Annotated in this window: 52 protein-coding genes, 1 pseudogene and 2 riboswitches (1 of these 55 only partly in view); of the genes and pseudogenes, 23 read left to right on the forward strand and 30 right to left on the reverse strand. The window is 73.4% G+C overall.

What is annotated here, in order from left to right; all coding sequences use genetic code 11:
- On the forward strand, positions 1 to 299 hold the final stretch of the coding sequence (locus ACIQI7_RS10015; protein WP_401107106.1) for a chorismate-binding protein. Its footprint begins 1,639 nt before the window's first position; only the last 299 of its 1,938 coding nucleotides appear in the window; its start codon lies off the left edge, out of view; its stop codon occupies positions 297 to 299.
- A 79-nt stretch (positions 300 to 378) separates the two neighbouring features.
- On the opposite strand, the gene ACIQI7_RS10020 is transcribed toward ACIQI7_RS10015, so the two are convergent.
- The 3 genes from ACIQI7_RS10020 to ACIQI7_RS10030 form a co-directional block, all read right to left on the reverse strand.
- The gene (locus tag ACIQI7_RS10020; RefSeq protein ID WP_401107110.1) at positions 379 to 1,074 is read right to left on the reverse strand and encodes a response regulator; all 696 of its coding nucleotides are present in this window, start codon (positions 1,072 to 1,074) and stop codon (positions 379 to 381) included.
- The gene (gene macS / locus ACIQI7_RS10025) at positions 1,071 to 2,297 is read right to left on the reverse strand and encodes a MacS family sensor histidine kinase (protein ID WP_401107113.1); all 1,227 of its coding nucleotides are present in this window, start codon (positions 2,295 to 2,297) and stop codon (positions 1,071 to 1,073) included. The genes ACIQI7_RS10020 and macS overlap by 4 nt, the downstream gene beginning before the upstream one ends.
- A gap of 62 nt (positions 2,298 to 2,359) precedes the next feature.
- The gene (locus tag ACIQI7_RS10030) at positions 2,360 to 3,175 is read right to left on the reverse strand and encodes a lysophospholipid acyltransferase family protein (RefSeq protein WP_401107115.1); all 816 of its coding nucleotides are present in this window, start codon (positions 3,173 to 3,175) and stop codon (positions 2,360 to 2,362) included.
- 200 nt (positions 3,176 to 3,375) lie between these two features.
- Here ACIQI7_RS10030 and ACIQI7_RS10035 point away from each other — a divergent pair, with 200 nt between their 5' ends.
- On the forward strand, positions 3,376 to 4,170 hold the full coding sequence (locus ACIQI7_RS10035; RefSeq protein WP_401107118.1) for an alpha/beta hydrolase: 795 nt from the start codon (positions 3,376 to 3,378) through the stop codon (positions 4,168 to 4,170).
- A complete protein-coding gene (locus ACIQI7_RS10040; RefSeq protein ID WP_401107120.1) occupies positions 4,163 to 4,930 on the forward strand; it encodes a hypothetical protein in 768 nt (255 codons plus the stop codon). Before ACIQI7_RS10035 ends, ACIQI7_RS10040 begins: the two co-directional genes overlap by 8 nt.
- Positions 4,931 to 4,934: 4 nt before the next feature.
- Here ACIQI7_RS10040 and ACIQI7_RS10045 read toward each other — a convergent pair whose 3' ends face one another.
- The 5 genes from ACIQI7_RS10045 to ACIQI7_RS10065 form a co-directional block, all read right to left on the reverse strand.
- Entirely contained in the window at positions 4,935 to 5,717 is a 783-nt protein-coding gene (locus ACIQI7_RS10045; RefSeq protein ID WP_401107121.1) for an endonuclease/exonuclease/phosphatase family protein, read from the reverse strand.
- Positions 5,718 to 5,851: 134 nt separating this feature from the next.
- Entirely contained in the window at positions 5,852 to 6,796 is a 945-nt protein-coding gene (locus ACIQI7_RS10050; protein ID WP_387748871.1) for an ROK family glucokinase, read from the reverse strand.
- 192 nt (positions 6,797 to 6,988) lie between these two features.
- On the reverse strand, positions 6,989 to 7,381 hold the full coding sequence (locus ACIQI7_RS10055; protein WP_401107124.1) for a DUF5304 family protein: 393 nt from the start codon (positions 7,379 to 7,381) through the stop codon (positions 6,989 to 6,991).
- A gap of 183 nt (positions 7,382 to 7,564) precedes the next feature.
- Positions 7,565 to 8,737 carry an ArsA family ATPase gene (locus ACIQI7_RS10060; RefSeq protein WP_387748868.1) on the reverse strand — a complete coding sequence of 391 codons (1,173 nt, stop codon included), beginning with the start codon at positions 8,735 to 8,737 and terminating at the stop codon, positions 7,565 to 7,567.
- A gap of 40 nt (positions 8,738 to 8,777) precedes the next feature.
- Complete coding sequence (locus ACIQI7_RS10065) at positions 8,778 to 9,212, reverse strand: SRPBCC family protein (RefSeq protein WP_387748866.1); 435 nt, start codon at positions 9,210 to 9,212, stop codon at positions 8,778 to 8,780.
- 756 nt (positions 9,213 to 9,968) lie between these two features.
- Here ACIQI7_RS10065 and ACIQI7_RS10070 point away from each other — a divergent pair.
- The gene (locus ACIQI7_RS10070) at positions 9,969 to 11,762 is read left to right on the forward strand and encodes an AMP-dependent synthetase/ligase (RefSeq protein WP_401107128.1); all 1,794 of its coding nucleotides are present in this window, start codon (positions 9,969 to 9,971) and stop codon (positions 11,760 to 11,762) included.
- Positions 11,763 to 11,859: 97 nt separating this feature from the next.
- Here ACIQI7_RS10070 and ACIQI7_RS10075 read toward each other — a convergent pair whose 3' ends face one another.
- On the reverse strand, positions 11,860 to 12,996 hold the full coding sequence (locus tag ACIQI7_RS10075; protein WP_387748862.1) for a glycosyltransferase family 4 protein: 1,137 nt from the start codon (positions 12,994 to 12,996) through the stop codon (positions 11,860 to 11,862).
- Between the two features lie 216 nt (positions 12,997 to 13,212).
- Between ACIQI7_RS10075 and ACIQI7_RS10080 the strand changes: the two genes are divergently transcribed.
- Entirely contained in the window at positions 13,213 to 14,583 is a 1,371-nt protein-coding gene (locus ACIQI7_RS10080; RefSeq protein ID WP_401107133.1) for a glycosyltransferase 87 family protein, read from the forward strand.
- 112 nt (positions 14,584 to 14,695) lie between these two features.
- On the opposite strand, the gene ACIQI7_RS10085 is transcribed toward ACIQI7_RS10080, so the two are convergent.
- The 6 genes from ACIQI7_RS10085 to ACIQI7_RS10110 all read right to left on the reverse strand — a co-directional run bounded on the left by ACIQI7_RS10085 (position 14,696) and on the right by ACIQI7_RS10110 (position 21,869).
- Positions 14,696 to 15,727, reverse strand: coding sequence for a hypothetical protein (locus ACIQI7_RS10085; protein WP_401107136.1), 1,032 nt, complete (start codon positions 15,725 to 15,727; stop codon positions 14,696 to 14,698).
- Between the two features lie 179 nt (positions 15,728 to 15,906).
- Positions 15,907 to 16,953 (reverse strand): NlpC/P60 family protein, encoded by a 1,047-nt coding sequence (locus ACIQI7_RS10090; protein WP_401107137.1) that lies wholly within the window; start codon positions 16,951 to 16,953, stop codon positions 15,907 to 15,909.
- A gap of 227 nt (positions 16,954 to 17,180) precedes the next feature.
- Positions 17,181 to 18,314 (reverse strand): NlpC/P60 family protein, encoded by a 1,134-nt coding sequence (locus ACIQI7_RS10095; RefSeq protein ID WP_387748854.1) that lies wholly within the window; start codon positions 18,312 to 18,314, stop codon positions 17,181 to 17,183.
- A 10-nt stretch (positions 18,315 to 18,324) separates the two neighbouring features.
- Positions 18,325 to 18,474, reverse strand: a riboswitch (cyclic di-AMP (ydaO/yuaA leader).
- A 337-nt stretch (positions 18,475 to 18,811) separates the two neighbouring features.
- Positions 18,812 to 19,849, reverse strand: a complete 1,038-nt coding sequence (locus tag ACIQI7_RS10100; RefSeq protein ID WP_387748852.1) for an NlpC/P60 family protein — start codon at positions 19,847 to 19,849, stop codon at positions 18,812 to 18,814.
- 200 nt (positions 19,850 to 20,049) lie between these two features.
- Positions 20,050 to 21,402, reverse strand: a complete 1,353-nt coding sequence (locus ACIQI7_RS10105) for an NYN domain-containing protein (RefSeq protein ID WP_401108002.1) — start codon at positions 21,400 to 21,402, stop codon at positions 20,050 to 20,052.
- A gap of 203 nt (positions 21,403 to 21,605) precedes the next feature.
- Positions 21,606 to 21,869, reverse strand: a complete 264-nt coding sequence (locus ACIQI7_RS10110) for a hypothetical protein (RefSeq protein ID WP_387748850.1) — start codon at positions 21,867 to 21,869, stop codon at positions 21,606 to 21,608.
- Positions 21,870 to 22,070: 201 nt separating this feature from the next.
- Here ACIQI7_RS10110 and ACIQI7_RS10115 point away from each other — a divergent pair, with 201 nt between their 5' ends.
- Positions 22,071 to 22,898, forward strand: a complete 828-nt coding sequence (locus ACIQI7_RS10115) for a rhomboid family intramembrane serine protease (protein WP_401107141.1) — start codon at positions 22,071 to 22,073, stop codon at positions 22,896 to 22,898.
- On the forward strand, positions 22,895 to 23,176 hold the full coding sequence (locus ACIQI7_RS10120; RefSeq protein ID WP_049651832.1) for an Lrp/AsnC family transcriptional regulator: 282 nt from the start codon (positions 22,895 to 22,897) through the stop codon (positions 23,174 to 23,176). The genes ACIQI7_RS10115 and ACIQI7_RS10120 overlap by 4 nt, the downstream gene beginning before the upstream one ends.
- 3 nt (positions 23,177 to 23,179) lie before the next feature.
- Here the strand turns inward: ACIQI7_RS10120 and ACIQI7_RS10125 are convergent, their stop codons facing one another.
- The 3 genes from ACIQI7_RS10125 to ACIQI7_RS10135 form a co-directional block, all read right to left on the reverse strand.
- Positions 23,180 to 24,544 carry an aminotransferase class V-fold PLP-dependent enzyme gene (locus ACIQI7_RS10125; protein ID WP_401107144.1) on the reverse strand — a complete coding sequence of 455 codons (1,365 nt, stop codon included), beginning with the start codon at positions 24,542 to 24,544 and terminating at the stop codon, positions 23,180 to 23,182.
- 51 nt (positions 24,545 to 24,595) lie between these two features.
- Positions 24,596 to 24,714: riboswitch (SAM riboswitch) on the reverse strand.
- Between the two features lie 110 nt (positions 24,715 to 24,824).
- Positions 24,825 to 25,901, reverse strand: a complete 1,077-nt coding sequence (trpD, locus tag ACIQI7_RS10130; RefSeq protein WP_401107146.1) for an anthranilate phosphoribosyltransferase — start codon at positions 25,899 to 25,901, stop codon at positions 24,825 to 24,827.
- Positions 25,902 to 26,018: 117 nt separating this feature from the next.
- On the reverse strand, positions 26,019 to 26,444 hold the full coding sequence (locus ACIQI7_RS10135; RefSeq protein WP_387748842.1) for a hypothetical protein: 426 nt from the start codon (positions 26,442 to 26,444) through the stop codon (positions 26,019 to 26,021).
- Positions 26,445 to 26,840: 396 nt separating this feature from the next.
- On the opposite strand from ACIQI7_RS10135, the gene ACIQI7_RS10140 reads away from it, so the two are divergent.
- The 5 genes from ACIQI7_RS10140 to ACIQI7_RS10160 all read left to right on the forward strand — a co-directional run bounded on the left by ACIQI7_RS10140 (position 26,841) and on the right by ACIQI7_RS10160 (position 31,672).
- A complete protein-coding gene (locus ACIQI7_RS10140) occupies positions 26,841 to 27,461 on the forward strand; it encodes a heme-copper oxidase subunit III (protein ID WP_049651835.1) in 621 nt (206 codons plus the stop codon).
- A gap of 187 nt (positions 27,462 to 27,648) precedes the next feature.
- Positions 27,649 to 28,458: a c-type cytochrome gene (locus tag ACIQI7_RS10145; RefSeq protein WP_387748840.1), complete on the forward strand. Its 810-nt coding sequence runs from the start codon at positions 27,649 to 27,651 to the stop codon at positions 28,456 to 28,458.
- Positions 28,459 to 28,466: 8 nt separating this feature from the next.
- Positions 28,467 to 29,519 (forward strand): Rieske 2Fe-2S domain-containing protein, encoded by a 1,053-nt coding sequence (locus tag ACIQI7_RS10150; RefSeq protein ID WP_387748838.1) that lies wholly within the window; start codon positions 28,467 to 28,469, stop codon positions 29,517 to 29,519.
- Positions 29,516 to 31,180 (forward strand): cytochrome bc complex cytochrome b subunit, encoded by a 1,665-nt coding sequence (locus ACIQI7_RS10155; protein WP_387748836.1) that lies wholly within the window; start codon positions 29,516 to 29,518, stop codon positions 31,178 to 31,180. Before ACIQI7_RS10150 ends, ACIQI7_RS10155 begins: the two co-directional genes overlap by 4 nt.
- A 120-nt stretch (positions 31,181 to 31,300) precedes the next feature.
- Positions 31,301 to 31,672 carry a GntR family transcriptional regulator gene (locus ACIQI7_RS10160; RefSeq protein ID WP_401107151.1) on the forward strand — a complete coding sequence of 124 codons (372 nt, stop codon included), beginning with the start codon at positions 31,301 to 31,303 and terminating at the stop codon, positions 31,670 to 31,672.
- A 29-nt stretch (positions 31,673 to 31,701) separates the two neighbouring features.
- On the opposite strand, the gene ACIQI7_RS10165 is transcribed toward ACIQI7_RS10160, so the two are convergent.
- The 4 genes from ACIQI7_RS10165 to coxB all read right to left on the reverse strand — a co-directional run bounded on the left by ACIQI7_RS10165 (position 31,702) and on the right by coxB (position 36,190).
- Complete coding sequence (locus ACIQI7_RS10165) at positions 31,702 to 32,958, reverse strand: Ig-like domain-containing protein (protein ID WP_401107154.1); 1,257 nt, start codon at positions 32,956 to 32,958, stop codon at positions 31,702 to 31,704.
- Between the two features lie 189 nt (positions 32,959 to 33,147).
- Positions 33,148 to 33,564, reverse strand: a complete 417-nt coding sequence (locus ACIQI7_RS10170) for a cytochrome c oxidase subunit 4 (RefSeq protein ID WP_188297376.1) — start codon at positions 33,562 to 33,564, stop codon at positions 33,148 to 33,150.
- Entirely contained in the window at positions 33,564 to 35,339 is a 1,776-nt protein-coding gene (gene ctaD, locus ACIQI7_RS10175; protein WP_401107155.1) for a cytochrome c oxidase subunit I, read from the reverse strand. Before ctaD ends, ACIQI7_RS10170 begins: the two co-directional genes overlap by 1 nt.
- Positions 35,336 to 36,190, reverse strand: a complete 855-nt coding sequence (coxB, locus tag ACIQI7_RS10180) for a cytochrome c oxidase subunit II (RefSeq protein ID WP_387748827.1) — start codon at positions 36,188 to 36,190, stop codon at positions 35,336 to 35,338. Before coxB ends, ctaD begins: the two co-directional genes overlap by 4 nt.
- A 369-nt stretch (positions 36,191 to 36,559) precedes the next feature.
- Between coxB and ACIQI7_RS10185 the strand changes: the two genes are divergently transcribed.
- On the forward strand, positions 36,560 to 38,230 hold the full coding sequence (locus ACIQI7_RS10185; RefSeq protein WP_401107158.1) for a cysteine desulfurase/sulfurtransferase TusA family protein: 1,671 nt from the start codon (positions 36,560 to 36,562) through the stop codon (positions 38,228 to 38,230).
- Here ACIQI7_RS10185 and ACIQI7_RS10190 read toward each other — a convergent pair.
- Positions 38,223 to 39,200, reverse strand: a complete 978-nt coding sequence (locus ACIQI7_RS10190) for a carbohydrate kinase family protein (RefSeq protein ID WP_401107160.1) — start codon at positions 39,198 to 39,200, stop codon at positions 38,223 to 38,225. The genes ACIQI7_RS10185 and ACIQI7_RS10190 overlap by 8 nt on opposite strands.
- A 273-nt stretch (positions 39,201 to 39,473) precedes the next feature.
- Between ACIQI7_RS10190 and ACIQI7_RS10195 the strand changes: the two genes are divergently transcribed.
- Entirely contained in the window at positions 39,474 to 39,683 is a 210-nt protein-coding gene (locus ACIQI7_RS10195; protein WP_401107161.1) for a hypothetical protein, read from the forward strand.
- 126 nt (positions 39,684 to 39,809) lie between these two features.
- On the forward strand, positions 39,810 to 40,499 hold the full coding sequence (locus ACIQI7_RS10200; RefSeq protein WP_401107163.1) for a hypothetical protein: 690 nt from the start codon (positions 39,810 to 39,812) through the stop codon (positions 40,497 to 40,499).
- Between the two features lie 67 nt (positions 40,500 to 40,566).
- Here the strand turns inward: ACIQI7_RS10200 and erpA are convergent, their stop codons facing one another.
- Positions 40,567 to 40,920: an iron-sulfur cluster insertion protein ErpA gene (erpA, locus tag ACIQI7_RS10205; RefSeq protein WP_049651846.1), complete on the reverse strand. Its 354-nt coding sequence runs from the start codon at positions 40,918 to 40,920 to the stop codon at positions 40,567 to 40,569.
- A 243-nt stretch (positions 40,921 to 41,163) separates the two neighbouring features.
- Here erpA and ACIQI7_RS10210 point away from each other — a divergent pair, with 243 nt between their 5' ends.
- The gene (locus ACIQI7_RS10210) at positions 41,164 to 42,027 is read left to right on the forward strand and encodes a GNAT family N-acetyltransferase (RefSeq protein ID WP_401107165.1); all 864 of its coding nucleotides are present in this window, start codon (positions 41,164 to 41,166) and stop codon (positions 42,025 to 42,027) included.
- A gap of 62 nt (positions 42,028 to 42,089) precedes the next feature.
- Here ACIQI7_RS10210 and ACIQI7_RS10215 read toward each other — a convergent pair whose 3' ends face one another.
- The 3 genes from ACIQI7_RS10215 to ACIQI7_RS10225 all read right to left on the reverse strand — a co-directional run bounded on the left by ACIQI7_RS10215 (position 42,090) and on the right by ACIQI7_RS10225 (position 45,198).
- Positions 42,090 to 43,472, reverse strand: coding sequence for a pyridoxal phosphate-dependent decarboxylase family protein (locus ACIQI7_RS10215; RefSeq protein ID WP_401107167.1), 1,383 nt, complete (start codon positions 43,470 to 43,472; stop codon positions 42,090 to 42,092).
- 186 nt (positions 43,473 to 43,658) lie between these two features.
- Complete coding sequence (locus tag ACIQI7_RS10220; protein ID WP_049651848.1) at positions 43,659 to 44,123, reverse strand: Lrp/AsnC family transcriptional regulator; 465 nt, start codon at positions 44,121 to 44,123, stop codon at positions 43,659 to 43,661.
- A gap of 151 nt (positions 44,124 to 44,274) precedes the next feature.
- Positions 44,275 to 45,198, reverse strand: coding sequence for an NADP-dependent oxidoreductase (locus ACIQI7_RS10225; RefSeq protein WP_401107170.1), 924 nt, complete (start codon positions 45,196 to 45,198; stop codon positions 44,275 to 44,277).
- Positions 45,199 to 45,419: 221 nt separating this feature from the next.
- Between ACIQI7_RS10225 and nadA the strand changes: the two genes are divergently transcribed.
- The gene (gene nadA, locus ACIQI7_RS10230; protein ID WP_387748812.1) at positions 45,420 to 46,604 is read left to right on the forward strand and encodes a quinolinate synthase NadA; all 1,185 of its coding nucleotides are present in this window, start codon (positions 45,420 to 45,422) and stop codon (positions 46,602 to 46,604) included.
- A gap of 360 nt (positions 46,605 to 46,964) precedes the next feature.
- On the opposite strand, the gene ACIQI7_RS10235 is transcribed toward nadA, so the two are convergent.
- Positions 46,965 to 47,258 (reverse strand): hypothetical protein, encoded by a 294-nt coding sequence (locus ACIQI7_RS10235; RefSeq protein ID WP_387748810.1) that lies wholly within the window; start codon positions 47,256 to 47,258, stop codon positions 46,965 to 46,967.
- 37 nt (positions 47,259 to 47,295) lie between these two features.
- Positions 47,296 to 48,102, reverse strand: a complete 807-nt coding sequence (locus ACIQI7_RS10240; protein WP_387748808.1) for a PspA/IM30 family protein — start codon at positions 48,100 to 48,102, stop codon at positions 47,296 to 47,298.
- A 301-nt stretch (positions 48,103 to 48,403) separates the two neighbouring features.
- Between ACIQI7_RS10240 and ACIQI7_RS10245 the strand changes: the two genes are divergently transcribed.
- Complete coding sequence (locus ACIQI7_RS10245; protein WP_401107174.1) at positions 48,404 to 49,003, forward strand: DUF3043 domain-containing protein; 600 nt, start codon at positions 48,404 to 48,406, stop codon at positions 49,001 to 49,003.
- Positions 49,004 to 49,182: 179 nt separating this feature from the next.
- Positions 49,183 to 49,923 (forward strand): class I SAM-dependent methyltransferase, encoded by a 741-nt coding sequence (locus tag ACIQI7_RS10250; protein ID WP_387749287.1) that lies wholly within the window; start codon positions 49,183 to 49,185, stop codon positions 49,921 to 49,923.
- A gap of 10 nt (positions 49,924 to 49,933) precedes the next feature.
- Here ACIQI7_RS10250 and ACIQI7_RS10255 read toward each other — a convergent pair whose 3' ends face one another.
- Positions 49,934 to 50,134 (reverse strand): hypothetical protein, encoded by a 201-nt coding sequence (locus ACIQI7_RS10255; RefSeq protein ID WP_401107177.1) that lies wholly within the window; start codon positions 50,132 to 50,134, stop codon positions 49,934 to 49,936.
- A gap of 119 nt (positions 50,135 to 50,253) precedes the next feature.
- Between ACIQI7_RS10255 and cobU the strand changes: the two are divergent.
- From cobU to ACIQI7_RS10275, 4 genes and pseudogenes are all read left to right on the forward strand, one after another.
- A pseudogene (gene cobU / locus ACIQI7_RS10260) lies at positions 50,254 to 50,814 on the forward strand (bifunctional adenosylcobinamide kinase/adenosylcobinamide-phosphate guanylyltransferase); the annotation flags it as partial.
- A gap of 28 nt (positions 50,815 to 50,842) precedes the next feature.
- Positions 50,843 to 51,967, forward strand: coding sequence for a nicotinate-nucleotide--dimethylbenzimidazole phosphoribosyltransferase (locus ACIQI7_RS10265; RefSeq protein WP_401107180.1), 1,125 nt, complete (start codon positions 50,843 to 50,845; stop codon positions 51,965 to 51,967).
- 72 nt (positions 51,968 to 52,039) lie between these two features.
- Positions 52,040 to 52,831, forward strand: a complete 792-nt coding sequence (locus ACIQI7_RS10270) for an adenosylcobinamide-GDP ribazoletransferase (protein ID WP_387748798.1) — start codon at positions 52,040 to 52,042, stop codon at positions 52,829 to 52,831.
- Positions 52,832 to 53,088: 257 nt separating this feature from the next.
- Positions 53,089 to 54,591, forward strand: coding sequence for a leucyl aminopeptidase (locus ACIQI7_RS10275; RefSeq protein WP_401107182.1), 1,503 nt, complete (start codon positions 53,089 to 53,091; stop codon positions 54,589 to 54,591).
- The last annotated feature ends 243 nt before the right edge of the window (positions 54,592 to 54,834 follow it).

The following is a 54,834-nucleotide window of genomic DNA, read 5'->3' on the forward strand; positions in this document are numbered from 1 at the left end:
TCGCGCTGGGCCGCAAGGCCGTCCCGTACCAGGGGGCGCAGGAGCGGATCGACCTGTTCGGCAGCAAGCGCACGGTCGGCTTCTACAACACCTTCACCGCGCGCTGCTCGGAGCAGGACGCGGCGCGGCTCGCCGCCGAGGGCGTCGAGGTCTCCCGGGACGCCGTCACCGGCGACGTGCACGCGCTGCGCGGGCACGGTTTCGCGGGGCTCCAGTTCCACCCGGAGTCGGTGCTCACCCGCGACGGCGTCGGCATCGTGGCGGGCCTGCTGCGCGAGGCGACGGCCGCGCTGCGCTGAGCCGGCGGCGCGGCCCCGGGCGGATGTGCCCCGCCCGGGGCCGCGCGTCGCGCGGGGCGCCCGGCAACCGGAGCGGCGCTCAGAACCCGTCGTCCAGGCCCTGCTCGATCGCGTACCGGACCAGCTCGACCCGGTTGTGCAGCTGCAACTTCCCGAGCGTGTTCTGCACGTGGTTCTGCACCGTCCGGTGCGACAGCACCAGCCGGTCGGCGATCTGCCGGTACGACAGCCCCTTGGCCACCAGCCGCAGCACCTCGGTCTCCCGGGCGGTCAGCTGCGGGGCGGCCGGCGCCGAGGCCGCGGCCGGCTCGGCGGCCAGCCGACGGAACTCGCCGAGCACCAGGCCGGCCAGCCCGGGGGTGAACACCGCGTCGCCGACGGCCGTACGGCGCACCGCGTCCAGCAGTTCCTCCCGGCCGGCCGACTTCAGCAGGTAGCCGGTCGCGCCGGACTTCACCGCCTCCAGCACGTCCTGGTGCTCGCCGCTGGCCGACAGCACCAGCACCCGTACCGCCGGGTCGTGCGCGACCACCTGGCGGCACACCTCGGCGCCGGACAGGCCGGGCAGGTTGAGGTCCAGCACGACCACCTGCGGCGTGCAGGCGCGGGCCCGGCGGACGGCCTCCTCGCCGTCGCCCGCGGTGGCCACCACGTCCAGCCCGGCCTCGGCGAGGTCGCGCGAGACGGCGTCCCGCCACATCGGGTGGTCGTCCACCACCATCACCCGCACCGGCCGGTCGGCGGTCGGCTGGTCGGTCGTCAGCTGCTCGGTCATGCGGTGGCCTTCCTCGGGACGCGCAGTTCGACCTCGACGCCCTCCCCGGGCGCCGAGTACAGCTCGGCCGTGCCGCCGAGGTCCAGCAGCCGGCCGCGGATCGACTGGGAGACGCCGAGCCGGCCGGCCTGCTCCGCCTCGCCGAGCCGGCCCGGGGCGAAGCCGGGGCCGTCGTCGCGGATGCTGACCGTGACGGCCTCCGGCTCGTCCTCCACCAGGATCCAGGCCCGGGCCCGCTCCCCCGCGTGCTTGCGCACGTTGTCCACGGCGGCGCCGACCGCCGCCGCGAGTTCGCCCGCCGCCGGGCCGGGCAGCAGCACCGGGGTGCCGGGCGCGGAGAACGTGATCCGCTCGTCCGCGTACGGGCGCAGCAGGGCGGTGAGGTCGCGCGGGGCGTCCGGGTCCGGCGGCTCGGCGGCGTCGGACCGCGACGCGCGCTGGGCCGGCAGCGGACCGCCCGTCATCAGGGTGCGCAGCGCGCGCTCCTGTTCACCGGCCAGCCGGCCCAGCTCGGCGAAGCCCGCTCCGGAGCCCGTCCCCTCGCCGAGTTCCGCGCCGCGCCGCTGGACCAGGGCGAGCACCTGGAGCACGCCGTCGTGGATGTCCCGGGAGAGCCGCTCGCGCTCCCGGGTGGCCGCCTCCACCTGGAGCGCCCGGGTGAGGGTGGCCTCGCTGGCCCGGGCCAGCTCGATCACGTAGCCGATCGCGCAGCCGGCCACCATCAGCAGCACGATGTTGTGGATGTTGTCGCCGGTCGGCCCGCCGTGGCCGAGGATGTTGGCGACGCCGATCACCGAGCCCGAGGCCGCCGCCGGGCGCCAGCCGCCCTTCGCGGCGAAGCCGAGGACCGTGCCGGCCGCCCAGATGGTCGGCAGGGTGGGCGCGCCGTGGCTGATCCGGGCCGGGGAGTCGGTCAGCCCGCTCATCACGATGCCGGTGACGGCGAGGGTGAGGTCGGTGCCCAGGACGTACCAGGTGCAGCGCCGCGGGTCGGCGAAGGCCCGGGTGCTGGCCAGGGTCCACAGGGTCAGCGCGCCGAGGAAGATCCAGCCGGCCACCGGGTGCAGGAAGTGCAGGTACGAGTTGAAGTAGCGCAGCAGGGCGTAGCACAGGGCCAGCACCCGGAAGTAGGAGATCGCCCGCCACAGCGGGAGCTCGACGGACATGCCGCCGGCCGCCACCGTGCCGCCGACCGCCCCGGCTCTGCCGCCGTCGTCCGTCATCCGCCCCGCCCCTCCCCTGGGCCCGTCCGGTCGGCCGGGCGGCCGGACGGCCGCCCGGACGACTACTCCGGCTTCTCCGAGCTGCCCGGCTCGGCGGACTTCGCGGCCTCGGCCGCGGCCTTCTCCGCCTCGGCGGCCTCCGCCTTCTCCGCCTTGGCCGCGGCCCGGCGCTCGGCGTCGGCCTTCTTCTTCTCGTCGGCGATCTGCCGCTTGGCGGCGGTCGCGTAGATGTCCACGTACTCCTGGCCGGAGAGCCGCATGATCTCGTACATCACCTCGTCCGTCACCGAACGGAGGATGAAGCGGTCGTTCTCCATGCCGTGGTAGCGGGAGAAGTCCAGCGGGCGGCCGATCCGGATGCCGGGGCGGATGCCGAAGTTGGGGACCACCTGGCCGGGCGGCTGCACCTTCTCGGTGTCGATCATGGCGACCGGGATCACCGGGGCGCCGGTGGCCAGCGCGACGCGGGCCAGGCCGCCGACCTTGCCGCGGTACAGCTTGCCGTCGGGCGAGCGGGTGCCCTCCGGGTAGACCCCGAACAGCTCGCCGCGGTCCAGCACCGCGATGGCGCTGCGGATCGCGGCCTCGCCGGCGCCGCGCACGCCCGAGCGGTCCACCGGCAGCTGGCCGACGCCCTTGAAGAACGCGGCGGTCAGCCGGCCCTTGAGGCCCGGGGTGTTGAAGTACTCGGCCTTCGCGATGAAGGTGACCCGGCGCTTGATCAGCGCGGGGAAGAAGAACGAGTCCGAGAAGGACAGGTGGTTGCTCGCGATGATCGCGGCACCCTCGGCGGGGATGTTCTCCTCGCCCTCGATCCACGGCCGGAAGAAGAGCCGAAGCAGTGGCGCGACGATCATCTTCATCAGTCGGTAGAACAACCCGGGCCTCCTGTTATGCGGACCGGTCGATCCTAATGCCCCGCGGCCGCCCGCCGTGCCCGGCCCCGCCGTAGGGGCCGGGCCGAGCACGCTCGAAGGGGGTGTACGACCCGGCGCGGAGCGTGGGACGATGCGGTTTCGCAGCACCTCCCCACCAGCGTCCCCTCCCCCAGCGCCACCCGCCCGCGAAGGAGTCCGCCATGCCGTTGCTGCCCGGTGCCGAGCCGTACCGCCACCGCGGCGGACCGGTGGGGGTGCTGCTCTGCCACGGCTTCACCGGGTCGCCGCAGTCGCTGCGGCCGTGGGCCGACGAGCTGGCGGCGGCCGGCTTCACCGTCTCGCTGCCGCTGCTGCCCGGGCACGGCACCCGCTGGCAGGACATGCAGCTCACCCGCTGGGAGGACTGGTACGCCGAGGTCGAGCGCGAGCTGCTGACGCTCGCCGAGGAGTGCGAGCAGGTCTTCGTCTGCGCGCTGTCGATGGGCGGCGCGCTGGCGCTGCGGCTCGCGGCCCTGCACGGGCCGACGGTCTCCGGCCTGGTGCTGGTCAACCCGTCGGTGCGTTCGGACACCCCCGCGAGTGTGCTGCTGCCGGTGCTGCGTCACCTGGTCCCCAGCCGTCCCGGGATCGCCAACGACATCGCCCGGGCCGGCTCGGCCGAGGTCGGTTACGACCGCACCCCGCTGCATGCCGCCTGGTCGCTGACCCGGCTGTGGCGGGAGGTCCAGCGGCTGCTGCCGGAGGTGACCCAGCCGGTGCTGCTGTTCCGCAGCCCGCAGGACCACGTCGTCTCGCCGGCCAACTCGGAACTGGTGCTGGCCCGGATATCCTCGACGGACGTGACGGAGCGGCTGTGCCAGCGCAGTTTCCACGTCGCCACGCTGGACCACGACGCGGCGGAAATATTCGGGGCCAGCCGGGACTTCATCCGACGGCTGGCTCCCGCGAACGCGGCGGGCGTCACCCGGGTCGAATCCGACGATCACCATGGCTGAAGGGCCGGAAGTGCACGAGAGCAGCACGGCGGGCGGCGGGGACGAGACTCCCCGCGAGGACGGCGCGACCAAGGACGGCGGGGCGAACGCCGCCGTCCCGAGCGGTACGCCGGCGGATCGCGGCGGCCCGGACGGCACCGCGACGCCCCCGCCCGTCAAGGACACCGCCGGCTCCGCCGGGGACGCCGCCGGGCCCCAGGCCCCCGCCGAGCGCCGTCCGCGCCGCGCCCCCGAGCGCAGCCAGGCCGAGCAGGACGAGATCTTCGCCGCCCTGGTGGCCCAGTTCGACGACCCGGTCGACCTCAACAACCCGAACTGGCCGGAGGTCGAGAACCTCCGGGCGCAGAACGAGCTCAAGGGCGGCCCCAAGGAGGCCGGCACCGGCGCCCGCGGCGACCAGGACGACCTCTCCGACCTCGCCCCGCGGCCCCGCCCCCGCTCCGGCCGTCCGGTGATGCCGGCCGGCGGCGCGGGCCCGCGCGACTTCGAGCTGGCCGAGGAGACCGACGAGGGCCACTTCGTCCCGCCGGAGCCCCCGCCGCTGCCCGCCGCCGACGTGACCGCCAAGTTCGCCTGGCTGGCGGTGCTCGGCGGCCCGGCCCTGCTGCTGGTCGACGCGGTGGTCTGGCGGGAGATCTCCGGCTGGCCCGCCTGGGTCGGGATCACCGCCTTCCTCGGCGGCTTCGTCACCCTGGTCGCGCGGATGAAGGACCGCGACGAGGACGAGCCGGAGGACCCGGACCACGGCGCGGTCGTCTGACGGGCTAGCCGCCCGGCAGTTCGAGGACGGCGAGCACCGGCAGGTGGTCGGTGGCGGCCCGCAGGTCGGCCTCGGTGACGCCGGGCAGCCCGTGCGGCACCCCGCAGCCGAGGACGGTGATCCCTGGCGTGGCGAAGACGGCGTCGATCCGCTGGTAGGGGCGCTCCGGGACGGAGGTGAACTCGCCTCCCCAGGGCGCGGTCGGGTACCCGTCCTGGAGCCTGGAGGCCAGCAGCCGCCAGCCCGGCCCGTCCGGGTGCTCGTTGAAGTCCCCCGCCACGACGCCGAGTTCGGCGATCCCCAGCTGGTCGAGCAGCAGCTCGAACTGTCCGTACCGCTCCTCCGGGTCCAGGCTGAGGTGGCAGCTGGTGACGGTGAACGGCGCCGTGCCGGGCAGCCGCAGCAGCGCGCCGGCGAAGCCCCGGGCGTGCAGGCCGCGGGTCTTCGGCAGCAGCCGGTCGTGCACCTCCAGCAGTTCCACCGCGCCGGGCCGGCCGAGCAGCAGCGGACCGGCGGCGGTGCGGCCGCCGCCGGCCAGCACGACCGTCCCGGTGCTCCGGGCCAGCCAGGCGGCCTGCCCCTCGGGCCGCCAGTAGCGCGGGGACTCCTGGACGCAGACCAGGTCCGGCTCGCAGGCCCGGACCACCCGGGCCAGCGCCCGCCGGTCGTCGCGCAGCGAGCGGATGTTGTAACTGAGCAGGCGCAGCCGGCCCGGGCCGGGCGGCGGCAGCGGTGCGGGCGCCGCGGCGGTCGTGGTCGCGGCGGCGGTCGTGGTCGCGGCGCTCATGGTCCTCCCCTGGGCGGTCACCTGATCGGTCCGACGGTACGCGGCCGGGCCGGGACGTGCGACGGCGGCGGTGCGTCCGGGATCGGTCGGGGCCCGGTCGCACCGCCGCCGGCGGGCTCTGAGGGGTGGGGCGGTTACGGGACGCGGGCGAGGTCCGCCGCGCCGACGATGCCGGCGGCGGAGCCCATCGAGGCCAGCACGACCTCGGCGCGCGGGCGGTGCACCCCGCCGGTCAGGTAGTGCTCGAAGGCCTTGGCGACCGGGTCGAGCAGCAGCCGGCCGGAGTCGGAGACGCCGCCGCCGAGCACGAAGACGCCCGGGTCGAACAGCGCGGCGAGGTCGGCCATGCCGCGGCCCAGCCAGTCGGCCAGCTCGGCGTAGCACTCCAGGGCGAGCGGGTCGCCCTCCTCGGCGGCCTGGGTGATGTGGATGCCGCGGATGGTCTCGGCCACGCCGTCGTTGAGCTCCAGCATCCGGCGGCCGCGCTGCGGGTCGGCGGCGGCCTTCTCCCGGCCGTAGCGGCGCAGCGCGCGCCCGGAGCCGTACTGCTCCCAGCAGCCCTTGCCGCCGCAGCCGCAGGTGAGGCCGTCGGGGACCATGTTGAGGTGGCCGATCTCGCCGGCCACGCCGAAGCGGCCGCGGTGCAGCCGGCCGTCCAGGACGATGCCGCCGCCGATGCCGGTGCCGACGGTGATCAGCACCATGTCCTGGTGCTCCTCGGCCGCGCCGAAGCGGAACTCGGCCCAGGCTGCGCAGTTGGCGTCGTTCTCCACGACGGTGGACAGGCCGGTGAGCTCCTCGACCCGCCCGCGCAGCGGCTCGTTCTCCCAGTCGATGTTGGGGGCGAAGATCACCGTGGAGCGGTTGCTGTCGACGAAGCCGGGGGCGCCGACGCCCACCGCGGTGACGCCGGGGTGCTGCTCCTTGAGCTCGCGCACGGCCTGCGCGATGGCGTCGACCGCCCACTGCGGGTCGGCCGGGGTGGGCACCCTGGTCCGGGCCAGGATCGCGCCCGCCTCGTCGACCACACCTGCCGCGATCTTGGTCCCGCCGACATCGACGCCGATGGTCAGAGCCATGTGTCCCTCAGCTATTCACTCGTTCCGCTGGACGGAAACGCTACCGCCCAACCCGGCCCCCGTACACAGCCTCGCATACATTATCCGAAGACAATCCTGGGGCAGGCGGGCCGGGATGCTTCAAAAGTCTTATCTAATCTCCTTCTTCGTGACGTACGAGAGCAACGCGATCACCCTCCGAAAGTCACGGTTTCACTGCTTGGCGGACGGCCCGTCAGCCTCGTCGAGGTCGATCTTCTCGGTCGGCGCGCCCTGGCCGGCGGTCCAGCGGCCCTCGTGCCCGGCCACGGCGGCGCGGTAGGCGGCCAGCAGCTCCGTCCCCGCGGCGGCGAGCCCGGTGCCGGCGGCGGCGAGGTGGGAGTAGACCTCGGGCTGCTGGGTGCGCAGCCGGTCGGCCAGCCCGGACAGGGTGATCAGGGTGGTGGCGCTCGCCTCCTGGGCCTTCTCGCCGAGCGCACCGGCGAACCGGCGCACCTCGTCCACCAGCGGGCCCAGCTCCGGTCCGAAGGGGTTCCCCTGGCCGCCCGGCCCGCCGCCCTGCCGGGCGCCGGGCTCGGTGCGGTCGCGGTCGTCGGTGCTGGTCATCGCGGGCGCCTCCTCAGCCGTGGCCGCACCCCGCGGCCCTCCGGCCCGACGCTACCCGACCGGCCGGGCCGCCCGAAAAGGCGCCGGACCCCCGCCGGACTCCCGCCGAAGCCCCGCCGGACCGGCGCCGAGCCGCAACCGGACTGCCGCCGGGCCGGCGCCAGGCCCCCCGCCGAGCCCCCGTCAGCCCCGCGGCCAGAGCGCCGGGTCGGGCGCGAACCGCACCGAGAGCACCCCGTCGTGCAGCCCGGCCCCGGCCACCGTGCAGCGGCGCAGCGCGGACGGCAGGGTGAGCACCCGGCGGTGGGTGCCGAGCCCGACCACCAGCTCGTCGCCCCGGCGGACCAGGTCCAGCTCGGCGCGGTCGGCGCCGGGCAGGTCGAGGTGCCAGACCAGCAGGCCCTCGTCGGCGAGCCGGTCCTCGACCGGCCAGGGCTCGGGGGCCAGCCGCTCGGGCCCCTCCCCGTCCCCGTAGAGCCGGTCCGCGACGGCCTCCAGCGTCACCTCGGCCAGACCGGTGACCAGCACCGGGGCGTCGGTCTCGGCGGCGAGCCCGGTCAGCTCCTCCTGCCGGCGGCGGGCCAGGTCGGCCAGCCAGGGGTCGGGCGAGGAGGCGGCCTCCTCGGGCAGCGCGCCGTGCACCACCACGGCGTCCGGCCGGTGCCCGTGCAGCGCCAGCCCGGCCCGGATCCGGCGCAGCTCCCGGTACGGGTGGCCGTCGGCCGGGACGACCAGCCGGACGCTGGTGCCGGGCGCGGTGACGGCGGCGCGGGACTCCGCGAGCGCCGCGGCGGCCTTGGTGCGCCCCTCGTACAGCCAGTCGGCGGGCATCGGGACGCCGGCCAGTCCGGCCAGCAGCGGGCGCAGCGCCCGGGCGGCCTGCCGCTGCTCGGGGACTAGCCGGTCCAGGTAGCGGGCGAGCTGCTCGGGCAGGGCGAGGGTGGCGATCAGCTCGGCGGGCGGCGGGGCGAGCACGACCAGGACGTCGTGGTCGGCGGCGGGCAGGGCGCGCAGCAGGGCGAGCCGGGCGATGCCGGGGAGGGCGGTGAGCTCCTCGGCGTCGAGCTGCTCGGCGCCGAGCAGGTCGAGGGCCGGCTTGAGCCGGCCGGTGAGCTCGCCGACGGCGTAGCGGAAGGCCGCCTGCTCGTCGATCCGGGAGACGGTCAGGCCCGGTGCGTACCGCAGCGGTTCGGGCTCCAGCCGGGTGCCGAGGGCGGAGTCCAGGGCGCGGTGCGGGTCGTCGGCGGCCAGCAGCCAGGTGCGGTGGCCGCGCCGGGCGGCGTGCAGGGCGGTGGCGGCGGCCACCGTGGGTGCGCCCGCGTCGCCGCTGACCAGGATGGTGCGTGTCGCCGTCATGCCGTCCGGCCCCCGTTCGGTCGTGTCGGTCTTCGACGCGTCAGCCTTCGACGCGCTTCTTCAGACCGGCCAGGGCGCGGTCGATGATGACCTTCTCGGCCTTGCGCTTGATCATGCCGAGCATCGGGATCTTGACGTCCACGGCGAGCTGGTAGGTCACCTCGGTGCGGCCGCCGGCCAGCGGGGCGAGGGTGTAGGAGCCGTCCAGCGAGCGGAGCATCTGGCTGCGGACGAGGGTCCAGGAGACCTCGCGGTCGCCGTCCCAGGTGTAGGCGAGGACGTGCTCGTCACGGATCGCGCCGGCGTCGAGCAGCAGCCGGACCTCGGCGGCGCGGCCGTCCGCGCCGGTCTCCAGGACCTCGACCTCCTTGACCTCGCCGGTCCAGGCCGGGTAGGCGGCGAAGTCGGCGATCACGGCCATGACCGTGGCCGGGGTCGCGTCGATGGTGATGCTCGACCTGGTGTGCTCCGCCATGGAATGGCCCTCCGCCTCGTCCCTCTGCCTGCCGGTCCGGCCGGTGCGCGCTCGGCCCGGTCCGCCCGGAGCAGGCTATCGCGACGGCGATCGGCTCGGCGGCGCGGGCCGCGCACGGCGGGCGGCCGCGAGCGGGCGGAGCCACAGCCCCGAGCGGGCGAGTCACCGTCCCGAGCCGAAGGGGCGCGCCGGTGCCGAAAGGGAGAAGCGAGGGAGCGAGGCACGAGCAAGGGAGCGCCGACCGTCGGCACCGGGCCCGAGCGCCCCGGAGGCGAGCGGGCGAGTCCCCCGCCCCGAGCTGCGACCAGGCGAGCGGGCGAGTCCCCGCCCCGAGCCGAAGGGGCGCGCCGGTGCCGAAAGCAAGAAGCGAGGGAGCGAGGCACGAGCGACGGAGCGCCGACCGTCGGCACCGGGCCCGAGCGCTCCGGAGGAGAGCGGGCGAATCACCGCCCCGAGCCGAAGGGGCGCGCCGGTGCCGAAAGGGAGAAGCGAGGGAGCGAGGCACGAGCGAGGGAGCGCCGACCGTCGGCACCGGGCCCGAGCGCCCCGGAGGCGAGCGGGCGAGTCACAGCCGGGGCATGTTACCGGCCGGTCGCACTCCGCTGTCGTAGGGTGCCATTCGAACGACCCGGTCACGGCCAGGTCGGACCCGGCCGGGTGTGACACTTCGAACACCGGAGCCGACCCCCCTGGTCGAAGCCGCCTACCGGGCAGTAACGTCCTGCCGTCCCGCAGCGTCGCGAACGAGGAGCAGTCTTGCTCGACTTCAGCCTTCCGGCCCTCTATCAGGTACCGAGCGGCGGCAACCTCGCCGACCCGGTGCACCGGAACGCCGAGGAGCACCCGGACGTCGCCGTGCTCAGCCGGAAGGTGGACGGCCAGTGGCAGGAGCTGACCTCGGTCCAGTTCCTGGCCGAGGTGCACGCCGCCGCCAAGGGCCTGATCGCCGCGGGCATCGAGCCGGGCGACCGGGTGGGCGTCATGTCCCGAACCCGGTACGAATGGACGCTGCTGGACTTCGCGATCTGGACGGCCGGCGCGGTCACCGTGCCGGTGTACGAGACCTCCTCCGCCGAGCAGGTGGAGTGGATCCTCGGTGACTCGGGCGCGGTCGCGGTGATCACCGAGACCGACCAGCACGTCCGGGTGGTCGGCGAGGTCCGCGACCGCCTGCCGGAGCTGAAGCACACCTGGCAGATCGAGGGCGGGGCGCTCGCCGCGCTGGCCACGGCCGGCCAGGACGTCCCGGACGCCACGGTCCACGAGCGCCGCCGGATCGCCGGCCCGGACTCGGTCGCCACCATCGTCTACACCTCGGGCACCACCGGCCGCCCGAAGGGCTGTCAGCTGACGCACGGCAACTTCCTGGCCGAGTGCGGCAACGTCGTCGAGCGCCTGGCCCCGCTGTTCCGCACCGGCGAGAGCTCCGTCCTGCTCTTCCTGCCGCTGGCCCACGTGCTGGCCCGGATCGCCGAGATCGCCCCGGCGATGGCCCCGATCAAGCTCGGACACGTCTCCGACATCCGGGACGTCACCGCCGAGCTGGCCGCCTTCAAGCCGACCCTGATCCTGGGCGTGCCCAGAGTGTTCGAGAAGGTCTACAACACCGCCCGCGCGAAGGCCCAGGCCGACGGCAAGGGCAAGATCTTCGACAAGGCCGCCGACACCGCGATCGCCTACAGCCGGGCGCTGGACGCCGGCGGCGCCGGCCTGGTCCTGCGGCTCAAGCACGCGGTCTTCGACAAGCTGGTCTACAGCAAGCTGCGCGCCGCCCTCGGCGGCCGGGCCACCCACGCCATCTCCGGCGGCGCCCCGCTCGGCGAGCGCCTGGGCCACTTCTACCGGGGCATCGGCTTCACCGTCCTGGAGGGCTACGGCCTGACGGAGACCTGTGCGGCCACCGCCTTCAACCCGTGGGACAACCCGAAGATCGGTACGGTCGGCCAGCCGGTGCCCGGCGCCTCCGTCCGGATCGCCGAGGACGGCGAGGTCTTCTTCAAGGGCCCGCACGTCTTCACCGGCTACTGGAACAACCCGCAGGCCACCGCCGACACCCTCAAGGACGGCTGGATCGCCACCGGCGACCTCGGCTCGCTGGACTCCGACGGCTACCTGACCATCACCGGCCGCAAGAAGGAGATCATCGTCACCGCCGGCGGCAAGAACGTCGCCCCGGCCGTGATCGAGGACCGGATCCGGGCCCACGCCCTGGTCGGCGAGGTCATGGTGGTCGGCGACCGCAAGCCGTTCATCGCCTGCCTGGTCACCGTCGACCCGGACTTCTTCCCGAAGTGGAAGGAGCTCAACGGCAAGCCCGCCGACGCCACCGTCGCCGAACTCGCCGCCGACCCGGACCTGCTGGCCGCGCTCCAGGCCGCGGTGGACGACGGCAACGCGGCCGTCTCGCACGCCGAGGCGGTCAAGAAGTTCCGGCTGCTGGACACCGAGTTCTCCGAGGAGAGCGGCCACCTGACGCCCTCGCTGAAGCTCAAGCGCAACGTCGTGCTGAAGGACTTCGCGGCCGACATCGAGGCGCTCTACACGAAGTAGCCGGCGCCGGACGGGCCCCGCCTCTCCAGGAAGGAGGCGGGGCCTCAGGGCCCGCGCCCCGGACCCTCGCCGGGTCCGGGGCGCGGGCCCGTCCGCGTCACCCGGCCAGCAGCGAGGTCAGCCGCCCGGCCAGCAGGTCCCAGCGCCAGGAGCGCTCCACCCAGCGCCGTCCGGCCTCGCCCATCCGCCGGCGCAGCTCCTCGTCGCGCAGCAGCCGGACGATCCGCTCGGCCGCCGCCGTGGCCGAGCCGCCGGGCACCACGTACCCGGTCTCGCCCTCCAGCACGGCGTCCGGCGCGCCGCCGGAGTCCCCCGCGACCACCGGCAGGCCGGTCGCCGAGGCCTCCAGGTAGACGATCCCCAGGCCCTCGACGTCCAGGCCCCCGCGCCGGGTGCGGCACGGCATCGCGAAGACGTCCCCGGCCCCGTAGTGGGCGGGCAGCTCCTCCCACGGCACCGAGCCGGTGAACCGCACCGAGTCCCGTACGCCCGTGGCGTCCGCGAGCTTCTCCAGGTCCGCCCGGTACGGGCCGCCGCCGACGATCAGCAGCACCGCGTCCGGCACGTCGGCGAGGATCTGCGGCATCGCCTCGATCAGGGTGTCCTGACCCTTGCGGGGCACCAGCCGGGAGACGCAGACCACCACCGGCCGGTCCGCCAGCCCGAGCCGGCGGCGCACCTCGGCGCCCCCGGAGCCCGGGTGGAACGTCGTCTCGTCCACGCCCGGCGGCAGCTGGACCATCCGGGCCGCGGCCTGCGGGCCGACCGCGGCGGCGATCCGGGAGCGGGTGTACTCGCCCAGGTAGGTCAGCACGTCCGTGCCCGCCCCGATCCGGCGCAGCAGCTGCCGGGAGACCGGCAGCTGGGCCCAGGCGGCCTCGTGCCCGTGCGTCATGCCGAGCAGCCGCCCGGCCCCGGCCCGGCGCAGCGCGGGCGCCATCAGCCCGAGCGGGGCGGCGGCGCCGAACCAGACCGAGTCGCACTTCTCCGCCCGCAGGATCTCGGCGGCCCGCCGGGTGACCCGGGGTGTGGGAACCATCACCTTCGTCCGGTCCCGGACCACCGGGAACGGCTGCTCGGCGTCGAAGCGCGCCACCTCGGCGCCGTCCCGCCAGGTGGAGGCGTACACCACCACGCTGCCTGCGGGCTGACGGACGGCCATGTTGTGCACGAAGGCCTGGATGCCACCGGGGCGGGGCGGGAAGTCATTGGTGACGATCAAGGTTCTGTGCATCAGGCCACGGCTCGCTCGGTCGGGGGGTGCGCGGTGTACCGCTGGGTGATCCGTACGATAGGTCAACACCATGACCCGCCGGGAACGGAAGCGCGTACGGCAACCGTTTGACCCCCGGGTCAGTCCTAGTACCTAGGCCGTCGTCCAGGACGCGGCCCGGGCGTCCGTCGGTACGACGCCTCCGGTGGGGACGTCCGAGACGAACGAGGGAGCGCAGTGGAATTGGCCCCGGCCACCGAGCCCGGTTCTTCGCGCGGCCGCCTCGGCCGCCCGCTCGGGGCGCTCGCCGCGCTCGGCGCCACCTGGCTGGCCACCCGCGCCCTGCTGGTGCTGCTGGCCACGGGCGTGCTGAAGGCGCCCGGCGGCGACGTCACCGCGGACGTCTGGATGATCTACCACGCCTGGTACGGCGTGCTCCAGACCGGCACCTTCCCGTTCGACGACGTGACCTGGCAGTACCCGCCGGGCGCCGCCCTGGTGATCCTGCTGCCGGGCCTGCTGCCCTGGTCGTACCTGGTCTCGTTCTGGGTGATCTGCGGGATCGCCGACGCCGCCGCGGCCGCGCTGCTGGTGCGCACCGGCCTGCGCCGGGGCCGGGCGCTGACCGGCGCCTGGATGTGGGTGGTGGGCGTCCCGCTGCTCGGCCCGATGATCTACAACCGCTTCGACGTCATCGTCACCGCGGTCGCCCTGGCCGGCCTGCTGGCGCTGATCCGCCGCCCGGCGGTCGGCGGGCTGCTGCTGGGCCTGGGCGGCATCGTCAAGATCTGGCCGCTGCTCGGCCTGATCGGCACCCCCTCCGGCCGCCGCACCCGCCGCTCCTGGACGCTGGCCGGGGCCACCGCGGTCTCGATCGGCTTCCTGCTGGCGGCCGGGATGAACGGCGCCTTCGACTTCCTGGCCTTCCAGAAGGACCGCGGCATCGAGGTCGAGTCGCTCGGCGCGCTGCCGCTGCACTTCGCCCGGCTCGCCGACGGCTGGGACGGCAGGGTCACCATGAACTACGGCTCCCCCGAGATGCTCGGGCCGTGGGTCAGCGTGATCAGCAAGGTGATGATGGCCGGCACCCTGCTGGGCTTCGCCTGGCTGCTGCTGTGGCGCTACACCTCCAAGCGGCGCAGCGCGGCCACCATGTACGACGCGGCGCTGTGCGCGCTGCTGATCTTCGTGGTGACCAGCCGGGTGATCAGCCCGCAGTACCTGGTCTGGCTGGTCGGCGTCGCGGCGGTCTGCCTGACCGTGCGCAACAGCAGCCAGCGGCCGGTGGCGGTGCTGATCCTGCTCGCCTGCCCGCTGACCCTGGTCGAGTTCCCGACCATGTTCACCCAGGTCCTGGCCAGCGACCCGGTGGCGGTCGCCGTGCTGGCCGCCCGCAACCTGCTGCTGCTGGCCGCGGCCCTGCTCTCCTGCGTGCGGCTCTGGCGCTCCACCCGCGGCGAGGCGCCGCTGCCGCCGACCGTGGTGCTGGACCGCGAGCCCGCCGCGCTGCCGGCCGCCGGCTACCCGGTGCGCCCGGGGATCGCCTACGAGCAGGACCTGCTGGACGGCATCGACCGGCCGGGCGCGACGGCCCGGCAACGGCACTGACCGGCTCCTCCGCCGATCAGCCGGTCAGGATTCCCGCTGTTCGACCCGTCAGCCGATCGGCCCGTCAGCCGATCCGTTGTTCGGCCCGTCAGCCGATCAGGTCCTGACCCGATCAGCCCTTGAGCGCCGCCACCCGCTCCAGCCAGAGCCGGGTGAACTCCTCCAGGCCGACGCCCAGCTCGCGGCGCATCAGCCGGTCGGTCCGGCGTTCGCGGTCCTCGCCCTGCCCGTCGGCCGCGCCGACCGCCCGGTAGAAGGCGACCAGCCGCTGCGGCCCGTGGGTACGGCCGATCAGCTCGCAGGCCAGCCAGGACTGCTCGTAGGCCTGGGCGATGCCGGCGGCCCCGGCGGCGAAGTCCCGGTCGGCGGGCAGCGCGCTGGGAAGCCGCCCGGCGGCGACGTCCCGGGCCAGCTCGGGGGCCGTCTGCCGCGCGCTGCGGCCGGAGTCGCGGTAGGCGGTCCAGTCGGCGACGCCCTCGGAGAGCCACAGCGGGGTCCACGCCCGGGTGTCGGCCCGGGTCGCGACGTGGGTGGCCTCGTGGGTGACCACCACCTGGCGGCCGAAGTCGCTGAGCCGCGCGTACGCCTCCGGGTTGACCAGCACCCGGTCCGCGGGGGTGTGCCAGGGCGCGCCGGGGGCGGCCACGGTGACCGCCGCCATGCCCGTCCAGCCGTCCGGGTCGCCCTCCAGCAGCCGGGCGAACTGCTCCGCGGTGGCGGGCCGCTCCAGCAGCAGCCGGCCCGGCCAGGCGCCGCCCCAGAGCTCGGTGACGGCGGGCACCGCCCGGTCCCCCACCGCGACCAGCTCGGCCGGGTCGGGGCCTGCGGCCGGCCCGAGCACCAGGCAGTGCGCCCCCGCCGCGGACCGGACCGGCCCGAAGTCCCACGGCGCGGGCGGCCCGCCCGCGCACTCCTCGCGCTCGACCCGCCAGCCGTCCCCGGCCCGGACCAGCTCGATCCGGCGCGGGTACACCACCGGGTACTCGTCGTACCCGGCGATCCGCACCGCCAGGTCGGCGGCGGCGGTCAGCCGCTCCGGCCCGCCGGAGGCGGCGAGCACCAGGTTGCGGTACCCCGCCTCGGCCACCGGCAGCCCGGCCCACGGCGGCGCCGAGCGGGCCCGCTCCGCCAGCGCGGCGGCCACCTCGGCGTGCCGGTCCGCCGGCCGCGCCGCGGGCGCCGGGGGGACGGCCGGCGGCAGCGACAGCTGGGCCAGCCCGCCGGCCGCGAGCAGCAGCGCGCCCCGCCGGGACAGCGCGCCGCGGGGGCGGGAGCCGGGGCGGGGTATCTCCGCGGGGTCGGCGGGGCCGGTCGGCGGGGCGCTCAGAGCCGGACCACCCCGGATACGGGCATGGCGGTGACGCTCTCGTAGCGGACCTTGGCGCCCGGGCGCGGGGCGTGCACGATCACACCGCCGCCGGCGTACATGCCGACGTGGTGCATGTCCCGGTAGAAGATCACCAGGTCTCCCGGTCGCGCTTCGGACAGGCTGATCCGCTGCCCGGCGTACGCCTGGGCCTGCGAGGTGCGCGGCAGGGTCACTCCGGCCTGCCGCCAGCTGTAGTACATCAGACCGGAGCAGTCGAACGCGTGCGGCCCGGTGGCCCCGTAGACGTACGGGGAGCCGATCATCCGCACCGCGGCGGCCAGCGCGGCGGCCCCGCGCTCGGAGGCGGGCGGGGCGGTGCCGAGGTCCAGCCGGTCGGTGCCCCGGGTGGCTCGCTGCTCGGCGTCCCGGGCGTCCTGGACCGTCAGCCGGGCCCGCTCGGCGGCGTCCAGGCCGTTCAGCAGCTTCTGCGCCCTGGCCAGCCGCTGCTGGATCTGCAGCTTGCTGTCGGCGAGCGAGCGGCGGGTCCGGTCCAGCTCGGCGAGCTTGTCGGCCGCCTCGGAGCGGCGCTGGTCGAGCCGGCGCTGCCGGGTGACCAGCTCGTGCAGGGTCTCCTGCTGGCGTGCGGCGGCCTGGCCCTGGGTGCGGGCGCGGGCCAGGTAGTCCTCCGGGTCGGGCGAGAGCATCAGCTGGGCGGTCTGGGACATCCCGCCGCCGCGGTACTCGGCCCCGGCCACCGTCGCCAGGTCGCCGCGCAGGTCGTTGAGCTGGTCCTGGGCGACGGCGATCTCGCCCTGGACGACCGTGGCCTCGCCCTGGAGCCGCCGCTGGGCCTCCTGCGCCGCGTTGAACCTCTCGGACGCCTGCTCGGCCTCGTCGTACAGCTGTTCCACCTGGGACTTGACGTCGTGACGGTCGGCCGGGTCCGGGCTGCCGGGGGCGGCCTGGGCGCGACCTCCGGCGGCGACGCCCAGCGCGGTGGCGGCGGCCGTGGTCAGCACCAGCGCCCGGGCGAGCAGTTGGGAACGGCGGTGCACGGACATGGCGGCGGGGGCTCCAATCCTGCGGCGCGGCCCCCGCCGCCGCACCGGGACGGGCGGCCGTCGAGCGGGAGTCCGGTGGCAGACGTTAGCGAGTCCGGGCAAGCGAGTCCAAACCCTTACGAACCCGAATATTCGACCCGTAATCGGACATCAGATCGACGCGCCGGAAAAGCCGCAGGCCCGGCCTCCCCTGGGGGAAGCCGGGCCCGGAAGCGGCCGAGCGGGGATCAGACCCGCACGATGCCGGTCAGCGGCATGTTGGTGACCGCCTCGTAGCGCACGTTGGTACCCGTCCGGGGGGCGTGCAGCACCTGGCCGTTGCCGGCGTAGATGCCGACGTGGTGGGCGTCGCTGTAGAAGATCAGCAGGTCGCCGGGCTGGGCCTGGGAGAGGTCCGTACCGATCCGGGTGCCGGCCGAGGCCTGCGCCTGCGAGGTGCGCGGCAGCGACACGTCGGCCTGGTTGAACGCCCAGACCATCAGGCCGGAGCAGTCGAAGGAGCTCGGGCCGGTGGCACCCCAGACGTACGGGCTGCCGACCTTGGAGGCGGCGGCCGCGAGGGCCGCGGCACCGCGCGAGCTACCCGGGGCCACCTTCACCGGAGCGGTGGTGGTCGGGGCGGTGCTCGTGGGGGCGGAGAGGTCGCCGCGGGTGTTGTCCCGCGAGGCGCGGTCGGCCTGCGCCTGCGCCTGGGCGGCCGCGTCGGCCTTGGCCTTGGCGTCGGCCGCGGCCTTCTCCTCGGCCTGGCGCAGCGCCTGGCGCTCCTGCTCGGTCAGGGTGTTGAGCAGGTCCTGGGCGGCCTTCAGCTTGCCCTGGACCTCCACCTTGGCGGTCTTCAGCTGCTGGGTGGTCGACTCCAGCTCGGCGAGCTTGCCCTGGGCCTCGTTGCGGTCCTGGTCGAGCTTGCGCTGCTGCTCCTGGAGCTCCTTCAGCTGGCCCTTCTGGGTGGCACCGGCCTGGTTCAGCGCGTCGGCCTGGCTGAGGAAGCTGTCCGGGCTGGAGGAGAACATCAGCTGGACGGTCGGGGATATCCCCCCGTTGCGGTACTGCTCGCCGGCGATCTCGGCCAGGCCGCCCTGGAGCTCGGTGACCTGCGCCTGCTGACGGGCCACCTGGTCCTGCAGGCCGGAGACCTGCTTCTCCAGCTCCTGCTGCTTGGCCTGGGCGGCGTTGTAGTTCTCGGTCGCGACCTCGGCCTGCTCGTTGAGCTGGTCGACCTGCTCCTTGACCTGGTCCTTGGTCGGCTGCGGGTCGGCGTGGGCGCCGGACTGCGCGGAGAGGGCGACGGCTGCGGCGGCGACTCCGGTCAGGATGGAGACGCGGGCGCGGCCGGCGGGCTTGGGACGACGATGGGACGCCACGAAGGCGGGCTCCTTCTTCCTACGTCCGCCTACCGGGTGAGCTGACGGGTTCGGGCCGGAAGCATGCCCTACGACGCCTCACGGCCGTTCGGCCGACCTGGCGCCGATTCACCCCGGAGGAACGTGGTTCCCCGGCTCCGCTCCGCAGCGCCCCCAGTCACTGGGCTCCCCTGTCGGGCAGTCGCTTCGACCTGCCCCGCTGCCTCGCGAACTCGGCGGTAACCACCGCCGCCACCCTGGCTGGGCGATCGACAGTGCGGTGGTTCGGAGCATGACCCTAGTAACTGAACCGTGATCCGTTCAAATCCTTGTCAGAAAAAAGACGGAAGATTGCCCAAGTTCCCTTGTGAAAATGACCGATGGTGACCAATGGTGCACGCAAGGCTGATCGGTTCTCAGCAGGCGGCCCCAAAAGGCGGAAAAGCCGAACGCCACCCCCGCGACGGAGGTGGCGCTCTTCACAGCTCCCGAACGGGCGTCCCGGGCGTGTCGGTCCGTCAGACCCGGCGGATGGTGTTGATCGGCATCGCGTCGGCCTTCATCACCTTCACCACGTCACCGGTGTGCGGCGCGTGGACCACCATGCCGTTCCCGATGTACATCCCGACGTGGTACATGCTCGGGCCGTAGATCACCAGGTCGCCCGGCTGGGCCTGGTCCAGCGACGGCACCCGGGTGCCGTAGTGCCCCTGCTCCTGCGAGGTGCGCGGCAGCGAGACGCCGGCCTGCCCGTACGCCCAGACCATCAGGCCCGAGCAGTCGAAGGTGGTCGATCCGGTGGCGCCCCACACGTACGGCGAGCCCTGCTTGCTCATCGCCTTGGCCACCGCCGCCCCCGCGTAGCCGCTGGCCGGCGGCAGGCTGCCGAGGTCCACCCGCGCGTTGCCGCGCGAGGCGCGGTCGTCCTGCGCCTGCTGGGCCCGCAGCGCGGCGCGGTCGGCGGCGCTCAGCGAGTTCAGCAGGTCCTGGGCGGCCTTCAGCTTGGTGTTGACGTCCGCCTTGGCCTGGTTGAGGTCCTTGGTGGTGCTGTCCAGCGAGGCGAGCACGGCGGCCGCCTCGGCCTTCTGCTGGTCCAGCCGGCGCTGCTGCTCCAGCAGCCCCTTGAGCGCCTCGGCCTGGCTGGTGCTGGCCTGCTGGACGGTCGAGGCCTTCTCCAGGTAGCCGGACGGGTCGGAGGAGAGCATCAGCTGGACGGACGGGTCGATGCCGCCGGCGCGGTACTGCTCGCCCGCCACCTCGGCGAGGCCGCCCTGGAGCTGGGTCATCTGCTCCTGGCCGCGGGCCACCTGGTCCTGCAGCTGGTCGGCCTGCTTGCGCAGCTGGTCCGCCCGCTCCTTGGCGCCGTTGTACTTCTCCGCCGCCTGCTCCTGCTCCTCCTGGAGCTGGTCGATCTGCGCCTTGACGTCCGTCTTGTCCGGCTGCGGCGCGGCGTGCGCGGCCACCTGGGCGGAGAGCGCGACCGCGGTCGCAGCGGCAGCGGTGAGCACGGAGACCCGTGCGCGGCTCGGCTGCTTGGGACGGCGGTGGGAGGCCAAAGGGACCGGCTCCTTCTTCCTACGGGCTCACCTGATGGGATGAGATTCCGGAAAATAGGTTTGACGCCAGACCCTAGTGAAGATCTACCCGTTTTGCTACTCCCCCGATGGCGTGAACCCCGGTCCCCACGCTGACTTCACGGGACCCGCACAACGCTCCGGACGAGCCGCTGACCAGCCGTCATGCGGTCCGGCCCAGGTCAGGGCCGGGCCAGCCGGTTCAGCAGCAGCACCGACGCCACCGGGCGCGCGCCCGCCTTCCGCACGCCCTCCGCGACCTCCCGGTCGGTGGACACCACCACCACCGGGCGGCCCTGCGGCTCGGCCCGCACCAGACGGCGGATCAGCTCGTCGGCCGTCTCCCCGGTCCGGCTGAACCGCACCCGGACCCCGCGCGGCGGCGCCATGATCACCGGGACGTCCAGGTCCTGCCCGTCGAACACGCAGGTGACCTCCGCCTGGGTGCGCTGGGCCAGCATCGCCAGACCGCCCAGCAGCCGGATCCGCTGCTGCTCCAGCGGCAGCGCCGGATAGCCGGTCTTGGTCACGTTGTAGCCGTCCACCACCAGGTGCACCTGGGGGATCGCCAGCAGCTGGTCCAGCAGCGCCGGATCGTCCTCGGCCAGCCCGCGCCGGGCCACGTCGTGCGGCGAGGCCGCCCCCGGCACCACCGCCTCCACCAGGTCCGCCGGGCGGATCTGGGAGACCGGCAGCGCCAGCTCCCGCTGGAGCCCCTGCGCCGACTGCAGCACGGTGTCCAGCAGCAGCCGCAGCCGCATGTCCTCGACACTGCGCCCCTCGCGGGCCGACCGGCGGCCCTGCTCGGCCGCGTTCTCCAGCTCGGAGACCCGGTGCCGCAGCCGGCGCGCCTCGGTCTCGGCCGCCCCGCGCTCGGCCGCGGCCTGCGCCCGCAGGGCCTCCAGCTCGCCGGCCACCCGACGGGTCTCGGCCTGCGCCCGGCGGGTGTCGCTCTCCAGCGACCGCACCTTCTTGCGCAGCGACTCGGCCTCCTTGCGGACGCCGTCGGACTCGGCCCGCTGCCGGTCCAGGTCCGCCCGCGCGGCGGCCCGCACCTCGGCCAGCTCGGCCTGCAGCTTCTCCACCAGCCGGGCCGCCTCCGCGGCCGCGTCCTCGGCACCGGCCCGCTCGGCCTCCTCGCCGGCCTCGGCCACCAGCCGGCTCCAGCCCGCCGAACGCACCAGGTAGGCGGCGGCCGCGACGTCCATCGGATCGGCGGCGCTCGGGACGCTGCCCGACTCCAGCGCCTTCACCAGGTCCGGCTGCCCCAGGCGCAGCCGCTCCGCTATCCGCACCCGGAAGGCCGGCTCCGCCTCCAGCGCCGCCGCCAGCGCGGTGGCCGCGTACTTGGCCCGTCGCGCCGGGGTGAACTTGACGTACTGACGCAGGCTCTGCGGGAGTTCGGCCGCCGGCAGCCCGCCGAGCGCGTCCGAGGCGAGCCCGACCACGCGTCGGCGCACGCCCTCGGGCAGCGGCCGGTCGAGCCGCTCGACGGCGTGCTCCGCCGCGGGCCCGGAGGAGTCGTTCGCCGCCACGGCCGCCTCGGCCGCAGCGGGCGGAAGCCCCTGGGCTTCCCCGGGCTCCTTCGCTGCGTCCACCACGTCCTCGGCTCCGATCCTGGTCCAGCGGGGCACGGCCGCGGCCGCCCCCTGTCGTCACGCGCCGTGCGTCTTGTTCTGTATTGTCCCGTGCGGCGCGGACGGGTGCGCCGTGCACCCGCCCGCCGCGGCGACGGGGATCAGCCCTGCTCGGCGGGGGCCTGCGCCCCCTCGGCGCCCGGACGGGCCACCAGCTCGACCTGGTCCACCGCGTTGCACCAGCGGCAGCGCACCGACTCGACGGTCTCGCTCAGCACCTCGGTCTCCTCGACCTTGGACTCGCCGGCCAGGTCGAAGTGCAGGAACTCGGTCACCCGCGCGGTGCGGGTCACGTCGAAGCGGGTGAGGTTGCCGCACAGGGTGCAGCGCCAGCGCGTCTCGGCGGTCAGGGCGGGGACGGTCATCGGGGGTCCTCTCGGGTGGTCCCTGCGTGGGCTAGGCGCTCCCCCCGGAGCCCCGGCATCGGCGGCGGGAGGCGGGAATGCCCGCCCCAAGCCTATTGCCTGGGGCAACCATCGCGACCACCGGTCGCCCGAACACCCGGGCTGGTCCACCTGCCGTAAACCGCCGTGTCACCCGCGGCGCCCGGAGGGATGCTTGGCCGCATGGCGCTCGCGGTCCCGGACCCCACCGCGGCCCGGGGCGGCCGCCCGGCGGCGACGATCCCGGTGGTCAGCTACGCCCTGATCGCGCTCAACACCCTGGTCTTCCTGCTCGGCCCGGCCGCGGGCCTCAACCCGCTGTACGGCACCGGCCAGGCCCGGGTCTGCGCCGAGCAGCGGTACGAGCAGCGCTGGGGCGCGATCCCGGCCGAGGTGCTGGCCGGACGGCCGCTGACCGCCGGACAGCTGGCCGAGGCCCCCGACCCGGTGCCCGGCTGCCCGGCCGCGCCGACCCCGGGCAAGCACCCGGCCCTGTCCGTCCTCAGCGGGCTCTTCCTGCACGCCGGCTGGCTGCACCTGCTGGGGAACCTGCTCTTCCTCCAGGTCTTCGGCCCCACCGTCGAACGGCGGCTGGGCCGGGCCCGGTTCGCCGTCTTCTACCTGGCCGCCGGCAGCCTGACCACGTACGGCTTCGCGCTCGCCGAGGCGCACTCGCCGAACTCCACCCAGGTGCTCATCGGAGCCTCCGGCGCGATCGCCGCCGCCCTCGGCGCCTACCTGCGCCTCCACCCCCGGGCCCGGGTGACCACCCTCGTCCCGCTGCTGCTCTTCCTGCCGCTGCGCTTCCCGGCCTGGCTGGTGCTCGGCCTCTGGTTCGCCCTGCAGTGGTGGTCGGTGCACTCGGCCGGGCCCGGGGTGGCGTACCTGGTCCACGTGATCGGCTTCTCGGCAGGGTTCCTCTACGCCTGCACCGTGGTCCGCCACCCCCCGCGACGACCCGGCGGACGCCCGATACGCTGGCGGCACCTCACAAAGGAGCCCGAACTGTGATCACCGCCATCGTCCTGATCAAGACCAGTGTCGACCGCATCCCGGAGATCGCCGAGTCCATCGCCGCCATCGACGGCGTGAGCGAGGTCTACTCGGTGACCGGGGGCTACAACCTGGTGGCGATGGTGCGGGTGCGCCGGCACGACGACCTGGCCGAGGTCATCCCGGGCCGGCTGAACAAGGTCCCGGGTGTGGCCCACACCGAGACCCAGATCGCCTTCCGCACCTACTCCCAGCACGACCTGGAGGCCGCCTTCGCCCTCGGCCTGGACGAGTAGCGCTCAGCCCTCGCGCTGCGTGTCCGCGACGCAGCGGCCGCCCTCGTTGCGGTAGTTCCAGGCCGCGCCGTCCGTGACCAGCTCCCGGACGGCGGTGAGGAAGCGGTCGACGTGCTCGTCCGGCGTCCCGGCACCGAAGCTCACCCGGATCGCGTTCAGGCTGCGCTCGCCCGGCAGCGAGGGATCGGGCGCCCCGCACTCGGACGGGGCTACGTCCTCGTCCCCGAGCAGCGTGCGCACCAGCGGGTGGGCGCAGAACAGGCCGTCGCGCACCCCGATGCCGTACTCGGCGGACAGCGCGGCCGAGAAGTGCGAGCTGTTCCAGCCCCGGACGACGAAGGACAGCACGCCGACCCGCGCCGAGCCCTCCCCGAACAGATTGAGCACCTTGACCTGAGGGATCGCGGCGAGGCCGGCGGTCAGGCGGGCGATCAGCTGCTGCTCGCGGGCCTCCAGCGCGTCGAACCCGGCCTCGGTCAGCGCCCGGCAGGCCGAGGCGATCGCGTAGGCGCCGATGACGTTCGGCGAGCCGGCCTCGTGCCGCGCGGGCCCGGTGTGCCACTGCACGGCCACCGAGCCGTCGGCCTCCCGGGCCACCGTCCTGGTCGCCCCGCCGCCGGCCAGGTACGGCTCGGCCTCGTCCAGCCAGTCCGCCCGGCCGGCCAGCACCCCGGCGCCGAACGGCGCGTAGATCTTGTGGCCGGAGAAGGCGACCCAGTCGACGTCCAGCTCGCGCACCGAGACCCGGTGGTGCGGCGCCAGCTGGGCGGCGTCCAGCACCACCCGGGCGCCGTGCCGGTGCGCCGTCTCCGTCAGCTCGGCGACCGGCCACAGCTCGCCGGTGACGTTGGAGGCGCCGGTGACGCAGAGCAGCTTGGGGCCCTCGGGCGCCCCGGCGAGCGCGGCGTCCAGCGCGGCCACGGCCTCGGCCCGCGAGCGCGGCGCCCGCAGGTAGCTGACGTCCAGTCCGGCGTGCGCCCAGGGCAGCAGCGAGGCGTGGTGCTCGGTCTCGAAGGCGAACACCCGGGTGCCGGCCGGGACGGCGGCGGCCAGCAGGTTGAGCGAGTCGGTGGTGGCCCGGGTGAAGACCACCTGGTCGCCCTCGCGCAGGTCGAGGAACTCGCCGACGGTGCGGCGGCTCTGTTCGAACAGGTCGGTGGACAGCTGGGAGAGGTACCCGGCCCCGCGGTGGACGCTGCCGTAGTACGGCGCGTACGCGGCGACGTCGTCCCACACCCGCTGGAGCGCCGGCGAGCTGGCCGCGTAGTCGAGCGCCGCGTAGCCGACCTTCTCACCGCCGGCGAGCGGGACCTGGACGTCGGCGCCGAGGACCGGGAGCGGGGAGAGGACTTCGGTGACGAGGGACATGGGGATGCACTCCTTCGGGGGTAAGGGACCCCGGGAGTGCCAGTCGTCGGGTGTCCGCGCTTGTCGCACGGACGATCTGCCGTGGCGACCCGGTCCTCACCCAGGGCACCCCGCCACGGACGGAGGGTTGCCGGACAGCAAGCTGGGGCTTGTCGCTGTCACTCATGACCTGGCGAAGACTCTAGGCCGCGTCCCAGCGGGCGGTCAAACGGGCATCCAGCATGCGGACAGCACCGGAGCCCGGGCCGGCGTACCCGGCCCGGGCTCCCCAACTGCCGTCTCAGATCCGGCTCGTGGCCTCCGACCAGCGCCGCAGCAGGTCCTGTGCGGCGCCCGAGTCGATCGCCTTCGCGGCCCGCTCCATGCCGGCCGCCAGCTGCTCGTCCAGCGGCGCGTCGCCGAGGTCCAGCGCGACCAGCGCGGCCGCCGTGTTCAGCAGGACGGCGTCCCGCACCGGCCCGTGCTCCCCCGCCAGCAGCCGCCGCGCGACCTCGGCGTTGTACGAGGCGTCCGCCCCGCGCAGCGCCTCGATGCCGACCAGCTCGATGCCGACGTCCCGCGGGTCGAAGACGGTCTCGGTGACCACCCCGTCGCGCACCAGCCACACCTGCGAGGTGGTGGTGATGGTCAGCTCGTCCAGCCCGTCGTCGCCGCGGAAGACCAGCGCCGTCGCGCCCCGCCGGGCCAGCACCCCGGCGATCAGCCCGGCCAGCCGGGTGTCGAAGCAGCCGATGGCGTGCGCGGTGACCTTGGCCGGGTTGGTCAGCGGACCGAGGATGTTGAAGGCGGTCGGCACCCCGAGGTCGCGCCGCGCGGTGGCGGCGTGCCGCATCGAGGGGTGGAACTTCGCCGCGAAGCAGAAGGTGAGTCCGACCTCCTCGGCCACCTCGGCGACCCTCCGGGAGGAGAGGTCCAGCGCCACGCCGAGCTTCTCCAGCACGTCCGAGGAGCCGCTGGTGGAGGAGGCCGACCGGTTGCCGTGCTTGACCACCTTGGCGCCGGCGGCCGCCGCGACGATCGCCGACATGGTGGAGATGTTGACGGTCTTCGCACGGTCCCCGCCGGTGCCGACGATGTCCACCGCCGGGCCGGGGATGTCCAGCGGCTCGGCGTGCTCGTACATCGCGTCGACCAGGCCGGCGATCTCCTCGACCGACTCGCCCTTGGCCCGCAGCGCGACCATGAACCCGGCCACCTGGACGGGGGACGCCTCGCCGCTCATGATCCGGTCCATCGCCCACGCGGTGGACGAGCGGTCGAGGTCCTCCCCCTGCAGCAGCGCCGACAGGATGTCCGGCCAGGTGCGGACCACCTGCGCGGGGTCGCTACCGCCGTTCGCAGGGTTCACGTTCACCATGGCTGACTCCAGCTGTTGTCGGTTCCCCGCTCCGGGGGGACGTCCGTACGGATGGAGCCAGCCTATCGAGCGAAGCGGTCGCTTCTAACCCCGTCTTTTCTAGTTGCCGGGCGGATTTCAGCGGACGGCCGGAGTCCGCTTCGCCACCCTCGCCCGCAGCAGGACGGCGGCCGCCTCGGCCAGCGCCACCGGGTCCACCGGGTGGGAGATGGCGGCGTCCGCCCGGCTCCAGGCGGCGAGCCAGGAGTCCTGCGGCCGGCCGATCAGCACCAGCACCGGCGGGCAGCCGTAGATCTCGTCCTTGAGCTGGCGCCCGAGGCCCAGCCCGCCGGCCGGGACGGCCTCGCCGTCCAGCACGCAGAGGTCCACTCCCCCCTTCTCCAGCGCCTTGAGCACCGCGGGGGTGGTCGCGCACTCCAGGTAGGACAGTTCCGGAAGATCCTCGGCGGGCCGGCGGCCGAGCGCCGTCAGCACCTGCTCACGGGTATTGCGGTCGTCGCTGTAGACGAGGACGGTGAGCGTCTCATCGGTCGTGTACGCCATGGGCCCTGCTCCCTCAAGTGTGATCCGGACCACGTTCGCCTGATCCGGATGCTACTCCGGATCACCCGCCGCCGAGCCCCCCTCGCGCACGTTCCTCCCCGAACCGCCGCGCCCGGGGCTCACCCGCCCGGAGGACGGCCCGTCACCCGACCCCGCCCGGTCCACCCGTACGGCCGACCCGGCGCCCGCTCCCCTACCTCCTACGGCTACTCCGACCGGGCAACGACGCGCCGGGCAACGGGGTCGCGGGCCCCTCCGAGGAACCGTCAGAAAAGGGACACGCCGCTGCTCAGCCCCCGTCCGGACACCCGGTCGCCCCCCAAGCGGGCATACCGCACGCACCGGACACTCCGAGGGACACCCCCCGACGTGAAGACGGAATAAGGGACCGACATAATGTCCGTCGTGGCGACAGCAACAGCAGTAGAAACCGGGCACGCGCACGGATCGGTCAACCGGCCGAACATGGTCAGCGTCGGAACGATCGTCTGGCTCAGTTCCGAGTTGATGTTCTTCGCGGCCCTCTTCGCGATGTACTTCACGCTCCGCTCCGTCAAGGGGCCGGAGTTCTGGACCGAGAAGGCCCACGCCCTCAACGTGCCCTTCTCCTCGGTCAACACCACGATCCTGGTGCTCTCCTCGCTCACCTGCCAGCTCGGCGTGTTCGCTGCCGAGCGCGGTGACGTGAAGAAGCTCCGGGCGTGGTTCATCCTCACGTTCGCCATGGGCGCGGTCTTCATCGGCGGCCAGGTCTTCGAGTACACCGAGCTGGTCAAGAAGGACGGCCTCTCGCTGTCCTCCGACCCGTACGGCACGGTGTTCTACCTGACCACCGGCTTCCACGGGCTGCACGTGACGGGTGGTCTGATCGCCTTCCTGCTGGTCCTGGGACGGACGTACGCAGCCAAGCGCTTCACGCACGAGCAGGCCACCGCCGCGATCGTCGTGTCGTACTACTGGCACTTCGTCGACGTCGTGTGGATCGGCCTGTTCGCGACCATCTACCTGATCAAGTAACCAGCTGATCAGGTCGCTGGCCACCGGCTGCGGCCCCCGCCCTCACCGGCGACGGGCCGCTTCTGCCGGTGCCGACGCTCCCACCGACCGACCGCGCGCGCAGCCCTAGACAGGCAGCCTCGTGCCGGCCAGACCGGCCGCCGGGTGCACCCACCAGTCGACCAGATCCTGACACCGGGGTTATTCCGTGAAAAAGCTCTCCGCACGACGGCGCCACCCATTGGCGGCGCTGGTCGTCCTACTTCTCGCCCTGGCGGCAACCGGGGGGCTGTACGCCGCGTTCGCGCCCGCCGACAAGGCGCAGGCCGACGTCGCCGCGCAGTCGCTCGCGATCGATGAGGGCAAGAAGCTCTTCGCCGTGGGCTGCTCCTCCTGCCACGGCCTGAACGGCCAGGGCAGCAGTGACGGTCCGAGCCTGGTCGGCGTCGGCTCCGCCGCTGTCGACTTCCAGGTCGGCACCGGCCGCATGCCCGCCCAGCAGCCCGGCGCCCAGGTCCCGCGCAAGAAGAACATCTACACGCAGGCCGAGATCGACCAGCTCGCCGCCTACGTCGCCTCCCTCGGCCCCGGCCCGGTGACCCCGAAGGAGGAGCAGTTCACCTCGACCAACCCCGAGGACATCTCCAAGGGTGGCGAGCTGTTCCGCACCAACTGCGCCCAGTGCCACAACTTCGCCGGCCAGGGCGGTGCCCTGACCAAGGGCAAGTACGCCCCGTCGCTGGAGGGCGTGGACGCCAAGCACATCTACGAGGCCATGCAGACCGGCCCGCAGAACATGCCGTCGTTCCCGGACACCACCATGCCCGAGGAGCAGAAGAAGCAGATCGTGGCCTTCGTCCGCCACACCACCAACGATGAGCCCAACCCCGGCGGTCTCACCCTGGGCAGCCTCGGTCCGGTGACCGAGGGTCTGTTCGGCTGGATCTTCGGCCTCGGCACGCTCATCGCGGTCGCGATCTGGGTCGCCGCCCACACCACCAAGGCCAAGAAGTCATGAGCCACGACATGTCAGAAGAGAAGCTCCCGGAGCCGCACGGCTCCGCCGGCGAGGTGGCCGACCACGGCAGCCCGTTCGCCGACCCGGGCCTGCCGGCCCACGAGCCCCGGCGCACCGACATCGACGAGCGGGCCGCCCAGCGCGCCGAGCGCCAGGTCTCGCTGATGTTCGTGGTCTCGATGCTCGCCACCGTCGGCTTCATCGCCTCGTACGTGGCCATCGACCCGGACAAGATCGTCTACATCTTCCCGCTCGGTCACGTCAGCGCGCTGAACTTCGCGCTCGGCCTGACCCTGGGCGTCGCGCTGTTCATGATCGGCGCGGGCGCGGTCCACTGGGCCCGCACCCTGATGTCGGACGTCGAGATCCCGGCCGAGCGCCACCCGATCGAGGCCTCCGAGGAGGTCCGCGCCGACGTCATCGAGCAGTTCAAGACCGGTGCCGCCGAGTCCGGCTTCGGTCGCCGCAAGATGATCCGCAACACCCTGATCGGCTCCATGGCGCTGGTCCCGCTCTCCGGCGTGGTCCTGCTCCGTGACCTCGGCCCGCTGCCCGAGAAGAAGCTCAAGGAGACCGGCTGGAAGGAGGCGACCGAGGCCAAGCCGCTGCCGCTGGTCAACATGAACACCATGCAGCCGATGAAGCCCGAGGACATCGTCGTCGGCTCGCTCACCTTCGCCATGCCGGAGGGCCTGTCCACGCACGACGAGGACTTCCAGCAGCGGATCGCCAAGGACGCCCTGATGCTGGTCCGCATCGCGCCCGAGGACATCAAGGACGAGAAGTCCAAGGAGCTGGGCTTCGAGGGCATCCTCGCCTACTCCAAGATCTGCACCCACGTCGGCTGCCCGATCAGCCTGTACGAGCAGCAGACCCACCACGCGCTCTGCCCCTGCCACCAGTCGACCTTCGACCTGGCGGACGGCGCCCGCGTCATCTTCGGCCCGGCCGGCCACCCGCTGCCGCAGCTGAAGATCACCACTGACGAGAAGGGCAACCTGGTCGCCACCGGCGACTTCGCGGAGCCCGTCGGCCCGAGCTACTGGGAGCGTGCTCGATGAGTAGCGCGAGCAGCACCACGACCGGTGCCGCCAAGCCCTCCAGCACGCGCGCCAAGCCCGCCAACAAGTGGGAGGCCGCGGCTGACTGGACTGACGGCCGGCTGGGGATCTACTCCCTCGCCAAGGCCAACCTGCGGAAGATCTTCCCGGACCACTGGTCCTTCATGCTGGGCGAGATCTGCCTCTACACGTTCATCATCATCATCCTGACCGGTGTCTACCTGACGCTGTTCTTCAAGCCCTCGATGGCCGAGGTCGTCTACGACGGCTCGTACGTGCCGCTCAAGGGCATCCCGATGTCGGAGGCCTACGCCTCGACGGTGGACATCAGCTTCGAGATCCGCGGCGGTCTGCTGATCCGCCAGATCCACCACTGGGCCGCCCTGGTCTTCGTGGCGGCGATGTTCGTGCACATGATGCGCGTCTTCTTCACCGGCGCGTTCCGCAAGCCGCGCGAGATCAACTGGGTCTTCGGCTTCCTGCTGCTGGTCCTCGGCATGTTCGACGGCTTCTTCGGCTACTCGCTGCCCGACGACCTGCTCTCCGGCACCGGCATCCGGTTCATGGAGGGCGCCGTCCTGGCGACGCCGCTGGTCGGCACGTACATCCAGATGTTCCTGTTCGGCGGCGAGTTCCCCGGCACCGAGATCGTGCCGCGGTTCTTCACCATCCACGTGCTGCTGATCCCCGGCATCATGCTCGGCCTGCTGGTCGCGCACCTGATCCTGGTCTTCTACCACAAGCACACCCAGTGGGCGGGCCCGGGCAAGACTGAGAAGAACGTCGTCGGCATGCCGCTGATGCCGGTCTACATGGCCAAGGCCGGTGGCTTCTTCTTCCTGGTCTTCGGCCTGATCGCGGTCGTCTCGGCGATCGCCACGATCAACCCGATCTGGGCGTACGGCCCGTACCGTCCGGACCAGGTCTCCACCGACGCCCAGCCCGACTGGTACATGGGCTTCTCCGAAGGCCTGATCCGCATCATGCCGGGCTGGGAGATCAGCGTCTGGGGCGGCCACACCCTCAACCTGGGCGTGATCGTCCCGCTGATGGTCGTCTTCCCGCTGGTGCTGGTCTCGATCGCCGCCTACCCCTTCATCGAGGGCTGGATCACCGGCGACAAGCGCGAGCACCACATCCTGGACCGTCCGCGCAACGCCCCGGTCCGCACCGCGCTGGGCGCCGCCTGGATCAGCCTCTACCTGATCCTGCTCGCGGCCGGTGGCAACGACCTGTTCGCCACCCACCTGCACCTGTCGATCAACTCGGTGACGTACTTCGTCCGCGTCGGCATGTTCGTCGTCCCGGTCCTCGTCTTCATCATCACCAAGCGCTGGTGCCTCGGCCTCCAGCGCCGTGACAAGGAGAAGGTGCTGCACGGCCGCGAGACGGGCGTCATCAAGCGCCTGCCGCACGGCGAGTTCGTCGAGGTGCACGCCCAGCTGCCGCAGCAGGACCTGTACAAGCTCACCGCGCACGAGCAGATCCAGCCGGTCGAGCTGCCGGCCCAGACGGACGAGAACGGCGTGGCCCGCAAGGCCGGCGTCCTCACCCGCACCCGGGCCAAGCTCTCCCGCGGCTTCTACGGCGAGGGCGGCCAGATCCCCAAGCCGACCGCCGAGGAGCACCACGAGATCACCAGCGGCCACGGCCACCACTGATCCCGTAGGCACCACCGCGTCACCCCGAGGGCCGCTGACCAGAGTTCTTCTGGTCGGCGGCCCTCGGCCTTTCCCGTACGTGCCAAGCCCCGCACCCGACCGCGCCACCAGGAGGCCACCGTGCAGCTCTCCGTCGACCCCGCCTCGGCCACTCCCCCGTACGAGCAGATCCGCGCCCAGATCGCCGAGCGGGCCCGCTCCGGCGAGCTGCCGACCGGGCTGCGGCTGCCCACCGTGCGGGCCCTGGCCGAGGAGCTGGGGCTGGCCGCCGGCACCGTCGCCCGGGCCTACCGCGAGCTGGAGGCGGACGGCGTGGTGGAGACCCACGGCCGGCGCGGGACGCTGATCGCCGCCACCGGGGACGCCGCCCACCGGCTGGCCGCCGAGGCCGCCGCCGAGTACGCCGCCCGGGTCAGCCGCCTGGGCGTCTCCCGCTCGGACGCCCTGGCCGCCGTGGAGACCGCGCTGCGGCTGGCGTACCCGCGGGACTGACGGGCCCTGGAGCGGCCCTCCGGGGGCCGTCAGAGCTCGGGACGGATCATCCCCGAGGCGGGGGCCTGGGAAGGCGGTGCGGTGGTGCTGACGGGCTGTCCGGAGGCGCTGTGCTTGACCCAGTCCGTCCAGTCGACGTTCCAGTCCCCGAAGCCGTTGCCGAAGGGCTCCATCACGGCGCCACGGCTGTTCACCACCGTCACCAGGTCCCCCACCCGGGTGTGCTGGTAGAACCACTGGGCGTTCTCGGTGCTCATGCCGGTACAGCCGTGGCTGACGTTGTCGACGCCCTGCGAGCCGACCGACCAGGGCGCCGCGTGGACGTACTCGCCGCTCCAGGTCACCCGGGTGGCCCACAGCACGTCGAGGTCGTACGCCTCCGTGCTGCCCGCGGCTATCCCGATGGTCTCGCCGTTCATCCGGACCGCCCGCTCCTGGCCGAGCACCACCTTGACGCCGTTGCGGGTGTCGAAGCCGGGCTTGCCGGTGGTGACCGGGATGGTCCGCAGCACCTCGCCGTCGCGCTTCAGGGTGAGCTCGTGGGCGGCCGCGTCGATCACCGACTCCACCCGTTCGCCTATCCGCAGCTTCAGCGCGCTGCGGTCGCCGCCGTAGAGGCCGTCCGCTATCCGGCTGCCGGTGCCGTCGAAGGCCAGCGAGACGGTCGTGCCGGCCGGCCAGTAGTCCTGCGGGCGGAAGTGCAGGTTCTTGTCGTCCACCCAGTACCAGGCGCCGGTGACGGAGGGCTGGGAGCCGACGGTCAGGACGCGCTCGACCTCCTGGCGGGCCTGCGGATCCTTCACCGCCTCGGAGAGCTGCACGGTGAGCGGCTGGCCCACCCCGTAGACGCCGCTGCCGGAGGAGTCCGGGCCCAGCTTGGCGGTGAGCAGGCGCTGGGCGGCGACGGTGCTGAAGCTCGCGGTGGTGTCACCGCGGCCGCCCTTGCCGTCGTCGGCGGAGATCCGCACCGTGTACGAGGTGGCGGCCTTCAGTCGGCCGGTGGTCTGCCAGCTGGACTGGTCCTCGGCGAGCTTCCCGGCGACCACCCGGCCGTCCGGGCCGACCACGGTGACGTCGGTGAGCCGGCTGCCCTGGACGGCGGTCACGGTGACCGGCTGGGAGGGGTCGGCCTTGCCCTCCGCCGAGAGGTGGACCAGCGGGGCCGCGTCGATCCGGTGCGGTCCGACGGGCTCGTCGTCCCCGGCCGTGCAGGCGGACAGCGGGGCCAGTACCGCGAGGGCCAGCGAGATGCCGCCGAGAGCTGCGATTCCACGCCTGTCGGCCATGACCGCCTCCGAGGGTTCGCACGATTGATCAGATCGTAGGAACGCCCTTGACGAAGCGACATCCGGGGGACTTCCGGTTCACCCGCCGGAGTGAAGCCGTCATCCCGGGGACGCAGTGGGAGGCCGGGCACGCAGCAGGGCCGGCCCTCCCGTGCGGGAGGACCGGCCCTGGTGCCGGAAGCGGGAACCCTACTGGTTCTGGTTCTCGCCCCGGTAGAACTCGAAGACCCATCCGAAGATGCCGATCAGGATGATCGGGGCGGCCCAGAACATCAGCCACCAGCCGAAGATCACGCCCAGGAAGGCGAGAGCGCCACCGAGCGCCAGCGAGAGCGGCTGCCAGCTGTGCGGGGCGAAGAAGCCCAGCTCGCCGGAGTCGTCCGCGACCTCGGCCTCGGGGTTGTCACCCGCGCCGCTGTCCACCCGGCGGGCGGTGAAGGCGAGGTAGTACCCGATGAACGCGCAGAGGCCGAAGGCCAGGAACAGCGCGGTGGTGCCGGCGGCCTCGATGCCGAGGTCCGAGTGGTTGGTCCACAGACCGTAGGTCAGGGCCATCGCCAGCACGAAGACCGACAGGCCCAGGAAGATCTTTCCCTGTTCCTTCATCAGGCGTCGCCCTCCTTCTTGCCCTTGCCCAGCTGCGGGGCGTCGTACTTCGCCGGGGTCACGCCGGCGAGGTGCTTGGCCGGCTCGCCGTGGTTCTCCAGGTAGTCCAGCGCGGCGATCTCCGGGTGGTGGAGGTCGAAGGCCGGGGATTCGGAGCGGATCCGCGGAAGGGTGAGGAAGTTGTGCCGCGGCGGCGGGCAGGAGGTGGCCCACTCCAGCGAGCGGCCGAAGCCCCACGGGTCGTCCACGGTGACCTTCTCGCCGTACTTGGCGGTCTTCCAGACGTTGTAGAGGAACGGCAGGATCGACAGGCCCAGCACGAAGGAGCCGACGGTCGAGACGGTGTTCAGGGTGGTGAAGCCGTCCGAGTTCAGGTAGTCGGCGTAGCGGCGGGGCATGCCCTCCGCGCCGAGCCAGTGCTGCACCAGGAAGGTGGTGTGGAAGCCGACGAACAGCGTCCAGAAGGTGATCTTGCCGAGGCGCTCGTCCAGCATCTTGCCGGTCATCTTCGGCCACCAGAAGTGGAAGCCGGCGAACATCGCGAAGACGACGGTGCCGAAGACCACGTAGTGGAAGTGGGCGACGACGAAGTACGAGTCCGAGACGTGGAAGTCGATCGGCGGGGAGGCCAGCAGGACACCGGTCAGACCACCGAAGAGGAAGGTGACCAGGAAGCCGACCGTCCAGAGCATCGGGGTCTCGAAGCTCAGCGAGCCCTTCCACATGGTGCCGACCCAGTTGAAGAACTTCACACCGGTCGGGACCGCGATCAGGAAGGTCATGAAGGAGAAGAACGGCAGCAGCACCTGTCCGGTGACGTACATGTGGTGCGCCCACACCGTCACGGACAGACCGGCGATCGCGATGGTGGCCGCGATCAGGCCGGAGTAGCCGAACATCGGCTTGCGGCTGAAGACCGGGATGATCTCCGACACGATGCCGAAGAACGGCAGCGCGATGATGTACACCTCGGGGTGGCCGAAGAACCAGAACAGGTGCTGCCAGAGCATCGCCCCGCCGTTGGCCGGGTCGAAGACGTGGGCACCGAACTTGCGGTCCGCCTCCAGGGCGAACAGCGCGGCGGCGAGCACCGGGAAGGCCAGCAGGACCAGCACCGAGGTCAGCAGGACGTTCCAGACGAAGATCGACATCCGGAACATCGTCATGCCGGGCGCGCGCATGCAGATGATCGTGGTGATGAAGTTGACCGCACCGAGGATCGTGCCGAAGCCGGAGAAGGCCAGACCCATGATCCACATGTCGCCGCCGATGCCGGGCGAGTGCACCGCGTCCGACAGCGGGGAGTAGGCGAACCAGCCGAAGTTGGCGGCGCCGTTCGGGGTCAGGAAGCCCGCGACCGCGATCGTCGAACCGAAGAGGTACAGCCAGTACGCGAACATGTTCAGACGCGGGAACGCCACGTCCGGGGCGCCGATCTGGAGCGGCATGATCCAGTTCGCGAAGCCGGCGAAGAGCGGCGTCGCGAACATCAGCAGCATGATCGTGCCGTGCATCGTGAACGCCTGGTTGAACTGCTCGTTCGACAGGATCTGGGTCCCAGGACGAGCCAGCTCGGCGCGCATGACCAGGGCGAGGATGCCGCCGATCAGGAAGAAGGCGAACGACGTGGCCAGGTACAGCGTGCCGATCGTCTTGTGGTCGGTGGTGGTCAGCCACTTGATGATGGTCGAACCCGGCTTCCGGGTCCGCTGCGCCCCGACCGTGACGGCCTCGGCGCCCCCGCCGGCCGCGGCGGGCTCGTTGAGGATTGTCACTTCTCTTCACTTCCCATGCTGATCAGGCCGGAGGGCACCGCACCGTTCTGGCCCTTGGCGCGAAGATCGGCCAGGTGCTTGTCGTAGTCGGCGCGGTCGACGACCTTGACGTTGAACAGCATGCGCGAGTGGTCGACGCCGCAGAGCTCGGCGCACTTGCCCATGTACTCGCCCTTGACGGTCGGCGTGACCTCGAACTTGTTCACCACGCCCGGCACGACGTCCATCTTCATCATGAAGTTGACGGGCCAGAAGTCGTGGATGACGTCACGCGAGGTGAGGCGGAACTGAACCGTCTCGTTGACCGGCAGCCAGAGCGTCGGAGCGTCCTTGGGAGTACCGACCTCGTAGGCGGCGTCCTTGTTGGCCGGGTCGGGGGTCTCGGTGTTCTCGTAGTTGAACGCCCAGCTCCACTGGAAGCCGACCACGTTGACGTAGTGCTGCGGCTTCTCGGAGGTGGCGATCAGCTTCGACTCGTCGCGGGCGACGAAGTAGAAGAGCACCGAGACGATGATGATGGGGACCGCGGTGTAGAGCGCCTCGATGGGCACGTTGTACCGGGTCTGCGGGGGGATCTCCACACCGGTGCGCTTGCGGCGGTGGAAGACCACGCTCCAGATGATCAGACCCCACATCAGTACGCCGACCACCAGCGCCGCGATCCAGGACCCCTGCCACATCTGGAGGACCATCGGCCCTTCCTTGGTGACGGGGCTCGGGAGGCCAAGCCTGGGGAGGTCGTTGGCCGAGCAGCCGGTGGCGGTCGCGATGACGAGGCCCAGTGCCAGCGCCTGAGGCAGCTTCCGCCGCATCGTGCGCCGCGGCGAGCGGTCGGAGCCGTTGGGACTCACGTAGCGCCTTCCCGAAGTCTCGCCCGCCTTCGCGTCGCCCCGGGGAGGAGTGTGAGCCTCCCCGGCGACCCGTCCACGGGCACGGTTTGAATGCTTATGCGGGCCAAACCCTACTCCAGCCTTATGCGCTCCTGACGGGCAGCCCCCGGTAACGCGCCGCCCGCTAGCCCGATCAGGCCCGGTGGGGGCTGCGTCGCAGGTCATCGTAGGCATTCGAGGTCCGTACGCCCGATCGGGGGATGACCTCGGACGACGCCCGTGACGGCCCGTCGGACGCGGACGAAGCGGACATTCGGGATGATCGACTGACGGTGGGTGAGCCGCGCGGACGGGCCGGACCACGGGCCGGGTGTGTCGTTAAATGTGACCGTGTACTTCGACGCGGCCTCGACGGCCCCTCTGCACCCCGTCGCGCGGCAGGCACTGACCGCCGCCCTGGACGAGGGCTGGGCCGATCCGGCCCGGCTGTACCGCTCCGGCCGGCAGGCCCGGATGCTGCTGGACGCCGCCCGCGAGACGGTCGCCGCGGTGCTGGGCGCCCGGGCGGACGAGATCGCCTTCACCGCGAGCGGCACCCAGGCCGTCCAGCTCGGCCTGCTGGGCGCGCTGACCGGCAACCGGCGGCGCGGCGGCCACTTCGTGCACTCCGCCGTGGAGCACTCCAGCGTGCTGCACGTCGCCGAGCGCCACCAGGGCGCCGGGGGCGAGGTGTCGGTGGCGCCGGTGGACCGGGGCGGCCGGGTCGACCCGGCGGCGTTCGGCGCGCTGCTGCGCCCGGACACCGCGCTGGCCGCGGTGCAGAGCGCCAACCACGAGGTCGGGACGGTGCAGCCGCTCGGCGAGGTCGCCGAGCTGTGCGCCGGGGCCGGTGTCCCGCTGCTGGTCGACGCGGCGCAGAGCGCCGGCCGGACGGACGTCCCGGCGGGCTGGTCGCTGCTGACCGCCAGCGCCCACAAGTGGGGCGGGCCGCCGGGGGTCGGGGTGCTGGCGGTGCGCAAGGGCGTCCGGTACGCCTCGCCGCTGCCGGCCGACGAGCGCGAGGGCGGCCGGGTGCCCGGCTACGTCAACGTCCCGGCGATCGTGGCCGCGGCCGCCTCGCTGCGCGCGGTACGGGCCGAGGCCGAGCAGGAGAACGCCCGGCTGCACGCGCTGGTGGAGCGGATCCGCACCCGGGTGCCGCGGCTGGTGCCCGAGGTCGAGGTGGTCGGCGACCCGGTGCGGCGGCTGCCGCACATCGTCACCTTCTCCTGCCTGTACGTGGACGGGGAGGTGCTGCTGACCGAGCTGGACCGGGCGGGCTTCGCGGTCTCCTCCGGCTCCTCCTGCACCTCGTCCACGCTGACGCCCAGCCACGTGCTGGCGGCGATGGGGGTGCTCACCGAGGGGAACGTCCGGGTGTCGCTGCCGTACGGGACGGCCGAGGCCGACGTGGAGCGCTTCCTCGCGGTGCTGCCCGACCTGGTGGCCGGCGTCCGGGCACCGCTCGGGCTGGACCTGCCCGCGCCGGAGGCGGCGGAACCGGCCCGGTCACACCCTCCCCGAGCCGAAGGACGCGCCGGTGCCGGAGCGAGGAACGTCGGCACCGGGTCCGAGCGCCCGGAGGCGAGCGAGCGAGTCGCCCACCCGCCCCGAGCCGAAGGGCGCGCCGGTGCCGAGAGCGAGGAGCGACAAGCGACCGACGAAGGAGGGAGTGCCGGAGCGAGGAACGTCGGCACCGGGTCCGAGCGCCCGGAGGCGAGCGGGCGAGTCACAGCGAGCGGGCGAGTCACAGCGAGCGGGCGAGTCACAGCGAGCGGGCGAGTCACAGTGATCGACGCGTTGGGCAAGCGGTGCCCGCTGCCGGTGATCGAGCTGGCGAAGCGGATCGGCGAGGTGCCGCCGGGGGGCACGGTCGCCGTGCTGGCGGACGACGAGGCGGCCCGCCTGGACATCCCGGCCTGGTGCGAGATGCGCGGGCAGGAGTACGCGGGCGAGGCCCCGGCCGCCGAGTACGGCGGCGACCGGGGCTCGGCCTACCTCGTCGTCCGGCGGACTACTTGACCAGGTGCGCGCCGATCTCGGCGGCCGCCTCGGCGCCGTAGGCCGCCTCGAAGCGCTTCAGGAAGGCGGTCGGGCGCAGCTCGTACTCCTGGGTGCCGACGGTCTCGATCACCAGGGTGGCGAGCATGCAGCCGAGCTGGGCGGAGCGCTCCAGGTCGAGGTCCCAGGACAGGCCGGCCAGGAAGCCGGCGCGGAAGGCGTCGCCGACGCCGGTCGGGTCGACCTTGGCCTCCTCCTTGGCGCAGCCGACCAGGATCGGCTCCTCGCCCTTGCGCTCGATCCGGACGCCCTTGCTGCCTAGGGTGGTGACCCGGGTGCCGACGCGGGTGAGCAGCTCCTCGGCGCCCCAGCCGGTCTTGCTCTCGATCAGCGCGGCCTCGTACTCGTTGGTGAAGAGGTACGCGGCGCCGTCGACGATCTCGCGGATGTCGTCGCCCTCCAGGCGGGCCAGCTGCTGGGAGGGGTCGGCGGCGAAGGCGTAGCCGCGGGTGCGGCACTCCTGGGTGTGGCGGACCATGCCCTGCGGGTCGTCGGCGCCGATCAGGACGAGGTCCAGGCCGCCGACGCGGTCGGCGATCGGCTTCAGCTCGATGTTGCGGGCCTCGGCCATGGCACCGGTGTAGAACGAGGCGATCTGGTTGTGGTCCTCGTCCGTGGTGCACATGAAGCGCGCGGTGTGCCGGGTCTCGGAGATGTGGACGGAGTCGCAGTCCACGTTGTTGCGCTCCAGCCAGCTGCGGTACTCGGCGAAGTCCGCGCCGGCGGCGCCGACCAGGACCGGGCGAAGCCCGAGCACACCCATGCCGAAGGCGATGTTCGGCGCGACGCCGCCGCGGCGGATGTCCAGGGTGTCGACCAGGAAGGACAGCGACACGGTGTGCAGCTGCTCGGCGACGAGCTGGTCGGCGAACCGGCCGGGGAACGTCATCAGGTGGTCGGTGGCGATCGAGCCGGCGACGGCGATACGCACGGAAGGTCTCCTCAGGATGGCGGCGGGGCCAACGGGCAGGCGGGGATGAACCCACCTACGGTACCCGGCGCCGGGGAGCGCCCAGGCAGGAGTGCCGCAAGTTGCCGCCCGCACGGCCATGGTGGCACCCGTTGCCCTCGAATGTGTACTACCTCCCGGTAGCACTGGTGGGCGGCCGGGCCCCTGCCTAGGGTCGGCCCTGGAGGGCCCGTCGCACGGGCCCGTCGTCGACCGTGGCAGCGTGGCCACGGCCCTGGATCGGAGCGATGCCCGATGATGACCGACCACTGCGCCGCCCTGCCCGCTCTGCGGAGCGAGGACGGCGAGACGCTCGACGCCCTGGTGGACTCCTCCCGGCGGCTGCGCCGGTTCTGGCCGCAGGTCGCGGCCGGCCCGGAGCCCGTCGCCCCCGCGCCGGCCGGGGTCCGGGTGCCCTCCGGCGCGCTGCGGGTGGTGGCCGGGATGGCCGAGTACGGCTTCTGAGCCCGGACCGTAAGGGCCGCGCCGTACCGGATGGGCCGGTACGGAACCGGATCCGACCGGAGCACGTCACATCCGCGCGGAGCGGCCGAGGCGGCGGCACCGCTGAGTCCTCGGGAGGATGTGCAGATGGATCTGGAGACGATGCCCCGGCGCGGTCGGCGGGCGGTGGCCCTGGCGGGTCTGGCGCTGGCGGCGGTGGTGACGGTGGCCGGCTGCGACGGCGGCGGCAAGACCGCCTCGGACTCGGCGGCGGGCGGTTCGGCCGCCGCGTCGGCCTCGGCGAGCGCCTCCCCGCAGGCCCCGGCCGGCTCCGCGACCCCCTCCTCGGCGGCGCCGACGGGGGGTTCCTCCGGCGCCGCGCAGCCGGCCCAGCCGCCGACCGGCTTCACGCCCACCCCGGCCTCGCCCGCGCCCGGGCAGCCGGCTCCCGCCACTCCCCCGGGCAACGGGATCGCGGTGGGCGAGCCGAACCCGAACGGTTCGGACGCGCCCGCCCGTCCGCCGGTCGCCTACCGGGTGGACGGCACCACCAAGCTGACCGTCTACTTCTTCGGCGGGGTCTGCACCCAGTACGCGCTGAAGGCGGACGAGTCCCAGCCGGGCCGGGTGGACGTGCTGGTCGTGCCGGGCCCGCCCACCGTCCAGCCGGGGCAGGTGTGCAACGCGCTGGCCAAGCGGCAGTCGGTCTCGGCCGACCTGCGCTCGCCACTGGCCGGGCGGACGGTGGTCGACAAGTCCAGTGGCCAGGAGCTGCCGCTGGAGGGCGATCCGCACATGGGGCCGGACCCGGTCACCCCGGACGTCGCCGGGCGGTAGGCGCGCCGCGGGCGGACAACGGAAGGCGGCCCCGGGGTGATCCCCGGGGCCGCCTTCCGCAGCGGGCTTAGCTGAACGAGTCGCCGCAGGCGCAGGAGCCGGTGGCGTTCGGGTTGTCGATGGTGAAGCCCTGCTTCTCGATGGTGTCGACGAAGTCGACGGTGGCGCCACCGAGGTACGGGGCGCTCATGCGGTCGGTGACGACCTTGACCCCGTCGAAGTCCTTGATCACGTCGCCGTCGAGCGAGCGCTCGTCGAAGAACAGCTGGTAACGCAGGCCGGAGCAGCCGCCGGGCTGGACGGCGACGCGCAGCGCGAGGTCCTCGCGGCCTTCCTGCTCCAGCAGGGCCTTGACCTTGGCCGCGGCGGCATCGGTAAGGAGGATGCCACTCTCGACGGTGGTCTCGTCCTGGACGGTCATCTGCTTTCTCCCGGTCTTGACGACGGTCTGCCGCCAGTGCCAACCAACGGCCGTCCGGTTTCATTTCCCGGGCGGCGATGGATTTCTGGGGCGTGTCGCGGCTGGTTATCCGTGGGCCGGGTGTGCCACCCGGGCCCCTACCCTCCCCATGCTCGCACACCGCCGGAGGACGGGTCACCGCCCGAGCCGTCGATCCGGGCGAAGCGGCCCCGCGGCGGGCCGCCGGGCGCCAGGATGGTCCTCATGATCCTTCGCCCGGTCAGGGACACCGCCGCGGACGCGGAGGCCGTCCGGGAGCTCGCCGACGCGGCGTTCGCCGACGCCTCCGCCCCGGCGGGGGCGGCGCCGGAGCCGACGCCCCTGCGGCTGGCCCGGACCAGGCACCTGGCGCGCACCGACCCCGGGGGCTGCTGGCTGGCGGAGAGCGCCGGCGAGCCGGTCGGGGCGGTGCTGTCGATCCGCCGGGAGGGCCTGTGGGCGCCCTCGCTCTACGCCGTCCGGCCGTCCGCGCAGGGCAAGGGCGTCGGGCGACTGCTGCTGGAGCGGGCGGCGGCGCACTCCCGGGGCTGCCTGCGCGGGATGGTCTGCGCCGCGGACTCCCCGGCCGCGGCCCGCCGCTACCGGCTGGCCGGGTTCACCCTGCACCCGGCGATGCGGCTGGCCGGACGGGTGGACCGGGACGGGCTGCTCGACCCCGGGGACATCCCGGTGCACCGCGGCAACGCGACCCATCTGCACCTGCTGGACTCGGTGGACCGGCGGCTGCGCGGGTCCGCGCACGGGCCGGACCACGAGCTGATGCTGGGCCACTTCGAGGAGCTGCTGATCGCCGACGCGCTGGCCGGCAGCGGCTACTGCTACCGGGACGGCGGGGTGGTGCGGCTGCTCGCCGCCACCAGCAAGCGGATCGCCGCCCGGCTGCTGCGCGAGGCGCTGGCCCGGGTGCCGGACGGGGTCGAGGCGCGGGTGGAGCACCTGACCGCGGAGCAGGAGTGGGCGCTGGACGTCGGGCTGGAGGTCGGGCTGACGCCCCGGGCCGGCGGCTTCGTCGGGGTGCGCGGGATGCGGCCGCCGACGCCCTACCTGCCGAGCGGGGCGTTCCTCTAGGCCTGCGGGAACGCGTACGGCCCCCGCCGGGGCGGGGGCCGTACGTCCGGAGCTCAGGGGGATCAGACCATGGTGTCCAGGATCTCCCGGACCATCTCCATGGTGGTGCCCGGGTGCAGGAAGGCGAAGCGGGCGACCGTCTCGCCGTCCCAGCCGGTGGGGGTGACGAAGCCGATCTGGTCCGCGAGCAGCTGCTGCGACCAGCGGTAGTAGTCGTCGTTGGTCCAGCCCTTGCGCTTGAAGCAGACCGCCGACAGCTGCGGGTCGAACAGCAGCTCCAGGTGCTCGGTCTCGCGGATCAGCTGGGCGGTCTCCCGGGCCAGGGTGAGGCCGGCCTCGATGGCGTCGGTGTAGGCCTGGACGCCGTGCACGGCCAGCGAGAACCAGAGCGGCAGGCCGCGGGCGCGCCGGGTCAGGTGGTAGGCGTAGTCGGTGGGGTTCCACTCGTCGCCCTCGGTGTGCAGGACGTCCAGGTAGGAGGCGTCCTGGGTGTGCACGGCGCGGGCGAGCTGCGGGTTGCGGTAGATCAGCGCGGCGCAGTCGAAGGGGGCGAACAGCCACTTGTGCGGGTCGACCACGAAGGAGTCGGCGTGCTCGATGCCCTCGTAGCGCTCGCGCACCGAGGGGGCGAACAGGCCCGCGCCGCCGTAGGCGCCGTCGACGTGGAACCAGAGGTCGCGCTCGCGGGCGACCTCGGCCAGGCCCTTGAGGTCGTCGACGATGCCCTCGTTGGTGGTGCCGGCGGTGCCGACGACGGCGATCACCGTCTCCGGGTTCGGGTCGGCGGCCAGCGCGGCGCGCAGCGCCTCGCCGGTGAACCGCCGGTCGACGGTCGGGACCTTGAAGGCCTCGACGCCGATGATGTTGAAGGTGTTCTTGACCGAGGAGTGCACCTGGTCGGCGACCGCGATCCGCAGCCGCGCCTCCGGCCCACTGGGTCGACCCTCACTGGCGAGCCGGCGGCGGGCGGTGTCGCGGGCGACCACGAGGGCGGAGAGGTTGCCCGCCGAGCCGCCGGAGACGAAGGTGCCGCCGGCCGACTGGGGCAGGCCCGCGCGGTCGGCGATCAGGCGCAGCACCTGGTTCTCGGCGGCGATTGCGCCGGCCGCCTCCAGCCAGGAGATGCCCTGCAGGGAGGCGCAGGAGACGACCATGTCGAACAGCAGCGCGGCCTTGGTCGGGGCGCACGGGATGAAGGACAGGTAGCGCGGGCTGTCGGCGGAGATGACCGCCCGGGACAGCTCGTGGTCGTACAGCTTGAGCACGTCGACCGGGTCGTTGCCGTGCTGGTTCAGCAGACCGGCCAGCTGGGCGCGCAGGTGCTCGCCGTCACCGGGGTGGTCGAGCGGGACGGGGTCGTACTGCAGCCGCTCCCGCATGTAGTCGAAGACCAGGTCGACCAGGTCGTTGTCGGGCCGGTGCATGCGGTCGGGTGCTGCGGACACGGCTGTCCCTCTCGGCGTGGGGTGTCGGGGGGCGCCCGGTCGGCGGGACGCTTCACCGCGACGGCCGGACATGATCAGCGTAAGCAGCGCGGGTGCCTCACCGCGCGTCGGAACGCGGCTGGTCAGGCAGGTTTCGAGCGTCTTCGGGCCGGTCCGCGCAGGATTCCTGCGTACCCGTGCCGCCGGTCAGCCGATGAGCTGGGAGAGCACCACCGAGGAGCGGCTGCGCTGCACTCCGGGCTCGCGCCGGATGCGTTCGATGACGGCCTCCAGGTGGCGCATGTCGGCGGCCCGCAGGTGGACCAGGGCGTCCGGGTCGCCGGTGACCGTCCAGGCGGCGACCACCTCGGGGAACTGCCGCAGGCTGGCGAGGATCTCCTCGGGGGCGGTGCGCTCGCGGCAGTAGACCTCGACGAAGGCCTCGGTCTGCCAGCCCAGCACGGAGGGGTCGAGCACCACGGTGAAGCCCCGGACCACGCCGCGCGCCCGCAGCCGGTCGATCCGGCGGCGCACGGCGGTGGCGGAGAGGTTCACCTGCAGGCCGATCTCGGCGTACGAGGCGCGGCCGTCGCTGCCGAGCCGGGCGAGCAGGAGCCGGTCGGTCTCGTCCAGGTCGGCCCCGACCACCTCGTGCGCTCGGCTGCTGGTCATGGGTGCGGGGCTCCACGGGTCGTACGAGGGTTCGGCGGGGCGCTCCGGCGGCGGCTGCCCCCGCCACTGTCGCTGCCGAAACGGTTCTTCACCATTCTGGCGGATGACCTGGCCGAGTTCACCGCCGATGGACGACCCGAGCGGGCGGCCGTCAGGGGACGAGCAGCACGATCTTCCCCCGGGTGCGGCCCTCCGCGCTGAGCGCCTGGGCGGAGGCGGCCTGGGCCAGCGGGAAGGTGGACGCGACGGTGACGGTCAGCCGGCCGTCGTCGGCCAGCCGGGCCAGCTCGGCGAGGTCGCCGGCGTCCGGGCGGACCCAGACGTACCGGCCGCCGAGCGCCTTGACCCCGAAGTCGGTGGTCGAGGCGATCCGGGCCGGGTCCGCCACCAGGCCGGCCGAGACCTGGACGGCCCCGTGGCCCACCAGGTCGAGCGCCGCGTCCACCCCGTCGGGGGCGAGCGCCCGGACCCGGTCGGCCAGGCCCTCGCCGTACACCACCGGCTCGGCGCCGAGGCCGCGCAGGAAGTCGTGGTTGCGCTCGGCCGCGGTGCCGATCACCCGGGCCCCGGCGGCCCGGGCCAGCTGCACCGCCAGGTGGCCGACCCCGCCCGCGGCGGCGTGCACCAGGACGGTCTCCCCCTCGGCGAGGCGCAGCGCCCGCAGGCCCTGCAGCGCGGTGAGCCCCGCCAGCGGCAGACCGCCGGCCTGCGCCCAGTCCAGCGCGGCCGGCTTGCGGGCCAGGGTGCGGACCGGGGCGGAGACCAGCTCGGCGTAGGTGCCGTGCTCGACGGCGTCCTTGCGGACGTAGCCGTACACCTCGTCGCCCGGGGCGAACTCGGTGATCCCGCCGCCGACCGCGCGGACCACGCCGGCCAGGTCCCAGCCCATGACCAGCGGGAAGTGCGCGTCGAGGAGGCCGTCCAGGGCGCCGTCCCGGATCTTCCAGTCCACCGGGTTCACTCCGGCCGCCCGCACCTCGACCAGGACGGAGTCGGGCCCGACCTTCGGGTCCGGCAGGTCGGTGTACTCGACCACCTCGGGGCCGCCGTAGCGGTTGATCGCGATTGCCTTCATGGGTCCAGCCATACCCGGGGGCCCGGACATATCGATTCGGCCACGCCCGTACTCCCCCGAACCGGGCATCCGGCACCGCCAGGGGTCCGTTCTGTCGAGCGGTTCTCGTCACATCGACAGGATGGCCATCGTCACTCTGACGCTAACCGGTTATCATAGATAGCGTCAGTTAGACGAAAAGGCTTCACCGCTTGATCGGCCGCACAGAAGGGCACCCGCCCGTGACCACCACCATCACCGAGACCCACGGCGTCGACCCCACCCCGACGCCGCTCGCTCTGCTGCTGCTCGGCCGCGAGGCCGACCCGAACAGCGAGCGCGGGGTCGAATGCCCCGGTGACCTCCCCCCGGCCTCCGACCCGAACCTCGTCGAGCGCGCCCGCGCGGCCAAGGCCGCGCTCGGCGACCGCGTCTTCATCCTCGGCCACCACTACCAGCGCGACGAGGTGATCGAGTTCGCCGACGTCACCGGCGACTCCTTCAAGCTCGCCCGCGACGCGGCGGCCCGCCCCGAGGCCGAGTACATCGTCTTCTGCGGCGTGCACTTCATGGCCGAGTCCGCGGACATCCTCACCAGCGAGCGGCAGCAGGTCGTCCTCCCCGACCTCGCGGCCGGCTGCTCGATGGCCGACATGGCCACCGCCGAGCAGGTCGCCGAGTGCTGGGACGTCCTGACCGACGCCGGCATAGCCGACGTGACCGTCCCGGTCTCGTACATGAACTCCTCCGCCGACATCAAGGCCTTCACCGGCCGGCACGGCGGCCTCATCTGCACCTCCTCCAACGCCAAGCGCGCCCTGGAGTGGGCCTTCGAGCAGGGCCAGAAGGTGCTCTTCCTGCCCGACCAGCACCTCGGCCGCAACACCGCGGTGCGGGACATGGGCTTCTCGCTGGACGACTGCGTCGTCTACAACCCGCACCGGCCGAACGGCGGCCTGACCGCCGAGCAGCTGCGGGACGCGAAGATGATCCTCTGGCGCGGCCACTGCTCGGTGCACGGGCGGTTCAGCCTGGACTCGGTGAACGACGTCCGCGAGCGGATCCCCGGCGTGACCGTCCTGGTCCACCCCGAGTGCAAGCACGAGGTCGTCGCGGCCGCCGACATGGTGGGCTCGACCGAGTACATCATCAAGGCGCTGGACGCCGCCGAGCCCGGCTCCAAGTGGGCCATCGGCACCGAGCTGAACCTGGTCCGTCGCCTGGCCAAGGCGCACCCGGACAAGGAGATCGTCTTCCTGGACCGCGCGGTCTGCTTCTGCTCGACCATGAACCGGATCGACCTGCCGCACCTGGTCTGGGCGCTGGAGTCGCTGGTCGACGGCCGGGTGCCGAACGTGATCACCGTCGACCCGGAGACCGAGAAGTACGCCAAGGCGGCGCTGGACCGGATGCTGGCCCTGCCGTAGCCCCGCCCCGAGCGCCCCGGAGGCGAGCGGGCGAGTCCCGCCCCGAGCCGAAGGGGCGCGCCGGTGCCGATAGGGAGGAGCGAGGAGGCCCCGAGGAACGAGGGGCATCGGAGCGACGACCGTCGGCACCGGGTCCGAGCGCCCCGGGAGGCGAGCGGGCGAGTCCCGCCCCGAGCCGAAGGGGCGCGCCGGTGCCGAAAGGGAGGAGCGAGGAGGCCCCGAGGAACGAGGGGCATCGGAGCGACGACCGTCGGCACCGGGTCCGAGCGCCCCGGGAGGCGAGCGGGCGAGTAACAGCGAAGGGCGGGCCCCCTCCGGTGGGAGGGGGCCCGCCCTTTCGTCTGGCAGCAGCCGCAGTCGCTACTCGGGGAAGCCCGGGATGACGCCCTCGCCGTCGGCCATCAACAGCTCGCGGACCTCGTCGATCGTCGCGTCCGAGCTCGGCAGGATCAGCTCCGACGGCTCCAGCGAGTCCAGGGGCACCGGAGCACCCGACCCCTTCACGGCCGCCAACAGCTTGCCGTAGGCCAGCCGGAAGCGCTCCTCGTCGCCCGACTCCACCGCGGTGACGAGGTCGGCGTCGAGCGTGTTCAGCTCGCTCAGGTGGTCTTCGCCCACCTCGTACTGCCCCTCGCCCATGACCCTGATGATCATGCCGTGCGTCTCCCTGGTTCGTGGGGTCGAGCTCAGATCACTTGTTGTAGTTGATGCGCGGGGTGTCCTGCTGCGGCTGCGGCTGGACGTCCTGCGGCTTGCCCTGCTCGATCGCGGCGGGGCCGGCGGAGGAGGGGCCGGACAGCTCGGCCTTCATCCGGGCCAGCTCCAGCTCGACGTCGGAACCGCCGGCCACCCGCTCCAGCTCGGCCTCGATGTCGTCCTTGCGGCCGAGACCGCTGGCGTCGTCGAGCGCGCCGGAGGCGAGCAGCTCGTCGATGGCACCGGCCCGGGCCTGCATCTGGGCGGTCTTGTCCTCGGCACGCTGGATCGCCAGGCCGACGTCGCCCATCTCCTCCGAGATCCCGGAGAAGGACTCGGCGATGCGGGTCTGCGCCTGGGCGGCCGTGTACGTCGCCTTGATGGTCTCCTTCTTGGTGCGGAAGGCGTCCACCTTGGCCTGGAGCCGCTGGGAGGCGAGCGTGAGCTTCTCCTCCTCGGCCTGGAGCTGCTGGTACTGCGTCTCCAGGTCGGTGATCTGCGACTGCATGTTGGCCTTGCGGGTCAGCGCCTCGCGCGCGAGGTCCTCCCGGCCGAGCGACAGCGCCTTGCGGCCCTGGTCCTCGTACTTGGCCGACTGCTGCTGGAGCTGGGTCAGCTGGAGCTCGAGCCGCTTGCGCGAGGTCGCGACGTCCGCGACACCACGGCGTACCTTCTGCAGCAGTTCGAGCTGCTTCTGGTACGAGTAGTCGAGCGTTTCACGCGGATCCTCCGCCCGGTCCAAGGCCTTGTTCGCCTTGGAGCGGAAGATCAGCCCCATACGCTTCATGATTCCGTCGCTCATGGGCCTCGGGTGCCCCCTTCTCCGGCCTGCGGTCTCTATCTCGTTACCAGACACGACGAGTGTATGTGCAGCGAGCCCGTCGCCGCAGTGCACCTGCCTGCAACAAGACTGCTACAGCGACCAGTGGCGTTTCCTCCTCCCCCGGGTGGATCCGCCCCTCATACCCCCCATCGTCCATCCGAGTGATCCCCTACGGGAAGGCCCCGGGAAACCCGGCTCCGACGGCGACCTCGCGGTATCGATATGCGTTTGGGTCCGAGGGCACCCGTGGAAGCCGCGCCGCACCCCGTACGCTGGTGGTGTGTTCCGACGCCGTTCAGATGATGCCGCCGCCTCCGCCACCGTGCTGGAGAAGCAGGACGAGACGACCCAGGCCCGCGACCCGCAGGCCAAGAAGGGCCGCCCCACCCCCAAGCGCAGTGAGGCCGAGGCCAACCGGCGTACCCGGGTGACCGTGCCCAAGGACCGCAAGGAGGCCGCCCGCCAGGGGCGTGAGCGCATGCGCGTCGAGCGCGAGAAGCAGCGCCAGGCCCTGATGAACGGCGACGAGCGCCACCTGCCGGCCCGTGACAAAGGCCCGGTGCGCAAGTTCGCCCGCGACTACGTGGACTCCCGCTGGTCGCTCGCCGAGTTCTTCCTGCCGGCCGCCGTGGTCATCCTGGTGCTCAGCATCGTCAAGGTGCCGGCGCTCCAGCTGCTCTCCACCCTGCTGTTCCTGCTGTTCTTCGTGTTCGTGATCCTGGACTTCGTCCGCCTCGGCCTCGGTCTGCGCAAGCAGCTGGCCGAGCGCTTCGCCGGGCAGAACACCCGCGGCGCCGTCGCGTACGGCATCATGCGCACCCTCCAGATGCGCCGGCTGCGCCTGCCCAAGCCGCAGGTGCGGCGCGGGGAGAAGCCCTGACCGCCGAACCGGTCGACTCCGGCTGGGCCCCGCCTTCCTGGGAGGGGCCCGGCCTCTACGCACTTCCCGGACAGGGAGGCGCGCTCCCGGGGCAGGGCGCCGGCGGCCACGACCGGCTCGCCCAGGAGCGCCGGCTGCCCTCGCGCAGCGGGTCCTTCGCGGGCGGCACCGGCGCCTGGCTGGACCGGCACGGCGGGCTGCGCGACTTCGTCCGCCAGGAGCTCGTCGCCCGCCAGCTCGCCGAACAGCTGGCCGGCCGCAGCGCGCAGCGCGTCCTCGACATCGGCTGCGGCCAGGGCACCCAGGCCCTGCGGCTGGCCCGGGCCGGCCACTACGTCACCGGGATCGACTCGGACCCGGTCGCGCTCGGCGTCGCCCAGGGGGCGCTCGCCGGGGAGCCGCCGGAGGTCCGCGGCCGGATGCAGCTGCTCAGCGGCGACGGCCACCAGTGCGGGCGCTGGTTCGGCCCGCGCAGCTTCGACGTGGTGCTCTGCCACGGCGTACTGATGTACCTGCCCGACCCGGACCCGATGATCGCCTCGCTGGCCCGGCTGCTGGCGCCCGGCGGACTGCTCTCGCTGCTGGTCCGCAACCGGGACGCGCTGGCCCTGCGGCCGGCCGCCGCCGGGGACTGGCGGGCCGCCCTGCACGCCTTCGAGAGCGACCGGTACTACAACCGGCTCGGCCTGGCCGCGCGGGCCGACCGGATCGGCGACCTCACCGTCACCCTCTCCGAGGTGTCGGTGCCGCTGCGGCGCTGGTACGGCGTGCGGGTCTTCACCGACAACGCCCCGGACGACGCGGCGCCGCCGGTGGACGGGCGGCAGCTGGCCCAGCTCCTGGAAGCCGAGGACCGGGCCGGCCGCACCGACCCGTACCGGCAGGTCGCCGCGCTGCTGCACGTGATCGGGGCGAAGTAGCCGCCCGGGCTCAGCCCTCGTGCAGGCTCATGGCGTACACCTTGGCGCCGTCCTCCAGCAGGACCGCGGTGTCCACGCCCTCCTCGGCGAGCTGCTTCCAGGCCTCCCCGATCCAGGTCTCGGCGTCCCCCTGGCCGGCGAACTCCTCCTGGCCGCCGCCGGGCGTCACCACGCTGCCGTCCGCCTTCTCGTACCGCCACGTCCAGACCATGCCCGGCTCCTCCCACTGACGCTGCCTGTGTGCTGCGCACCATAGCCTGCCCGGCCCGATCTTCCGTATGCCTGTCGGGCAGGATGGGCGGCATGGCGACCCCACCCGAGCCCACCCGTCCCCCGCTGCCCCGCACGCTGCTGCTCGGCGGCGCCCGCTCCGGCAAGTCCACCCGCGCCGAGCAGCTGCTCGCCGAGCACCCGGACGTCCTCTACGTGGCCACCGGCGGCACCCGGGACGGCGACGCCGAGTGGGCCCAGCGGGTCGCGCTGCACCGGGAGCGCCGGCCGGCCGGCTGGCGCACCGCCGAGACCTGCGACCTGGAGGCCGTGCTGGCCGACGCCGCCGACCCGGCTCCGGTGCTGGTCGACTGCCTCGCCCTGTGGCTGACCGCCGTGATGGACGAGTGCGGCGCCTGGGACGACGAGGTCTGGGCGGACGGCGGCGAGACCGCCGTGCAGAACCGCTGCGACGCGCTGGCGCGGGCCTGGGCGGCCACCGGGCGGACCGTCGTCGCGGTGAGCAACGAGGTCGGCATGGGCGTCGTCCCGGCCACCGCCGCGGGCCGCCGGTTCCGCGACACCCTGGGCCGGCTCAACATGGCCGTGGCGGACGCCTCGGAGCGCGTCCTGCTCGTGGTGGCGGGGCAGGTGCTGACCGTCAAGCCAGCCTCGGGCTGACCACCTCCGGCGTGTAGCCTTCCGGACGATGGACACGACCGTGGATCTCGATACGTTCTCCTCGCTCGTCGAGCGCCCCGACGAGAGCGCCCGGCGGGCCGCCGAGGAGCGCTGGCAGGCGGCCGACCGGCCGCGCGGCGGGCTCGGCCGGCTGGAGGAGCTGGGCAGCTGGCTGGCCTCCGTGCAGGGGCGCTCGCCGGTGCGGCCGGTCTCCTCTCCCAAGGTGCTGCTGTTCGCCGCCGACCACGGCGTGGCGGCGCTCGGCGTCTCCCGGATGCCCGCCGAGGGCGGCACCGCGGCCCGGGTGCGGGCCGTGCTCGACGGCAGTGCCCCGGTGTCCCGGCTGGCCGCGCGCTACGGCGCCCGGGTCCGGGTCGTCGACGTCGCGGTGGACGCCGACCCGGCCGACTTCCCGGACGAGGTGGTCGCCCACCGGGTCCGGCGCGGCTCCGGGCGGATCGACGTCGAGGACGCGCTCACCGCGCAGGAGACCGTCCGGGCGTTCCGGGCCGGCATGGCCGTCGCCGACGAGGAGGCCGACGCCGGCACCGACCTGGTGCTGCTCGGCGACCTCGGGGTCGGCGCCACCACGGTGGCCGGCGTACTGGTCGGAGCGCTCTGCGGGACCGACGCGGCGGCGGTGACCGGGCGCGGCTCCGGGATCGACGACCGGGTGTGGATGGTCAAGTGCGCCACCATCAGGGACTCGCTGCGGCGGGCCCGGCCGGTGCTCGGCGACCAGCTGGCGCTGCTCGGCGCCACCGGCGGGGCCGACTTCGCCGCGATCACCGGCTTCCTGCTCCAGGCGGCCGTCCGGCGGCTGCCGGTGGTGCTGGACGGCGTGGTCTCGGCGGCCTGCGCGCTGGTCGCGCAGCGGATCGCCTTCCGGGCGCCGGAGTGGTGGCGGGCCGGGCAGTCCAGCGGCGAACCGGCCCAGGCGAAGGCGTACGACCGGCTGACCCTGACGCCGTTGCAGGACCAGGGCATCACCATGGGCGAGGGCCTCGGCGCGCTGCTGGCGCTGCCGCTGCTCCAGGCCGCCGGGGACGTGCTCGCGGACGAGGCGCCGAAGCCGTTCGTGCCGGTGGCGCCGAGCGCGCCGAAGGAGCAGCCGAAGCTGCCCTCGGCGGCGGACCTGCTGCGCAAGCTCTAGGACACCCGGCCGGCAGGACAACCCGAGAGCGTCCCTGACCGGGGGCGCTCTCGCTGTGGGAGGAACGCGTTCATGGCGAGCGGCGGCGACCGGGCCACCTGGGCCGACGGCCTGCGGTTCGGGTTCGGGACCCTGTCCGTGCTACGGGTGCGGGTGGAGCGCTGGGACCGGGCGGCGGCGGCCCGGGCGATGGTGACGGCCCCGGTGGTCGGGCTCGTGCTGGGGGCCCTGGCGGCCGCCGCCGGCGCTCTGGTGGCCTGGCGGGCGGGCGGTCCGCTCGGCGCGGTGGCCGCGGTGGCCGTGCTCGCCGGGCTGACCCGGGGGCTGCACCTGGACGGCCTGGCGGACGTCGCCGACGGGCTGGGCAGCGGGAAGCCGGCCGAGGACGCGCTGCGCGTCATGAAGCAGTCCGACATCGGTCCGTTCGGCGTGCTGACCCTGGTCCTGGTCCTGCTCGCCCAGGTGGCCGCGCTGGCCGGGCAGTTCGGTCACTCCCCGCTGCGCGGCGCCCTCGCGGTGCTCGCCTCGGCGACGGCCGCCCGGTGCGCGCTCGGCTGGGGCTGCCTGCGGTCGGTGCCGGCCGCCCGGCCGGGCGGGCTCGGAGCGGTGGTGGCGAGCACCGTGCCGCCCGCCGGGGCCGCCGCCGCGACGGCCGCCGCGGCGCTCGCCGTGGCCGCGGCCGGGCTGTTCGACGGCTGGTCAGTTCTCCGTCTGCCGCTGGCCGTTGTGCTCGGCGTCGGCTGCGCCCGGCTGCTGCTCGGACGGTGCGTGCGCAGGTTCGGCGGGATCACCGGGGACGTGCTCGGCGCGATGGCCGAAACCGCCGCCACCGCCTCGCTGTTCGCCCTGGCGTTGCTCGGCTGACACCGGGCGGCGCGTGATCCCAGCATGCGGACTACCATGCGTGGAGCACCGCAGCCCTGCACCGTGGCAGGTCCTGCCCGCCCGGCGCGTACCGAGGAGCCGGGGCCTCTGGTGTGCGCGGCCGCTTCCGGCGGACGCGCGCGCCAGGGGCCCCGGACCCGGGGGCCCGCCGGCGCGCAGCCTGCGACGGCGGGCTGCGCCGGTTCGGCAGCCTCGCCGTGGCCGGCCGTCTACCGCGAAAGAACAGGACGCATTACGTGACTGCATTGTCTGTGAGCACCTCCTCCGCCGCCTCGCTGCGTGCGGACGCCCTGGTGGTCGGTGTCGCGAAGGGCCCGAAGGGCATCGTGCTGGCCCCCGGCGCCGAGGCCGTCAACGAGGCGTTCGAGGGCAAGCTGGCCGAGGTCCTCGGCACCCTGGGCGCGAGCGGCGCCGAGGGCGAGGCCGTCAAGGTCCCCTCCCCCGCCGGGCTGAAGGCCGCGCTCGTGCTCGCGGTCGGCCTGGGCGAGGCCGCCGAGGACGGCTACGAGCTGGAGGCGCTGCGTCGCGCCGCCGGTGTCGCCGCCCGCACCCTGGCCGGTACCAAGAAGGCCGCGCTGGCCCTGCCCGCCGAGTCGGCGGAGGCCATCGAGGCGGTCGCGCTGGGCGGCCTGCTCGGCTCGTACGCCTTCGGCACGTACAAGGCCAACGGCAACGGCAAGGAGCCGGTCGGCGAGCTGGTCCTGCTGACCGCCCGCAAGGGCAACAAGGACGCCAAGGCCGCCGTGGAGCGCGCCGCCGCGATCGGCGAGGAGATGAACCGGGCCCGCGACCTGGTCAACACCGCGCCGAACGACCTGAACCCGAAGAGCTTCGCCGCGATCGCCCAGGCGGCCGGCAAGGAGCACGGCCTCAAGGTCGAGGTGCTGGACGAGAAGGCGCTGACCAAGGGCGGCTTCGGCGGCCTGCTGGGCGTCGGCGGCGGCTCGGCCAACCCGCCCCGCCTCGTGAAGGTGGCCTACACCCACCCGAAGGCCAAGGCCACCCTGGCCTTCGTCGGCAAGGGCATCACCTACGACTCGGGCGGCATCTCGCTGAAGCCGGCCGGCCACAACGAGACCATGAAGTGCGACATGGCCGGCGCCGCCGCCGTGTTCGCCGCCGTGGTGGCCGCCAAGCGCCTGGGCCTGGCCGTCAACGTGACCGCCTGGCTGGCGCTGGCCGAGAACATGCCGTCCGGCTCCGCCACCCGTCCGGGCGACGTGCTGAAGATCTACGGCGGCAAGACCGTCGAGGTCCTGAACACGGACGCCGAGGGCCGCCTGGTGCTGGCCGACGCGATCGTGCGGGCCGGCGAGGAGAACCCGGACGTCATCGTCGACGTGGCCACCCTGACCGGCGCCATGGTGCTGGCCCTGGGCAACCGCACCTTCGGCGTGATGGCCAACGACGACGAGCTGCGCGACGAGCTGCACGCGCTGGCCGGCGAGGCGGGCGAGCAGTCCTGGCCGATGCCGCTGCCGGCCGACCTGCGCAAGGGCTTCACCGAGTCGACCATCGCCGACCTGGCCAACATGGGCGAGCGGATGGGCGGCGGTCTGGTGGCCGGCCTGTTCCTGAAGGAGTTCGTGGCCGAGGGCACCGACTGGGCGCACCTGGACATCGCCGGTCCGGCGTTCCACGAGGGCGCGCCGTTCGGCTACACCCCGAAGGGCGGCACCGCGAGCGCGGTGCGCACCCTGGTCCGCTTCGCCGAGCAGAAGGCGAACGCCAAGGCCTGATCCCGGCATCCCCCGAGCAGGGCGTCCGCCGGTCCGGACGCCCTGCTCGGGGACCCGCTGCGACGGGGCCCGGCGCGTGTGCGCCGGGCCCCGTCGGCGTTCCCGGCCGGGTTACCTGCGAGTAGGCCCGGGGGCCGCGGCGCACTCCTGTTCGCTGCGGGCGAAACTTTGTTCCGCAGTACGGAAGAAGCCGCGGCGGATGGCGCCGAAGACGCCCGTCCGGCGGCTGTCAACACTGCTCTG

Source organism: Kitasatospora sp. NPDC092039, from assembly GCF_044756065.1.
In the GTDB taxonomy this organism is placed as follows: domain Bacteria; phylum Actinomycetota; class Actinomycetes; order Streptomycetales; family Streptomycetaceae; genus Kitasatospora.

What these genes read in the sequence shown, in the direction of transcription:
- ACIQI7_RS10020 (WP_401107110.1), bottom strand. Translation starts at nt 1,074, where the DNA reads ATGACCGAGCAGCTGACGACCGACCAGCCGACCGCCGACCGGCCGGTG.
- macS (WP_401107113.1), bottom strand. Translation starts at nt 2,297, where the DNA reads ATGACGGACGACGGCGGCAGAGCCGGGGCGGTCGGCGGCACGGTGGCG.
- ACIQI7_RS10035 (WP_401107118.1), top strand. Translation starts at nt 3,376, where the DNA reads ATGCCGTTGCTGCCCGGTGCCGAGCCGTACCGCCACCGCGGCGGACCG.
- ACIQI7_RS10040 (WP_401107120.1), top strand. Translation starts at nt 4,163, where the DNA reads ATGGCTGAAGGGCCGGAAGTGCACGAGAGCAGCACGGCGGGCGGCGGG.
- ACIQI7_RS10045 (WP_401107121.1), bottom strand. Translation starts at nt 5,717, where the DNA reads ATGAGCGCCGCGACCACGACCGCCGCCGCGACCACGACCGCCGCGGCG.
- ACIQI7_RS10050 (WP_387748871.1), bottom strand. Translation starts at nt 6,796, where the DNA reads ATGGCTCTGACCATCGGCGTCGATGTCGGCGGGACCAAGATCGCGGCA.
- ACIQI7_RS10055 (WP_401107124.1), bottom strand. Translation starts at nt 7,381, where the DNA reads ATGACCAGCACCGACGACCGCGACCGCACCGAGCCCGGCGCCCGGCAG.
- ACIQI7_RS10060 (WP_387748868.1), bottom strand. Translation starts at nt 8,737, where the DNA reads ATGACGGCGACACGCACCATCCTGGTCAGCGGCGACGCGGGCGCACCC.
- ACIQI7_RS10065 (WP_387748866.1), bottom strand. Translation starts at nt 9,212, where the DNA reads ATGGCGGAGCACACCAGGTCGAGCATCACCATCGACGCGACCCCGGCC.
- ACIQI7_RS10075 (WP_387748862.1), bottom strand. Translation starts at nt 12,996, where the DNA reads ATGCACAGAACCTTGATCGTCACCAATGACTTCCCGCCCCGCCCCGGT.
- ACIQI7_RS10090 (WP_401107137.1), bottom strand. Translation starts at nt 16,953, where the DNA reads ATGTCCGTGCACCGCCGTTCCCAACTGCTCGCCCGGGCGCTGGTGCTG.
- ACIQI7_RS10110 (WP_387748850.1), bottom strand. Translation starts at nt 21,869, where the DNA reads ATGACCGTCCCCGCCCTGACCGCCGAGACGCGCTGGCGCTGCACCCTG.
- ACIQI7_RS10115 (WP_401107141.1), top strand. Translation starts at nt 22,071, where the DNA reads ATGGCGCTCGCGGTCCCGGACCCCACCGCGGCCCGGGGCGGCCGCCCG.
- ACIQI7_RS10125 (WP_401107144.1), bottom strand. Translation starts at nt 24,544, where the DNA reads ATGTCCCTCGTCACCGAAGTCCTCTCCCCGCTCCCGGTCCTCGGCGCC.
- trpD (WP_401107146.1), bottom strand. Translation starts at nt 25,901, where the DNA reads ATGGTGAACGTGAACCCTGCGAACGGCGGTAGCGACCCCGCGCAGGTG.
- ACIQI7_RS10135 (WP_387748842.1), bottom strand. Translation starts at nt 26,444, where the DNA reads ATGGCGTACACGACCGATGAGACGCTCACCGTCCTCGTCTACAGCGAC.
- ACIQI7_RS10140 (WP_049651835.1), top strand. Translation starts at nt 26,841, where the DNA reads ATGTCCGTCGTGGCGACAGCAACAGCAGTAGAAACCGGGCACGCGCAC.
- ACIQI7_RS10150 (WP_387748838.1), top strand. Translation starts at nt 28,467, where the DNA reads ATGTCAGAAGAGAAGCTCCCGGAGCCGCACGGCTCCGCCGGCGAGGTG.
- ACIQI7_RS10155 (WP_387748836.1), top strand. Translation starts at nt 29,516, where the DNA reads ATGAGTAGCGCGAGCAGCACCACGACCGGTGCCGCCAAGCCCTCCAGC.
- ACIQI7_RS10165 (WP_401107154.1), bottom strand. Translation starts at nt 32,958, where the DNA reads ATGGCCGACAGGCGTGGAATCGCAGCTCTCGGCGGCATCTCGCTGGCC.
- ACIQI7_RS10170 (WP_188297376.1), bottom strand. Translation starts at nt 33,564, where the DNA reads ATGAAGGAACAGGGAAAGATCTTCCTGGGCCTGTCGGTCTTCGTGCTG.
- ACIQI7_RS10195 (WP_401107161.1), top strand. Translation starts at nt 39,474, where the DNA reads ATGATGACCGACCACTGCGCCGCCCTGCCCGCTCTGCGGAGCGAGGAC.
- ACIQI7_RS10200 (WP_401107163.1), top strand. Translation starts at nt 39,810, where the DNA reads ATGGATCTGGAGACGATGCCCCGGCGCGGTCGGCGGGCGGTGGCCCTG.
- erpA (WP_049651846.1), bottom strand. Translation starts at nt 40,920, where the DNA reads ATGACCGTCCAGGACGAGACCACCGTCGAGAGTGGCATCCTCCTTACC.
- ACIQI7_RS10210 (WP_401107165.1), top strand. Translation starts at nt 41,164, where the DNA reads ATGATCCTTCGCCCGGTCAGGGACACCGCCGCGGACGCGGAGGCCGTC.
- ACIQI7_RS10220 (WP_049651848.1), bottom strand. Translation starts at nt 44,123, where the DNA reads ATGACCAGCAGCCGAGCGCACGAGGTGGTCGGGGCCGACCTGGACGAG.
- ACIQI7_RS10225 (WP_401107170.1), bottom strand. Translation starts at nt 45,198, where the DNA reads ATGAAGGCAATCGCGATCAACCGCTACGGCGGCCCCGAGGTGGTCGAG.
- ACIQI7_RS10235 (WP_387748810.1), bottom strand. Translation starts at nt 47,258, where the DNA reads ATGATCATCAGGGTCATGGGCGAGGGGCAGTACGAGGTGGGCGAAGAC.
- ACIQI7_RS10240 (WP_387748808.1), bottom strand. Translation starts at nt 48,102, where the DNA reads ATGAGCGACGGAATCATGAAGCGTATGGGGCTGATCTTCCGCTCCAAG.
- ACIQI7_RS10255 (WP_401107177.1), bottom strand. Translation starts at nt 50,134, where the DNA reads ATGGTCTGGACGTGGCGGTACGAGAAGGCGGACGGCAGCGTGGTGACG.
- ACIQI7_RS10265 (WP_401107180.1), top strand. Translation starts at nt 50,843, where the DNA reads ATGGACACGACCGTGGATCTCGATACGTTCTCCTCGCTCGTCGAGCGC.
- ACIQI7_RS10270 (WP_387748798.1), top strand. Translation starts at nt 52,040, where the DNA reads ATGGCGAGCGGCGGCGACCGGGCCACCTGGGCCGACGGCCTGCGGTTC.